This window comes from Pseudomonas sp. 10B238 (genome assembly GCF_000970615.1).
GTDB lineage: Bacteria > Pseudomonadota > Gammaproteobacteria > Pseudomonadales > Pseudomonadaceae > Stutzerimonas.
Genome location: NZ_KQ033941.1, coordinates 1 through 56819 on the forward strand (window position 1 = coordinate 1; position 56819 = coordinate 56819).

Consider the following 56819-nt stretch of genomic DNA (forward strand, 5'->3'; position numbering starts at 1 on the left):
CCGGCGACCGCGGTAGCTAGCACGCACCTGTAGGAGCCAGCTTGCTGGCGATCAGAGGTGGGCGCCGCAGAGGTGTTGCGTTTGACGCACGGATCGCCAGCAAGCTGGCTCCTACGAAAAGCGAGATCTTGCTCGCGCGATGATTTTAATCCTGCCGTGGGTGATCACTTGTGCATCGCCACGGCTCTCGGCGACCGCGGTAGCACGCACCTGTAGGAGCCAGCTTGCTGGCGATCAGAGGTGGGCGCTGCAGAGGTGTTGCGTTTGACGCACGGATCGCCAGCAAGCTGGCTCCTACGAAAAGCGAGATCGTGTTCGTGTGATGGATTTGCATCCTGCCGCAGGTGATTGCTTGTCCATCGCTACGGCTCCCAGCGACCGCGGTAGCACGCACCTGTAGGAGCCAGCTTGCTGGCGATCAGAGGTGGTCGCTGCAGAGGTGTTGCGTTTTACGCACCGATCGCCAGCGAGCAGATGCGCGTTTGGGCTAATGCACGGCTTGCGTCACCGCGTCGATCAGCGCATGCAGGTCGATCGGCTTTCGCAAGTGCAGGTTAAAGCCGGCGGCCTTGGCTGTTTGCACGTCGCGCAGCGTGCCGTAACCAGTCAGGGCGATGCTTGGCGTGTTGCTGTTAACGCCTTTGGCGCGAATCGAGGCCATCATCTTGTGGCCGTCGATCCCCGGCATACCAATATCGGAAACGATCACGTCGAAAGCCGACTGCTCAGCCAGCGCGATACCCTGCGCGCCGCCGTTAGCCGTGGTTACGATGGCGCCTTCGCTTTCCAGCAACTCGCACATGGTTTCGAGAATCTCGGGCGAGTCGTCCACCAGCAGGATCTTGATGCCGGATAGCCCACCCGCTTCCGCGTTGGCCAGGTCACCGAGTTCGATTTCGGTCTGCAGGTGAATCGGCAGCCAGATGCTGAAGCGCGCGCCCCGCCCGAGGCCTTCGGAGAAGGCTTCAATGCGGCCGTTATGGGCCTCGATCAGCTGCTTGACCAAGGCGAGCCCGATGCCCAATCCGTGTTTGGAGCGCTGTGCATGCTGCATCTCAGCTTGGCCGAACATGTCGAACACCTTGGGCAGGAAGTCGGCTGATATCCCTTGTCCCGTGTCGATGACATCCAGCCGGGCCTGGTCGCCTTCGCGCTCGAGTTGAAGGCAGATACGCTCGCCGCCCTTGGTGAATTTCCAGGCGTTGTTCAACAGATTCCAAATGACCTGCTCCAGTCGCGTCGGGTCGGCACGAATGTAAATCGGCTGGTCTGGCTTGAAGGCCTCAAACGTGACGTTCTCGGCCTGGGTCAGTGGGGCGAACACCGCCTCGATGCCGCGCAGTATTTCCTGGAACTGCAACGTCGAGAATTGCAGTTTCAACTTGCCGGTACGAATCCGCGAGACGTCCATCAGGTCGTCGATAATCCGCGACTGGCTGCGAACGGCGTTCTGGATCGACTGGGTGGCCTTGCGCAGGTTCGCGGAATTCTTGGCGGCCTGGGTTCGCGCAATCAGGTCGGTGTTGAGCTGGATCAGGTTCAGCGGATGCTTGAGCTCATGCGAGAGCACGGCGAAGAACTGATCCTTCTGCATGTTGGAGGCCTGGATGCTCGCCAGCTCACTCTGTTGCTCGGCATCGCGCTGTCGGTCCTCGGTCAGGTCGCGGGCGATCTTGGCAAAGCCCGTCACTTTTCTATTGCTACCGACCAGCGGATTGACCAGGCCGCTGAAGTAACACGCCGAACCATCCTTGCGTACATGCCACCGCTCATCGGTCGCCTGGCCATGCTCCAGAGCACGTTTGCGTTCGGCTTCCGGCACGCCGGCCTTGCGGTCGTCGTCGTTGTAGATCATTTCGACATTCTGGCCGATGGCTTCCTTCTCGGCATAGCCGAAAATGTGTTCGGCACCGCTGTTCCAGGTCGTGATGTAGCCATCGCAATCCAGCGTGATGATGGCGTAGCCCTTGGTGCTCTGTGCCAGGATCTTCAAATGGGCTTCACCGGCGCGTAGCTCTTCCTCGGCGTGGCGTCGGTCGGTGATGTCGATGAAGGTCAATACGGCGCCCTGAATGCGGTCGTCCAGGGTGCGGTAGGGTAGGAACCTCGCCAGATACCAGCGATTGTCGTCTCTGGACCCGATCTCTCGCTCGACCAGATGAAGCTCCTCGAATGCCTTGGCTGCATCGGCATGCAGCTGCGGATAGTCGAGGCGATGGGTAATGTCGAATAGCGATCGGCCCGCATCATTGCCGATGACGTTGAAGATGTCCCTGGCGCGAGGGGTGAACCACTTGATGCTCATCTTGCGGTCGACAAAGACCGTGGCGATGTCCGTTGAGGAGATCAGGTTCTGCAGGTCATCGTTGATCTTGCTGGTCTCGTCGACCTTGGTTTTGAGCTCGAAGTTGACCGTGGTCAGCTCCTCATTGATCGATTGCAGCTCCTCCTTGCTGGTCTCCAGCTCCTCGGTAGCCGAGCGCAACTCTTCGTTGATGGCCTGCAGCTCCTCGTTGGAGGCGCGCAGCTCCTCGGTGGACGTCTCCGAATGCTCCATGGTGACCTGTAGCTGCTCCTTGGTCTGTTGCAGCTCGGCCTCCAGCTGCAACAGCACGCTGTCCTTGGTGTCCGGGTCTTCCAGGGTGCTGTTGTCCATACAGGCTTCGACTTCATCGAAGAGCACCAGCATGTAGTCGCTACCCGCTTCGTTATCCCGAAACGGGCGAACCACCATGTTCACGTAGTAGCTCCGGTCATCGCGCTCCAGCCGCACCCGCCGCGCTTCGACGCTCTTGCCGGTGTGGGTTGCCTGGTACAGCGCGGTGCGTAGCTCGAGCCGCAATTGCGGGTGCACCAGCGTAGTCAGGTTCAGCGAGGGCTCGCCGCCGACATAGCGCAAGAACTTTCCGGCTCGGTCGGACATGTGCACGATTTCGGCGTCGTGGTTGACGATGACGCTGGGTGGCGCGTACTGCTCCAACGCGCGTTGGTGCACATCAGCAAATGAGAACTTCCGGTTGCGCCTGGACGGTTCGCTGAATGGAGGGCGGCTCGGGGCGCTCATGGCAAAGCCCTGGTAGGGCCCGGCAGGCGCGCGTCGCAGGGAGGATGCGACCTCCTTGGCACGGTAGATACGGTTCTTTTTGTCTACCGGTGTAAAAAACTGGCCGCAGGCATCGGCGGTTTCCGAGCTGCCGAGGAACAGGTAGCCGCCGGGATTGAGGGCGAAGTGAAACATGCGCAGCACTTCGATCTGGATGTCCCGATCCAGGTAGATCATCAAATTGCGACAGGAAATCAGGTCGAGCCTGGAAAACGGCGGATCGTGCAGAATGTTGTGACGGGCAAACAGGATTCGCTCCCGAAGCTCTTTCTGTGTGCGGTAGTGGTTCTGCTCTTTAACGAAGTACTGACGCAGCCGTGCCGGCGGCACGTCTGTCACGATGGCTTCCGGGTAGATGCCAGTGCGAGCGGTTTCCAGTGCCTGGTCATCGATATCGGTGGCAAACACCTGGGACAGGATTTCACCCTTGGCACCGCTGATTTCAGCCTGGTCGGCCAGCAGCATGGCCAGCGAATAGGCTTCCTCCCCGGTGGAGCACGCCGCTGCCCAGACGCGCAAGGATCGATCTTTCAGGTCCCGCTTCTGTTCGAACAGCGCCGGAATGACGTCGCGCTCCAGAGCCTCGAAGGCCTCGCGGTCACGGAAGAAGTTGGTCACGCCAATCAGCATGTCTGCCAACAAGGCGGGTGTTTCTTCAGGGTGGCTTTGCAGGTGCCTGGCGTAGCTGGGCATGTCGCGCAGGGCATTGACCTGCATCCTTCGCTCGATGCGACGCAGGACCGTGGCTTGCTTGTAGTGTCGAAAATCGTGGCCGGTGCGGGCGCGCAGCGCAGCGAGAATCTCGCGCAGAGCCAGCTCGTTGGGTTTGGATTGGGTGTGAGCGTCAGCGAACTCGACCTCGCCCTGTGCCTCTCCGGCTTGCTCGCTATCGCCTGCCGACACGATCGGGTCTTGCCGCTCCAGCAGCACTTCAAGGTTATGGCGCAGCTCTACGAGTTTTTGCGGCATATCCACCACCGGCAGAACGATATCGACCAAGCCGGTTTCGATGGCGCTGCGCGGCATCGAGTCGTATTCAGCGTCCTCCGGGGTCTGCGCCAGGGTGACGCCCCCCTGTTCCTTGATACGCGACAGCCCGACCGAGCCATCCGAGCCCGTGCCCGATAGCACGATGCCGACGGCGTGGTTGTGATGCACATCGGCGAGCGCCCGAAAGAACAGATCAATGGCGACCTGGGGGCCGCGTTCACGCTCGGGTTTCAGCAGGCGCAGATAACCGTCGTTCAACGACAGGTCCATTGCCGGCGGAATGACATACACACGGTTGCGCTCGATGGCGGTGGGTTCGGTTATCTGCAAAACGGGCATCTTGGTGACGTTCTGCAGAATCTTGTCGGCATTGCTCTCATGTTTGGGTGAGAGGTGCATGACAACCGCGAACGCCATGCCGCAATCGTTCGGCATGTTCTCGAAAAAAGTGAGCAATGCCTTCAGGCCGCCTGCCGACGCACCGATCCCGACCACAGGAAATCTCAGCGTGCTTCGGGCCAGGTTACTGTTCTTGGGCGTTGACGGCTCAGGGCTGTTGCTCATCGATTCCTCGGCGTTTGTGAATCCATATGCTTTTCACGATCGGTAGATAGAAGAAGACAGCGAGACAGCGGGTGGATTCCTTCAGCAGCCGGCTGTGCTGCCTGGCGAAGTTAGTGGGGCCGATTACCGTCTGAGAAAAACTTCAACACTCGATGATGTTCACCGCGAGGCCGCCACGGGCGGTTTCCTTGTACTTACTCTTCATATCGGCGCCGGTCTGGCGCATGGTGCGTATCACCTTGTCCAGCGAGATGAAGTGCTTGCCGTTACCGCGCAGCGCCATGCGTGCCGCGTTGATCGCTTTGACCGAGCCCATGGCGTTGCGCTCGATGCACGGCACTTGAACCAACCCGCCCACCGGGTCGCAGGTGAGCCCGAGGTTGTGCTCCATGCCGATTTCAGCGGCGTTTTCGACCTGTTGCGGTGTGCCGCCGAGCACTTCGCAGAGGGCGCCAGCCGCCATTGAACAGGCCACGCCCACTTCGCCCTGACAGCCGACCTCGGCACCGGAAATCGAGGCGTTTTCCTTATAGAGGAGGCCAATGGCGGCCGCTGTCAGGAGAAAACGCACTACGCCGTCTTCATTGGCGCCGCGGATGAAGCGCATGTAGTAGTGCAGCAGCGCCGGGACGATTCCAGCTGCGCCGTTGGTAGGGGCGGTCACCACCCGGCCGCCGGCCGCGTTTTCCTCGTTGACCGCCAGGGCATACAGGTCGACCCAGTCGAGTACCGTCAGCGCATCGCGCAGAGTGGCTTCGGGGTGTTCGTTGAGTTGCCGGTACAGCCCGGCAGCGCGGCGCTGGACCTTGAGGCCGCCGGGCATGACCCCTTCGGTGTTGCAGCCTGCCTTCACACAGGCCTGCATCACCCGCCAGATCTTCAGCAGGCCGGCGCGGGTTTCCGCTTCCGGTCGCCAGGCGGCTTCGTTCGCCAGCATCAGCTGGCTGATGGATAAGCCATGCTCGTCGCACAACGCGAGCAGTTCGTCGGCGCTGTGAAAGGGATAGGGCAGGACCGTCTGGTCCTCGACGATGCGGTCGTTGCCAGCGGCTTGCTCGTCGACCACGAAGCCGCCGCCGACCGAGTAGTACTCGCGACTGCGCAACTGCAGCCCGGCCGCATCGAAGGCGCGGAAGATCATGCCGTTGGGGTGGAATGCCAATGGCTTGCGGATGAATTGCAGGTCATTGCCGGTCTCGAAGCGAATGAGTTTTTCGCCCAGCAGGCGCAGCTCGTGGGATTCACGCATCGCCGCCATGCGCGAGGGGATGGCGTCGGTATCGACGTCCTCGGGTCGCTCGCCTTCGAGTCCGAGTAAAACGGCCTTGTCACTGCCATGGCCTTTGCCGGTGGCGCCGAGCGAACCGTACAACTCGACCCTCAGGTGTTCGGTGACAGCCAGCAGGTCGTCACGTCTGAGCTCCTCGGCAAAACGTAACGCGGCGCGCATCGGCCCCACCGTATGCGAGCTGGACGGGCCAATACCGATTTTGAACAGGTCGAATACGCTGAGTGACATGCAAGGCTCCGAAACGAACAGGCTTGTAAAGAGCCTAGACCTTCCGGCATTGGCGAATGCTGACAAAAACGGCAAAGCTGCGCACAGTCCGGCTCGCGTCGTCGCCAAGCAAAAGGTGTCACCCTTGCTTAGGGCAGCGCAGGCGCTCGTTGCGCTCGAGCAGGGCGCTAGCGCCCGAAACCGCTGGGCGCTTCGCTATCGCGCCGTGTCCAGGCCCGAGCCTCCCCAGGGGTTGGCTTCGAGGCTGTTATGCACGGCCGTCGCCGCCTGCGCCGCCTGGCCGATGGCAACACTCATCTGCTTCAGGCCCATGGTCACATCGCCGATGGCATAAAGGCCGCGCATGGTGGTTTGCTGGTGGTCGTCCACCCAGATGCCGCCGCACTCGTCACAGTCGACGCCTAGCTGCAGCGCAAGGTCGGAGCGAAAACGCGCACCGAGGCTGGGGTAGATAATGTCGAAGTGGTGCCTTTCGCCACGGCAGGTCAGCAGCTCGATGCCGGTGTCGCAAGGGTGCAGGGATTCCACTCGGTCGCTGATTACCCGGATGTCATAGTGCTCGGCCAACGCGATGGCCTGGTCGCAGACATTGGGCTCGCCGTGCACTACCACCGTCACGCGATCGGTGAAGGTGCGCAGGAATACCGCATGGCTGATGGCATTTTCTGCCTCGCCATACACCGCGACATTGTCACCATCGACCTCATAACCATCGCAGATCGCGCACAACCGCACCTGGCCATTGCCGATGGCCTGCTCGACATCGGGCATGTCCGGCAGGGTGTCTTCGATTCCGGTGGCAAGGATGATCCGTCGGGTCACGCAGGTGGCGTCGCCATAACGCACGCTGAATCCGTCGGCGTGGGGCTCGATGTGCTCGACCCGGCCATGCTCGAGCCGCGCGCCATACCCCTTGGCCTGCTCGCGCAGGCGCGCCAGCAGGTCGTTACCGTTGATGCCCGGCGGGAAACCCGGATAGTTGTGCGACCGCGGAATCCACGAGGCGCGACTGGAGCCGGCGTCCACGACCATGCATCTACGGCGGAAGCGTGCGAGATAGAGCGCTGCAGTCAGTCCGCCCGGTCCACCTCCGACAATCAGGCAGTCGATCACGGTGGGGGTCGGCGATGAGGGGGGCGAAAGCTGGTTCATGGCTGATCGGATCGGCTGAGGATGTTGCCTGTAGAAAAGGGCAGCGGATCGAAAGTTCGGTCGTTCCGATGAGCGAGATGTCCTGTTTTGAGAGCTGGTTGGACATTCTGGTGCTTGTGCCAGCACGAACGATGGCCAAGACTTTCCGCCTCGGTTGGCACGGACGTTCAGTGTCCGGTTCAACGCCAACCGTATTCCAATAAAGGCCAGGCGCCGACCGCCGCAGTCGTGATGATCTGGCCACTCAAACCGAAGAATGGACCGACCGCGCTGCTGCGTGAGTCAGGTCTCGTCGTTGTCGATAAACCACTCGAGCGGTGCTCACAAGGCGCTGATTCGGGCTATTCCCGTTGGGGGTCAGATGTTCAAGTCTTGTGTTGCTGCGTTGGTCGCGGTCCTGTGTGTGTTGAGTGCTTCGGTCATGGCGGCCGAAGGAGAGCCTTTCGTCATCAAATTCGCTCACGTCGTAGCCGACGACACGCCCAAGGGCAAGGGCGCGTTGCTGTTTCAGAAGCTGGTGCATGAGCGTCTGGCCGGCAAGGTGAAGGTCGAGGTCTACCCAAACTCGACATTGGTTGGCGATGCCGACGAGATGCAGGCCCTGCTGAACAACGAGGTGCAGATCCTTGCGCCGTCCCTGTCGAAGTTCGGCAAGTACACGAAGAAGCTGCAGGTGTTCGACCTGCCGTTTCTGTTCGACGACGAAGCTGCCGTCCAGCGCTTCCAGTCACGTGAGACGAGCCGTGATCTACTGCGCTCCATGGCTGACTCAGGCATCTATGGCCTGGCCTATTGGAACAACGGTCTGAAGCAGCTCTCGGCCACGCAGGCGCTGCGTCTGCCGGGGGATGCCGCTGGCCTGGCGTTTCGTATACAGCCCTCTGCGGTTCTGGAAGCACAGTTCAATGCGGTAGGCGCGAAGCCGGTAGTGCTGCCCTTCGCCGAGGTCTACAAGTCGCTGCAGGCGGGCGTGGTTCAGGGCGCGGAAAACCCCTGGTCAAACATCGCCAGCCAGAACATGCACAAGGTCCAGCCGTTCATCACCGAGAGCAATCACGGGGTGCTCAATTACATGCTGGTGACCAGCTCGGAGTTCTGGATGAGCATGCCCTTTGCGGTGCGCTCTGAACTCGAGGGCATCATTCTCGAGGTGACCCAGGCGGTTAATCGGGAAGCAGCTGCGCTGAACCAGCGCGACCGCGACCGCATCCTCGCCAGTGGCAGCAGCAAGCTGGTCGCCCTTACGCCCGAGCAGCGCCAGGCCTGGCGGGAAAAGATGATGCCGGTGTGGCAGTCCTACGAAAACGAGATCGGTGCTGACGTGATCCGCGCCGCATTGACGGTCAATCGCAAGCGCTGATCCCCAATCCCTCGGCTCGCCGCCATCCGGGGTCGGCGAGCGCGTTGTCGTTCCTTTCACCCGCCCTCGTTCGATCCCGCACTGTTATTACCGCTGGCGCTGCGGTCTCCCTGACGAAACGGTATTGCTTCCAGCCCTTTCTGCGCCGGGCCGCCTGTCACCCCGATGTGAGCCTGGGTCACGGCAGTTGCGAGTCGGCTGGACTTCGACCTGGCGTTACCTCAACCGCCAGGCAACGGCAAGGCTTGCCTCCGACGGATGACGGTTATGGAATCGTCAATGCCGGTCTTGGCCGCTTAACGCCACCCTTCGGCTGTTAGCATTCTTGCGAAGCGCGTACTCGAGCTGCTGTGCAGCAGAGGGCGTGCCGTCTTTGTGCTTGTTTCCGATGTGCCAACCCAGAATAAGGAGAACAGCAGGTGGCGACCAATCCTGGAAAGAACACGGCGTCGGCCGTGGAGAGTATCCCCGCCCCGACCGGGGCGGCCAACCTGATCGATACCGACTACGTGATCGGTCAGGACAATATCAAACGCAAGTTTTTCGATGTGCACGGCAAGGTGTTCACCATTTCGGCGCTGACCATCGTGCTCTTCGTGGTCGTCACGCTCGCCCTGCGCAGTGAGGTCGAGCCGTTGTTCACCGCGATTCGCGACTGGCTCACCGGCAACTTGGCCTGGTTTTTCATCGGATCGGCAAACATCTTCGTCCTGTTGTGCCTGGGGTTGATCCTTTCACCCTTGGGCAGGGTGCGTCTGGGTGGTCGCGAAGCAACGCCGGATTATTCCTACACGGGCTGGTTTTCCATGCTGTTCGCCGCCGGCATGGGCATCGGTCTGATGTTCTACGGCGTGGCTGAACCTATGTCGCATTTCTCTACGGCTATGGGCGGCACCACCGTCGAAAACGGCGTGCGGACCGACTGGGCGCCGCTGGGCGCCGCAGCAGGCGATGCCCAGGCAGCCGCCAGCCTGAGCATGGCTGCCACCATCTTCCACTGGGGTCTGCACCCCTGGGCGATCTATGCCATCGTGGCGCTGGCCCTGGCGCTGTTCTCCTTCAACAAGGGATTGCCGCTGAGCATCCGCTCGATCTTCTACCCGCTGCTCGGCGAGCGGGTATGGGGTTGGCCAGGCCATGTGATCGATATCCTGGCGGTCTTCGCGACTCTCTTCGGTTTGGCTACCTCGCTGGGCCTGGGTGCGCAACAGGCGGCGGGGGGGCTGGAGTTTCTGTTCGGTATGCCTAATACCGATACCAGCAAGGCGCTTCTGGTAGCCGGCATCACGGTTATCGCGCTGATGTCGGTACTTGCCGGCCTGGACAAGGGGGTCAAGCGCCTGTCGGAATTCAACATGGCGCTGGCGCTGCTATTGCTGTTGTTCATCATCATCGTCGGGCCGACCTTGGCGATCATCACCGGCTTCTTCAGCAACCTGGGCAGCTATCTGGTTAACCTGCCGGCGCTGTCCAATCCGGTCGGTCGTGCCGATGCCAACTTCAGTCAGGGCTGGACCGCGTTCTACTGGGCGTGGTGGATCAGCTGGTCGCCGTTCGTTGGCATGTTCATCGCGCGGGTCAGCCGCGGCCGCAGCGTACGTGAGTTCCTGATTGCCGTGCTGCTGGTGCCGTCGTTGGTCTCGGTGCTGTGGATGACCGCGTTCGGTGGTACTGCGCTGGGCCAGTTCGTCACCGACGGGTTCACCGGGGTGCAGGATGCGGCGCTGGAGCTGAAGCTGTTCGCCATGCTCGGTGAGCTACCGCTGGCCCAGATCAGCTCCTTTATCGGTATCGTTCTGGTGGTGGTGTTCTTCGTCACCTCCTCGGACTCCGGCTCGCTGGTGATCGACACCATTACCGCCGGTGGCAAAGTCAACGCACCAGTGCCGCAGCGGGCCTTCTGGGCGGTGCTGCAGGGCGTGGTGGCCATTTCTCTGTTGCTGGGCGGCGGCCTGGTTGCGCTGCAGGCCATGGCGGTGTCCACCGGCCTGCCATTTACCGTGGTCTTGCTGGTCGGCTGCGTGTCCATCGTCAAGGGGCTGATGAGCGAGCCTCGGTAGTGGCTTAGGCCTATGTTCAGGCGGCCCGGCCGCCTGGCAGGTGACCCGAAAAGGCGCGACCGTTAGCGGTCGCGCCTTTTCAGTTCCAAAGATCGCCCACGGCGGTTGTCGACGGGTAGTGGCGGGCCGATTGCGCCTGCAACAGCTCTGCGGTTGCCAGGGCATCGGTCAGGGCATGGTGGGCCTGGTATAGCGGCAAACCATAGCGCAGGCGGCTGTCGGCCAGGCGGATCGATACGGGCCGCTGCGTGCTGAGCACTCGGCGCAGCCAGCCACGTCGGCGCGGATGCAGCCGTGCTTCCAGCTGCATGGTATCGATTACCGGAAATTGCAGACCTTCGCCCAGCAGGTGTTGCACGGCCTGGTCGAGAAAGCGCCGCTCGATGCTGCGGTAATGCACCACCATGATCCTGCCAGCCATTTTCTCCAGCAGCTCGTCGAGCACGTGGGCCAGCCTCGGCGCGTTGCTGACATCCGAGTGCGTGATGTGATGAAAGGTGATCGACTGACTGCTCAGATCGCACACCGGCTTGACGACCCAGTAGCTGGCCTCGCGGCAGCGGATCCGCTGCAGATCGAAGGGCATCAGGCCAAGGCTGACGATCGAGTCGCGTTGGCTGTCCAGGCCGGTGGTCTCGACGTCCAGGGCGAGCAAGGGCACCTGCTCCAGTGGCGTGTCGGCACTGACCGTACCGGCCTCGTAGAAACGGACGAGGCGCGGGTCGCGGGCCGTGCGCGCGAGCTGGGCAAACACGGCTGGCCAGTCGGGGGCCGTACGAGATCCGCTACGCTTCATAGCGGCCGGCTTGGAAGTTGGCCCGGATAGCGGAAGCGCAAGAACTGCTGCGCATTGCTGAGCACCTGAAAGGCCGACTTGAGGTTGTGTCGTTCGTTGGCGTCAATCTGTTCCGGCTCGATGTAGTTATCCGGCTCGCGTCCCTCCAGCAAGTCCATGGCCTGATGACGGATGCGCACGATGGAGAGGAATTCCAGGGCATTGCGCAGCTGGGTGATGGCGTCTTCGGTCAACAGCTTGGTGGCCGCAATGGCCTCCAGACGGTCCTGGGAATTCTGCGCTTTGGAGCCGACCGCCAGAGCATGCACCCGGATCAGGTCGGTCAGCGGCGCGGTGCCGCGCCCCTTGAGGTTGATGATGTTGTTCTGCTGGCCGTCTTTTTCCATCACGAAGGTGCGGAAGAACCCCAGCGGTGGAGTGCGGTTGAGCGCGTTGCGTGCAAGGGCGGCGAGAAACAGCGGGTTGCTACTGGCCTTTTGCGCGATCAGATCCTTGAGGCTTTCCACGAGTCCGGCCTCTCCGTAGGCGCTGCTGAGGTCGAAGAAGATCGAGCTGTTGAGCAGCGTTTCGGGGTTGGGCTGCTCGATCCACTGGGTGAAGTAGCTCCTCCAGACCCGCAGCGGTTGCCGCCACTTGGCGTTGCTCCCCATGATGCCGCCCTTGCAGTAGCTGTAGCCGCAGGCAGCCAGGCCGTCACTGACGAAGCTCGCCAGCTGCAGGAAATACTCGTCATGAATGCGCGGATCGAAACGGTTGTCGAGGACCAGGGCGTTGTCCTGGTCGGTGACGATCAATTGCTCGTCGCGCGCCATCGACCCCAACACCATGTAGCAGTAGGGCACTGGTGGCGGTCCCAGCCGCTGTTCAGCCAGCTCCAGCAGGCGATGGGTAAGGCTGCGGCCGATGCCCGACATGGCGCTGCCGATCATGTGTGCCGTGGCTTCTTCGTTGACCATGCGCAGGAAGGTCGCGCGCAGGTCTGGCACCAAACCCTGCAGCTCGGCGACCGACTGCTTGTTGAAGATGCTGTTGACCAGATACAGGCTGCTCTGCGATTCGTATTTGATGATGTCCGACAGGTTGATCACGCCGACCGGGCGCTGGCGATACATCACCGGCAGGTGATGGATGTTGTTGCGCAGCATGCTGAGCATGGCCTCGAACACCGAGTCGTCGGCCTGGATGGTGATCGGGTTGGGTGACATCACCTGATCGACCGGTGTGTCCAGCGGCAGCCCTTCGGCCAGCACCCGCGTGCGCAGGTCGCGGTCGGTGGTAATGCCGGTCATGACCTGGAGACTGGATGCCTCGGCTGCGTTCGGCGACGGGCCGAGAATCACCAGCGAGGACACGCCATGCTCGGTCATTACCTGTGCGGCCTCTTGCACGCTGGTGCCAAGCGGCACGCTGACGGTGCGCCGGGTGACCAGCTTGCGGACCTTGATCTTCATCAGCTCGCTGGCCTTGCCCTGCGGCTCTTCCACCTTCAGGCGCGACTGGCCTTCGGCTTCGACAAAGTCGGCGAAGGCGTCATTGGCCTCGCACAGCTGCTCGAACAACAGGCCGGGAATGAAGTAGATCAGGCTGTCTTCGATCGCCCGTGCCGGCAGACGCACCTTGTGGCCGCGCAACAGGCCGAACTGACCGAACACTTCGCCTTCGGAAAGGCGGTTGTACAGTTCGCCGTTGCGCCGGTAGATCTCCACGGCACCACTGCGGATGTAATGCAACTCCGAGATCGTCTCGCCGTAGTGAAGAATGTCGCTGCCGGCCTTGAAATAGCCGACCTCGACCTGTCGTGCGATTTCGTCGAGCGTGTCGTCCGGCAGACCGTCGAAGGGGGCGAAGCGACTCAGATGGTCGCGTATTTCGAGCAGCTCGACCTGCATGCGGGGGCTCCTGGCGGCACGCTATTGATGCATTGAACCACATAGCCGTAGCGTCCAGCGTCAGCGTGCACGGACAGGCGTCGTAGGCAGGCAGCCGCGTGTCGTTCGTTGCGTGTATCCCCGCGCTGGCGAGGCCTCGTGGGGGCGCCACGATGACGGCGGGACCGACTCCCCAGCGATCAGGCCATCGGCTCGCCGGCATAACAGGTGGGCGATGTGGGCGCGCGGCGCCGCTCCAACTCATCTTCCAGCCATTCGGCTAGCACCCGCGCATTGTTCTGCTGCTCGTCGCGCGCCGCGTAGACGAGGGTCAACGGGCCTCTGGCCGCAATATCCAGCAGCGGCCACCAATGCTCCGGGTGGCCCGCCAGTTCCCGCCGATAATCGTCTCGAAAAACTTCGAACGTCAGCTTGCCGGCTTTGAAGGCGCGCCGCAGTTCGCTCGACGGCGCCAGCGCCTTGCACCAGTCATGCAGCGCTAGCGATTCCCTGGTCCGGTTGCGCGGCCATAGGCGATCGACCAGCACCCTGTGGCCGTCATCGCGTGCCGGCGGCTCATAGGCGCGTTTGCAGCGGATCATCAGTCGGCCTCCATTGGAAGAACGGCGTTCCTTTCAGGGTATAAATTATTCTTATGCAGGTAAAAAGAACCTATATACATGGGGTATAAAAGACAACAACCTTAGCAAGGCATTGAATTTAAAGGGATATCAAAGCGGCACGCTTCATGACTGTGTACAGGGGAACGACACAGCACACAACGGAGCATCGTATGAAGAATTTAGTCGCTTTGGTTACCTGCGCAACCCTGCTGACAAGCTCGCTGGCTGGCGCCGACGAGGTGGTATCGGCGCGTGAGGATCGCGTCGTCGGAGGCGGTTTCGGTGGGCTCAGCGGGTTCATGCTGGGCGCAGCAGCCGGCGGACCCATCGGTGCGCTGATCGGCGGTGGCCTGGGCTACCTGGCCGGGCAGGGTGTGCAGGAGGCGGCCGGGCTGGAGCAAACCCTGTATGTGATAGAGAAGGACGATGGCAGTCGGACGCGGCTGCGGACGTCGAACAACGACCTGGTCGCCGGACAACAGGTGCAGCGCGAGGGTGGCGAGCTGACAGCGCTGAATCGCTAGGGCCTGTTCTGCCGATGCCGGTGGCTTTGCTAGGCTGGCCGGCATCACAACCGAAGGAGCCGTGATGAGCTATTCCCTGTTGCATGTCACCCATCTGCTGGCGGCAATCTTCTTCATTGGCACCTTGTTTGTTGAGGTCGCGGTGCTCAGCCGCGTGCGCCAGCAAATCGAGCCGGAGCTGATGCAGCGAGTCGACAAGGCCGTCGGTGCGCGGCTGCGGGTGGTGCTGCACTGGGTCGTGCTGTTTGTCTATGGGGCCGGTATCGGTCTGGCCTGGTTTCACCGCCAGGCATTGGCAGATCCATTCGCCAGCAGCTTCGCGACCTTGCTGTCGCTGAAGATCCTGCTGGCGGTCGGTGTGTTCTTCACCTTCGGCATGGTCGCCATGCTGCTGCGTAGCGGGCGGATGACGCCGGCTCGCTATCGGCGCATCCACTGGGCGATCTTTGCGCAGATGGTGGGGATCGTGCTGCTCGCCAAGGGGATGTTCTACCTGCACTGGTGAGGGAGGCTCTAGTGCATTGGCGCCCCGCGAACGATGACCTCGGTCAATCCTGCCGCGCTATCAGTCACCGTGATTGGCGGCCGATTCAGCGGCTTTAGGCTCGTTCTTTTTCTGCCGCACCAGGCCTATGGTGAACGCATCCAGACCCGTCAGATCGCCGAGGTATCCGATGCATTTCGCCTATAGCCCACGTGTCGACGCGCTGCGTCAGCAGCTACTCGCGTTCATGGACCAGTACATCGTGCCGCGTATTGGCGCCTGGCATGAGGAGGTCTCCGCAGGCGCCTACCCGGTTTCGTTCATGGAAGACCTGAAAGCCTTGGCGCGTTCCGAAGGCTTATGGAATCTGTTCCTGCCGTCACTAGGCGAAGATGAGCCGGGCATGGGCCTGAGCAACCTCGAGTACGCGCCGTTAGCCGAGATCATGGGCCGCGTGCATTGGGCGTCGGAGGTGTTCAACTGCAATGCGCCGGATACCGGGAATATGGAGCTGCTGCACATGTTCGCCACGCCGGAGCAGCGCGAGCGTTGGCTGAACCCCTTGCTTGAAGGCGAGATCCGCTCGGCCTTCGCCATGACCGAACCGGACGTGCCGTCCTCCGATGCCACCAATATCCAGACGCTGATCCGCCGTGATGGCGATGATTACGTGATCAACGGCCGCAAGTGGTTCATCACCAACGCCTCGCACCCCAACTGCAAACTGTTGATCGTTATGGGCAAGACCGACCCGGACGCGGAGACCCATCAGCAGCAGAGCATGATTCTGGTGCCGTTCGACACGCCCGGCGTCGAGCTGGTACGTAACATCCCAGTGATGAATCATCTCGCGCCGGAAGGCCACAGTGAACTGGTGCTGCGTAACGTGCGGGTGCCGGTAGCCAATCTGCTGGGCAAGGAGGGCGACGGGTTCATGATGGCCCAGGCGCGCCTCGGGCCGGGTCGTATTCATCACTGCATGCGCTCGATAGGCATGGCCGAGCTGGCGCTGGAACTGATGGTCGAGCGCTGCCAGGAGCGCAAGGCGTTCGGCAAGTATCTGCAGCAATACTCCAACGTCGGCGACTGGATTGCCGAGTCGCGCATCGAGATCGAACAGGCGCGTCTGCTGGTGCTGAAAACCGCCTGGATGATCGACGAGGTCGGCGCCAAGGCGGCGCGCAAGGAAATCTCGATGATCAAGGCATTGGTGCCCAGAATGCTCACCAACGTTGCGGATCGAGCCATGCAGGTCTACGGCGCGATGGGCCTGACGCCGGACACGCCGCTGGCGGATATGTGGACCGGCGGCCGTGCCTTGCGCTTCGCCGACGGCCCCGATCAGGTGCATCTGCGCAGCATTGCGCGGATGGAAATCAAGGCCAGCGAAGCCAATCGTGGCGCGACGGCGGCTTACCTGACGCCGCCCGGACGCAATGCGTAGGGTGGATGTTGCTTTTTACATCCACCGTGTGGCCCGGATTGGTGGATCGATGAAGCGTGATCCACCCTACGAGCCGTCACCCAGTATGGCGGCGGCCTGACCAGCGCAATGGGTGGGTGACGCGACGTTCGCCTTTTGCGCTGGTCGTTAGGGCGGCGCGTCGCGCCGCTCACCCTGCCTTGCAAATGATGCACTTAAAACAGCCTGCGGTTTCAGCCGGGTAGGGTGGGCTGGGCGGGCGGCGTTCCGCTTCAGCCCACCGCGGTAAGACGTGCACTGTCGGCCTCCGGCAGGTGCCCGACGCTTTGATGCATGCGGCATGCGGCATGCGCACGGGCGCTGGTGGGCTGAAGCCCACCCTACGGGCCCACATTCCTGATGTTATGAGCTGCAGCAACTGGGCGGAGCGCCGAGCTTCGCTCCGCCCAGTAGGAGCGAGCCTGCTCGCGAATCCCCAGGACAACTCTCACTGCGCATTGACATGGCTCAATGCAATCACCGCTACCGGTCAATCTTGATAGCCGTCAAGGAGAGCACGGGGAGTGCTGCCTACCATCGGCTCACATTCGCAGCATCAAGCAGGTAGCTCATGAAGTCCCTTCTCTCTTTCGCAGCTGGCACCAGAGGCGCATGGGGGCTCGGCTTTGTCCTGCTGCTGGCGCTGATGCTCAGTGTCTCCACCGTGCAGGGCAAGGACTACGAGGTCGAGCAGCAGCGCATCGAGCAATTCTTCCCAGGCGCCAGCGTTTCGGCCGCCGAAGGCGACTATCAGGTCCGCACCCTCTCGAAGGATGACGAGGTGCTGGGTTATGCCTTCCAGACCATCAACGTAGTCGATATTCCGGCCTACTCAGGCAAACCGATCAATATGCAGGTGCTGCTCGATCCGCAGGGTGTGATCGTCGATGCCTATGTGCTCGAGCATCATGAGCCGATCCTGCTGGTCGGCATTCCGATTGAAAAACTCCATGCATTCACGGCCAAGTACGAGGGTATCAAGGTCGACCAGCGGGTCGTGGTCGGCCACTCCAGTGACGAGAAGGCGGTCACCATCGATGCGGTCACTGGCGCCACTGTCACTGTCATGGTGGTCAATGAAACCGTCATGCGCGCCGCTCGCGATGTTGCCGTGTCGCTTGGGCTGGTGGAGGACAAAGTCGGCGCAGCGCAAAAGCCGGCTACCGTCCGCGAGGATTATTACGAGCCCGCCAACTGGAGCGAGCTGACGGGTAATGGCGCGATTCGCCGCCTGCATCTGACCAAGGGCGACATCGATCAGGCGTTCAAAGGCACCGAAGCCGAGGGCATCGACGAGGCGTCACCGGAAGAGGTCGACGAGACTTTCATCGACCTCTACGCCACCCACCTGAACCCGCCCACCATCGGCCGGGCCCTGCTTGGCGACGCTCACTACGCCGACCTGATGGAGGAGCTCAAGCCAGGCGAGCACGCGGTCGCGGTCATGGCCAGCGGCGAATACTCCTTCAAGGGTTCGGGCTATGTGCGCGGCGGCATCTTCGATCGAGTGCAGCTGCGCCAGTTCGGCAACGTCATCAGCTTCCGCGACATGGACTTCCAGCGCCTCGACGACGTGTATGCCGAAGGCATGCCGGATTTCAGCGAAATGGCGGTGTTCATCGTCCGTGAGCATTCTGCGTTTGATCCCGGTTCGCCGTGGACACTGGAGTTGCTGGTGCGCCGCCAGACCGGCCCGATCAGTGGCATGTTCACCAGCTTCGAACTGCCGTACGAGATGCCCGAGCAGTACATCGAGCGCCCGCAACCAACCGCCGAGGAACTGGCTGCGGCCGAGGAGGCCAACCGGCCGATGTGGGTCACCATCTGGTACCAGCAGAGCTTCCAGATTGGCGTGATCCTGGCCGCGCTGCTTCTGCTGACCGTCATCCTCTTCATGCAGGACAAACTCACCCAGCACCCCAACTTCCTGAAGAAGCTGCGCCACGGCTACCTGATCTTCACCGTTGTGTTCATCGGCTGGTATGCCCTGGGGCAGCTGTCGGTGGTCAACGTGCTGACCTTCGTGCACGCCCTGGTGCAGGACTTCCGCTGGGAGCTGTTCCTTACCGATCCGGTGATCTTCATCCTCTGGGTCTTCACCGCCGCCAGCATTTTGCTCTGGGGCCGTGGGGTCTTCTGCGGCTGGTTGTGCCCCTTCGGTGCGTTGCAGGAGCTGATCAACGAGGCTGCTCGCAAACTCAAGATCCGCCAGTACGAGGTGCCCTTCGCGGTGCATGAGCGGCTCTGGGCGATCAAGTACATCGTGCTGCTGGTGCTGTTCGGCATCTCGCTGGAGTCGATGACGATGGCCGAGAAGGCGGCCGAGATAGAGCCGTTCAAGACCGCCATCACCCTCAAGTTCGACCGCCAATGGTGGTTCGTCGCCTACGCCGTGGCCCTGCTGGCGATCAACATTTTCACCCGCAAGGTGTACTGCCGCTACGTCTGCCCGCTGGGCGCGGGGCTGGCGATCACTGGCCGCTTCCGCCTGTTCGACTGGCTCAAGCGGCGCAAGGAGTGCGGCAATCCCTGTCAGGTCTGTGCCAACGAATGTGAAGTCCAGGCGATTCATCCGGACGGGCACATCAATCACAACGAGTGCCACTACTGCCTCGATTGCCAGATGACCTATCACAACGAAAACAAGTGCCCGCCGCTGATCGTGAAGAACAAGCGCGCCAAGCGCGGCAAGAAAGCCCCGGCCGGCCCAACGCTGATTCCCGTAGTGCAAGTGGTAGACCCGCAGAGCGGCACGCCTGATCGCGAACGCTCGCAACCGATCGTTTGACCTGTCCGTACACGATAAGGAGCAACACCCCATGAGCGACAAGAGCAAGAACACCCCCGAAACGCTGGAAAAGAGTGGCTTTAGCCGCCGTGGTTTCCTGGGCGCCAGTGCCCTGACCGGCGCCGCCGTGGCAGCGACCGCATTCGGCGGCGCAGTCATGAGCCGTGAGACCTGGGCCGCAGCGGTCAAGGACGCGCAACAGAAGATCCACGTCGCACCGGGCGAACTGGACGACTATTACGGTTTCTGGAGCGGCGGTCACCAGGGCGAAGTGCGCGTGGTGGGCGTACCCTCGATGCGCGAGCTGATGCGCATCCCGGTATTCAACGTCGATTCCGCCACCGGTTGGGGCCTGACCAACGAAAGCCGCCACATCATGGGCGAGAGCGCCAAGTTCCTGAACGGCGACTGCCACCATCCGCATATCTCGATGACCGACGGCAAGTACGACGGCAAGTACCTGTTCATCAATGACAAGGCCAACAGCCGCGTCGCGCGTATTCGCCTCGACATCATGAAGTGCGACAAGATGCTCACCGTGCCGAACGTACAGGCCATTCACGGCCTGCGTCTGCAGAAGGTGCCGCACACCAAGTACGTGTTCGCCAACGCCGAATTCGTCATTCCGCACCCCAATGACGGCAGCAACTTCGACCTGCAGGCCGAAAGCGCTTACACCATGTTCAACGTCATCGATGCCGAGAAGATGGAAATGGCCTTTCAGGTCATCGTCGACGGCAACCTGGACAACACCGACGCCGACTACACCGGCAAGTACGCCGCCTCCACCTGCTATAACTCGGAGAAAGCCACCGACCTGGGCGGCATGATGCGCAACGAGCGCGACTGGGTGGTGGTGTACAACATTCCGCGCATCGAGGCGGCGATCAAAGCCGGCAAGTTCAGCACCGTCGGCGACTCGAAAGTGCCGGTGGTCGATGGCCGCGCCGGTTCGGAATTCACCCGCTACATCCCGGTGCCGAAGAACCCGCACGGCTGCAACACCTCGTCCGACGGCAAGTACTTCATCGCCGCCGGCAAGCTGTCGCCAACGGTCACCATGATCGAAATCGCCAAGCTCGATGATCTGTTCGACGACAAGTTGAAGGACCCGCGCGACGTGGTCGCCGCCGAGCCGGAACTGGGTCTCGGCCCGCTGCATACCACCTTTGACGGTCGCGGTAACGCCTACACTACGCTGTTCATCGACAGCCAGGTGGTGAAGTGGAACATGGCCGACGCGGTACGCGCCTACAACGGCGAGAAGGTCAACTACATCAAGCAAAAACTCGACGTGCAATATCAGCCGGGCCACCTGCATGCTTCGCTGACCGAAACCAGTGAGGCCGATGGCAAGTGGCTGGTGGCACTGTGCAAGTTCTCCAAGGACCGCTTCCTGCCGACCGGCCCGCTGCACCCGGAAAACGACCAGTTGATCGACATCTCCGGTGACGAAATGAAGCTGGTGCACGACGGCCCGACCTACGCCGAGCCGCACGATTGCATCCTCGCGCGTCGTGACCAGATCAAGCCGCAGAAGATCTGGAAGCGTGACGACCCATTCTTCGCACCGACGGTCGAGCGGGCGAAGAAGGACGGCATCAACCTGGAAACCGACAACAAGGTAATCCGCGACGGCAACAAGGTGCGGGTGTACATGACCTCGATGGCACCGACCTATGGCATGACCGAGTTCACGGTCAAGCAGGGCGACGAAGTCACCGTAACCATCACCAACATCGACCAGATTGAAGACGTGTCCCACGGGTTCGTCATGACCAACCACGGCGCGAGCATGGAGATCAGCCCGCAGCAGACCGCGTCCATCACCTTTACGGCCGACAAGCCCGGCCTGCATTGGTACTACTGCAGCTGGTTCTGCCACGCGCTGCACATGGAAATGGTCGGCCGCATGTTGGTCGAGCCGGCGTAACACGACCGGGCGGGGGCAATCGCTCCCGCCTTTCAACTGCCTGGAAGCTGAAGAGGAACAACGCAGTGCTCAGATCTCAGGCGATATCAAGGTTTCAACCGCTGGCAGCGCTGCTGCTGGCGCTGTTCTGCGGGGTGGCCGTGGCGGCCCCGCAACCTATTTCAGCCCTGCCGCTCCAGGCGGAAGGGGGCAACCGCTGGCGCTTACCGGCCGGCGAATACACCGGTCAGTTCAGCATCGACCAGCCCATGCAGCTGCGCTGCGAGCCTGGCGCCGTGCTGCAGGCGCAGGGCGAGGGCAATGGCCTGTTGATCGAGGCGTCCGATGTCACCGTCGAAGGCTGCACATTGCTTGATTGGGGCCGCGATCTCACCGCGATGAACGCCGCCATCTTCATCCAGCCAAAGGCGCAGCGCGTGGTGATCCGCGACAACCAGCTGCGTGGCCCCGGCTTCGGCATCTGGGTCGACGGCTCGAAAGACGTGAGCCTGATCGGCAACCAGATCGAAGGTGACACGAGCATTCGTTCCCAGGACCGCGGCAACGGCATTCACCTCTACGCCGTGAGTGGCGCGCGCATCATCGACAACCAGGTGCGTAACACCCGCGATGGCATCTACATCGACACTTCCAACGGCAATCACATCGAAGGCAACGTGCTGGAAGATCTGCGCTACGGCGTGCACTACATGTTCGCCAATGACAACAGCGTGATCGGCAACGTCACCCGTCGCACCCGTACCGGCTATGCGCTGATGCAGAGCCGCAAGCTGGAGGTCATCGGCAATCGCTCCGAGGGTGACGAGAACTACGGCATCCTGATGAACTACATCACCTATTCGACCATCCGTGACAACGTCGTCAGCGACGTGCGCAGCGGCTCGACCGGCGACAGCATGATCTCGGGCGCCGAGGGCAAGGCGCTGTTCATCTATAACTCCTTGTTCAACACCATTGCGGGCAACCGTTTCGAGAAAAGCGCGCTGGGCATCCACCTGACTGCGGGCTCGGAAGACAACCGCATCTCTGGCAACGCCTTCATCGACAACCAGCAGCAGGTCAAGTACGTGGCCACCCGCACCCAGGAATGGTCCATCGATGGCCGTGGCAACTACTGGAGCGACTACCTGGGCTGGGACCGCAACGATGATGGGCTGGGCGACGTCGCCTACGAACCCAACGACAACGTCGATCGTCTGTTGTGGCTTTACCCGCAGGTGCGGCTGTTGATGAACAGCCCGAGCATCGAGGTGCTGCGCTGGGTTCAGCGGGCCTTCCCGGTCATCAAGTCGCCCGGCGTGCAGGACAGCCATCCGTTGATGAAGCCGCCAACCGATCCATTGATGAGCAAAACGCAGGAGCCAACGCCATGAGCGCTGTAGAGATCCAGGGCGTGAACCAGCGTTACGGCAGCATGACCGTGCTGCATGATCTGAACCTGACCCTCGGCGAGGGCGAGGTGCTGGGCCTGTTCGGCCACAACGGTGCCGGCAAGACCACCAGCATGAAACTGATTCTCGGCCTGCTCACGCCCAGCGAAGGGCAGGTGCGTGTGCTCGGTCGGGCGCCGCATGATCCCGAAGTCCGCCGCCAGCTGGGTTACCTGCCCGAGAACGTGACCTTCTATCCGCAGCTCAGTGGCCGCGAGACGCTGCGGCACTTCGCTCGGCTAAAAGGCGCAGCAGTGAAGCAGGTGGACGAACTGCTGGAACAGGTCGGGCTGTCCCACGCTGCCGAGCGCCGGGTGAAGACCTATTCCAAGGGCATGCGCCAGCGCCTCGGCCTGGCTCAGGCGCTGCTTGGTGAGCCGCGTCTGCTATTGCTCGACGAACCCACGGTGGGGCTCGATCCCATCGCAACCGGCGATCTTTATGAGCTGATCGACCGGATGCGCCAACGCGGCACCAGCGTCATTCTCTGCTCGCACGTCTTGCCCGGCGTCGAAGCGCATATCAATCGGGCGGCGATTCTGGCCAAAGGTCAGCTACAGGCGGTCGGCAGCCTGGCGCAGCTGCGCGTCGAGGCGGGGCTGCCGGTGCGCATTCGCGCCAGTGGCATCGGCGACAGCGCCGGCTGGTTGCAGCGTTGGGGTGACGCGGGCCATAGCGCACGTTCGCTGGGTGAACACAGCGTCGAGGTGTCGGCCATCAATGGCCACAAACTGCCGCTGCTGCGCGAATTGCTGGGCGAGGGCGAGCCGGACGACATCGAAATCCATCAGCCATCGCTCGAAGACCTGTATCGCTACTACATGCAGCGCGCCGGCGACGTCCGCGCGGCGGAGGGCACGTTATGAACCAGATCTGGAACATCGCCCGCAAGGAATTCAGCGACGGTTTGCGTAACCGCTGGTTGCTTGCCATCAGCCTGCTATTCGCGGTGCTGGCGGTGGGCATCGCCTGGCTCGGCGCAGCGGCATCCGGACAACTGGGCTTTACCTCGATTCCGGCGACCATCGCCAGCCTGGCGAGTCTGGCGACCTTCCTGATGCCGCTGATCGCACTGCTGCTGGCCTACGACGCCATTGTCGGCGAGGACGAGGGCGGCACCCTGATGCTGCTGCTGACTTACCCGCTGGGACGCGGGCAGATCCTGCTGGGCAAGTTCGTCGGCCACGGATTGATCCTGGCGCTGGCGGTGTTGATCGGTTTCGGCTGCGCGATGCTGGCCATCGCCGTGCTGGTCGAAGACATCGAAATTGGTCTGCTGCTCTGGGCCTTTGGCCGCTTCATGATCTCTTCGACGTTGCTCGGTTGGGTGTTCCTCGCCCTGGCCTATGTGCTGAGCAGCAAGGTCAGCGAGAAATCCAGTGCGGCCGGCCTGGCGCTTGGCGTGTGGTTTCTCTTCGTACTGGTGTTCGACCTCGTCTTGCTGGCGCTGCTGGTGCTCAGTGAGGGCAGCTTCAGCCCCGAAGCGCTGCCGTGGCTGCTGCTGCTGAACCCGGCCGACATCTACCGTTTGATCAATCTGTCCGGCTTCGAGGGCGGCAATGCCATGGGCGTGCTGTCGCTGGGTAGCGAGCTGCCGATGCCAACCGCCGCGCTCTGGCTGTGCCTGTTGCTGTGGGTGGGTGTTTCACTGCTGCTGGCCTATGGCGTGTTCCGCCGTCGTCCCGCATGACCATGAGAAGGAAACTGTAACGATGAATGCGCTATACAGAGCGTCACGCGTCCTGATCACCGCTGCGATGGTGCTAGGCCTGGCCGGTTGTAACGAGGCCGAGCAGAGCGAGCAGCTGCTCGAGCCGGTGGCCTTTCACAGCAGCGATGAATGCCATGTCTGCGGCATGGTGATCAGCGATTTCCCAGGGCCCAAGGGGCAGGCGGTGGAAAAGGGCGGGGTACGTAAATTCTGTTCCACCGCGGAGATGCTCGGCTGGTGGCTGCAACCGGAAAACCGCATGCTCAACGCCAAGCTCTACGTGCACGACATGGGCCGCTCCACCTGGGAGCACCCAGATGACAAATTCCTGATCGATGCCACCAGCGCCTACTATGTCGCGGGTACGTCGCTCAAGGGTGCCATGGGCGTGGTGTTGGCAACCTTCGCCGACGAGTCTGCGGCCAAGGGACTGGCGGCCATGCATGGCGGCCGCGTGCTGCGATTCGAGGACATCGACCAGTCGGTGCTTCAGCAAACGTCCGGCATGTCACACGACATGCCCGGTCATCAACAAGCTCACGCCGGTCACTAGACCGCAACCTACCACTCGATGAGGTAACTGAAATGATGGGTATCAGCATCTGGCAACTTCTGATCGTTCTGCTGATCGTGGTCATGCTCTTCGGCACCAAGCGCCTACGCGGTCTGGGCACGGATCTCGGTGGCGCGATCAGCGGCTTTCGCAAATCCATGAGCGACGGCGAAAGCGCAGCTTCTACCGAAACGGTCAAGCACGAGCCGAAATAGCGAACCGCTTCCCTCGCGCCACTGCTGACGTAGGGTGGGCTTCAGCCCACCGGGGCGGTTGGTCGGTCGCAGAGGGCGAGACGGGGTGGAAGCATCTGGTGGGCTAAAGCCCACCCTACGGGTGCGTCCGGCTGGGCCATGGTGATGTACCGGCGGATGTAGGGTGGACGTCGTTTTTTACACCCGCTGTTCACGAAGCTGACTCAACATCGGTCCGCTTTTCGTAGGAGCGAGCTTGCTCGCGATCATGGTTCGGCGTCCGGGTGATGCCGGTTACCTGCGCGAGCCCGGGTCGCCAGCAAGCTGGCTCCTACTGAGCCGGTGCGTTCGACGCGCTGGGTCTGAGCTCGTAAAGACCTGCCGGCGGTCGCCGCCAGGCTCCCTCCAAAAAAAAGATGATTGCAATCAAGTCTGCCAAAGCCCCCAACCCTGTAAAAAGTAGGCCTGGCTCCGCGATTCCGGAGCGATCACTGTTCTGACCGGCAGGGCTTTGCCCCTCCAGGCAGATACGAGCAAGCTCAGGAGGCCTTTGTGCAAGTTATAGATCGGCGAAAAGCCTTGAGTATCCCGCCCGTGTGGCGGCTCGCCTTTCGCCCGTTTTTTCTCGCCGGCAGCCTCTTCGCGCTGCTCGCTATTCCCTTGTGGATCGCTGCGTGGACTGGCCTCTGGCCGGGCTTCCAGCCAACCGGTGGCTGGTTGTCCTGGCACCGCCACGAAATGCTGTTCGGCTTCGCCATGGCTATCGTTGCGGGCTTTCTGCTCACGGCGGGGCAGACCTGGACCGGTCAGCCTGGCGTATCGGGTAACAGGCTGATGGCGCTGGCCGTAGTCTGGCTGCTGGCGCGTCTCGTCTGGTTGTTCGGGCTGCCGTTGGCGCTGCTGATTCCGCTCGATCTGCTGTTCATGCTGGGTGTGACCGGGCTGATGGCGCGCATGCTCTGGGTGGCCAGGCAGAAGCGCAACTACCCGATCATCGCCGTGCTCGGCCTGATGACGGCCGCCGATGTGCTGGTGCTCTGTGGCATCGCGCTGGGCGATGACGGTTTGCAGCGCCAGGGTGTGCTCGCTGGGCTTTGGCTGGTGGCGGCGCTGATGGCCATCATCGGCGGACGCGTGATTCCTTTCTTCACCCAACGCGGCCTCGGTCACACCGAAGCGGTCAAGCCGTGGCTCTGGCTGGACGTGGCGTTGCTGGTGGGGACCGGTCTGATCGCTGCGCTATACGCCGCCGGCGTTGCCTTGCAACAGAACCTCGGGCTCGGCGTGCTGTTTCTCGCCATTGGCGCCGGGCACCTGCTGCGGCTGCTGCGCTGGTATGACAGCGGCATCTGGCGCGTGCCGCTGTTGTGGTCGTTGCACCTGGCCATGCTCTGGCTGGTGATCGCCGCAACCGGATTGGCGCTGTGGAATTTCGGTCTGCTGGACAGCTCCAGCTCGTCGCTGCATGCGCTGTCGGTCGGTTCCATGAGCGGCTTGATCCTGGCGATGATTGCTCGCGTCACGCTCGGGCATACCGGCCGGCCGTTACAGCTGCCGTCCGGCATCGTCAGCGCCTTCGTATTGTTCAACCTCGGTGCGGCCTCGCGGGTGTTTCTGGTGACCGAATGGCCACTGACTGGCCTGTGGCTTGCCGCGATCTGCTGGACCCTGGCGTTCGCCCTATATGCCTGGCGCTATGCACCGATGCTGGTCACCGCGCGGGTCGATGGCCACCCAGGCTAGACGCTGAACAAACCTCTTATCCCGCTACCCCCTAAAGAAATGCTGCCTGCCCATTCCGGGACGGGCAGCCTGCGGCCCGGCGATTGCCGGCATCGGAGATGATGATGAAAAATGAATTCAATGAACGCCTGGCCGTCGTCACCGGGGCCAGTTCGGGTATCGGGTTGGCGCTGTGCACCGCACTGCTGCAGCGCGGCGCGCGAGTATTGGCCATGTCGCGCAGCCTGGGCGGCTTGGCACAGCTGATGGAAACCTATGCTGAGCACCTGCACTGGGTCGAGGGCGACGTGACCTCGGCGGATGATCTACAGCTGCTGGCGCGTCGGGCTGCCGAGCTGGGTCCGGTGGACTATCTGGTGCCGAACGCGGGCATCGCCGAGTTGGGCGACAGCCTCGACGTGGCTTGCTTCGAGCGCCAGTGGGCGGTCAATGGAGCCGGCGCGCTGAACACCCTGGGCGCGTTGCGTGCCGAATTGGCCAAACCAGCATCGGTGGTGTTCGTCGGCACCTTCCTGACGCGCAGCACCTTCCCGGGGCTGGCGGCCTATATCGCTAGCAAAGCCGCGCTGGTCGCACATGCCCGCACCCTGGCGGTGGAGTTCGCTCCGCTGAACGTGCGCATCAATGTGGTTTCCCCAGGGCCGACGGCCACCGCGATCTGGGGCACGCTGGGGCTGCCCGATGAGCAACTCGAGCAGGTGGCCGAAGGCGTCACCCAGCGCCTGCTACCGGGGCATTTCCTCGAATCTGCTGCGGTGGCCAATGTCATTCTGTTCCAGCTCTCGCAGGGCGCGCGTGGCGTCTACGGCCAGGATTGGGTGGTCGACAACGGCTACACGCTTCACTGAACCCGGCGAGGCAGACGATGTTTTTCAGATGGCAACGAGCCGCCCGCGATCTGCAGCTGAAGCATGATCGGCTGCAGCAAACCTGCGCGGAGCAGGCCGCGCGTATTGCAGCGCTGGAGGCGCAGGCGGCCACTGTTAGCGCCGCCAGCGTCGATGGGCAACGCCAGCTGGACTATTACCGCGGCGTTGCCGGCAATCTGGTCCGCTTCAGCCATTCGGTGGAGCATCTGGGCGACTCGTTCGAATACCTCACTGGCCAGCTGAGCGAAAACCGCACACAGGCCGAGCAGGTTGCCGACGCCGCGCTGAGCAATCAGCAGCACTTCGGCGAGCTACAGAACAAGGCGGTCGAGATGGAGAACGGGCTCAACCAGGCTTCGCAGCAGGTCGACGCCCTTGCAGCCCATTCGCAACAGATCAACGGCATCGTCGATCTCATCAGCGGCATCGCCAGCCAGACAAACTTGCTCGCCCTCAATGCGGCCATCGAGGCGGCGCGGGCGGGTGACGCCGGTCGCGGCTTCGCTGTGGTTGCAGGGGAAATCCGCAGCCTGGCGGAAAAGACCGCATTGGCTACCGCTGATATCGTTCAAGAGATCACCCAGGTGCAGGCCGAGATCGCCAGCGTTCACGCTTATATTCAGGTGCAGGGCGACCTCGCGCAGGGGTTCAGCCGTACCACCGAACGGGCCGTGGCAGCCATGCAGCACCTGCATGGGTTGGCCGGCAACATGCGCCACGGCATCGAACGTTCCTCGTTCCGTGCGGGCATCGAGTTGGCCAACCTCGATGAGCTGTCGCTCAAGTTCGTCGTCTACAACCAGGTCCTCGGATCGGACAGCCAGCAGGCGCCGGTTTTGCCAAGCGAGCGTGAGTGTCGCTTCGGTCGCTGGTACTACGGGGAAACCAGTCGCGGCATGCACCGGCTGGAGCATTTTCGGCAGATCGAGCGTCCGCACACGGCTGTCCATCATCAGGGGCAGCAGGCTATCGAGGCGTTTCGTCGGCAGGCACTGGAAGACGCGCTCGGTCATATGAGCGAGATGGAAGAGGCCAATCTCGAGGTGATGCGCATCGTTGCGGCGCTGATTGGCGAGCAGGAGAAAGAGGCGCGGCCTGCTATCAGCCAAGCGTGTTAGCAGACTCGGTAAGCCATGTTTCCGTGTTTTAACTGACCGATCGCGTCAGGGCTTGCCTGTTGCTGCAGATGAGACAAGCCAGCTAGAAACGTTGATAGCAAAAATACTGCAGCAAAGAATCAATACTATTCATTAGCGTTGGGTCTGGCGCGCACCGACAATGTGCGCCCGATTCGTCCGTGCCCTTATTTGAGGCATCGAACCTCCTTGATCGACCGACACGGCCCGTTATGCAAGCGGTTGGGCGTAGCGGCGATCAACAGACTCAACGCAAGCAGGAACCATGCAGGAACGCCTTTTAGACTGGTGTCGATCATTTGCGCCCGTGCCTTTATCGGCGCGTCCCGCTGAATGGCTGCGTGCCGCAACGGGCATCGGCTTGGCGTTGTTGCTGGTCATCCCGTTCAGCGCCTGGGTGTTCGGAATCTCAGTCACCCTGCCGCTGGCTGCGCCGGCGGCTGCGTCCGCTGTGTTGCTGTTCGCGGCCTCGTCGAGCCCCTTCGCTCAGCCATGGTCGGTGATCGGCGGCAATCTGTTAGCCGCCGCCATCGGTATCGCGCTGGGTGCCAGCCCCTTGCCTGTGGCGATGGCGGCCGGCCTGGCTGGGGCGCTGGCGATCATCTGCCTGTTCAGTTTGCGCTGCCTGCATCCGCCGGGTGCGGCGCTGGCGCTGGTGGCGGTGGTCGGCAGTCCGGAGCTGCACGCATACGGGTTCCAGTTGCTCTTCCCGGTAGCGTTCAACTCGTTGCTGCTGGTGGTGGTGGCGCTGCTCTACAACAATCTCAGCGGACATGCCTACCCCAAGCCGCGGGCGCAGAAGGGGAACACTCATCACACCCATGACCCGTTGCCCAGCGAGCGTATGAGCTTCAGAGATGACGACGTGGAGCGGGCGCTGGCCGAGTTCGGTGAATATGTCGACGTCACCCGGGATGATCTGGCACAGCTGATCAAGCAGACCGAAAAGCATGCGTTGCGACGCAGCATGGGCGAGATAACCGCCGCCGACATCATGTCCCGCGATCTTTACTGGGGCACCCCGGACTGCTCCATTCAACGCGCCTGGCAGAGCCTGCGCGAGCACCGCTTGCATTCCTTGCCGGTGGTCAAAGGCGACAGTCGCGAGCTGCTCGGCATCGTCACGCTGGTCGACCTGCTCAAGCATCTGCGCTCGACGCCGGCGCGTCTGCGTTTCAGCCAATTGAAACGCGCAGGCGGCGCTCGGCTGCGCTCGATCATGAGTACGCCGGTGGTCACGGTTAACCCGGACACGCACATGGTCGATCTGGTGTTCCTGCTCTCCGATAAGGGCCTGCACTGCCTGCCGGTGGTGGACGCCGAGCAGCGCCTGATCGGCATGATCACCCAGACCGATCTGATCGCGGCGCTCTATCGGAACTGGTTGAAACACTTGCCCGACTGAAGCGCCCTTAGCCTCTCGGGATGACACCTGATTGGCAGAGGGCCATCGCGCCCTGCATCGCAGCCCGCGGGAGGCACTGCCGGAACCTGTGGCATAGTCGCAGTGCCTGAGTGCTATACCTCTTCCAAGCCGAGCCCATGCAAGACCCTTTCAACGACTGGCTGCGATCCTTCTTTCCGGTGCCATTGAGCGTGGGGCCGAAGGAATGGCTGCGCGCGGTGATTGGTGTGGGTCTGGTGGTGCTGCCAATGGTTTCCATCGGTCTTTGGCTGTTTGGCGGCCCGGTCACGCTGCATATCGTCGCGCCAGCCGGCGCTTCGGCGGTGATCCTCTTCAGTGCATCGTCGAGTCCCTTCGCCCAACCCTGGTCAGTGCTCGGTGGCAACCTCATTGCGGTGACCATTGGCGTCGCGCTGGGCGCCAGTGCCTTGCCCACGGTGGCAGCGGCGGTCCTGGCGGTATGCCTGGCCATTGCCTGTCTGTTCCTGCTGCGCTGCATGCATCCGCCAAGCTGTGCGCTGGCGATGGTCGCCGCCATCGGCGGGCCGGGGATCAGCGAGTTGGGTTATGGCCTGCTGATCCCGGTGGCCTTCAACTCGCTGCTGCTGATTGCCGCTGCGTTGGTCTACAACAACCTCACGCGCCATCCCTATCCCAAACCGCGCGCGGCCAGTGGCGCAGAGCAGACTGGCAGTGTCCCGCTGGGGGAGGAGCAGATGAGCTTCACCAGCGATGACGTGGACCGTGCACTGGAGGATTTCGGTGAGTACGTCGACGTCACCCGCGACGATTTAGTGGACTTGATCAAACGCACCGAGACTCATGCTATTCGCCGCAGCATGGGTACCGTCACCGCTGGCGACATCATGTGCCGCGAGTTGCACTGGGTCGACCCAGCGGCCCGGATGCGTCAGGCCTGGGATGTCGTGCGTCGGCACCGTCTGCATTCGCTGGCCGTGCTTGAACCGGGCAGCGGCAAGCTGGTGGGCATCCTCACCCTGACCGATCTGCTGCAGCACTTCGAGCCCAGCCCGTCACGGCTCAACCTGCGGCGGCTGACGTTCGGTCGTGAGGTGCGAGTGGAGGGGATCATGAGCGCGCCGGTGGTCTCGGTGCATGAAGACGCGCATCTGGCCGATCTGGTCCATTTGCTGGCCGACCGCCGCATGTCTTGCTTGCCCGTCGTCGACGCCGAGCAGCGCCTGGTCGGCATGATCACCCAGAGCGATCTGGTCGCCGGGCTTTACCAGAACTGGATGAAGCGGCTGAGCAGCTGAGGCGTCGTTGTCCTGGCGTTTTGTCTGGATTTGCCCGGCTAGATTTCATAGTTCCAGCGCGACCAGTCGTATTCCTCTTCGGCGGCTTCTCGCAGCAGCGCAACGGCACGCTGTAGCGCCGGCGACTCGGCGGCATGCGGGTACACCAGGTAGACCGGGTAGCTGAACTCGGGCGCCTGCTCGACCCGTTTGAGCACGCCTTCGTCAAGGTAGCGTTGGACCACGCGCGTGCGGAAGTAACCGCGACCGCCATGCTGCAGCAGATACTGCAGCGCCAGTGGGCCGAGGCTGAAGGAAAGCGCGGTGCGGATGTGCTCCGGCAGGGCACGGTCATGCTGACTACGAAACGCCGGGCCCCAGTCGACGTACAGATAAGGCTCGGGGATGTAGCTGTGAACCACCTGGATCAGCTTTTCCTCGAGCAATTGCTCGACCTGCAGCCCAGGCCAGTACTCGGGCTGATGCACCAGCGCCGCATCCAGTACGCCGAGGCCTAGCTGCTTCTGCAGCTCCTCGCCACTGGCCACCTCGTTACGAAAGGCATGGTCGGGCATCATCTGGCGCAGGCGCTGGACCCAGGCCAGCATCAATGGGTTGCACAGGCTGATTTCGGCGCCCAGCGACAGCAGCTTGTCATAGCCGCGCGGCAGGGGCAGCTCACGTCGGGCGGTTTCCCAGGTCTGCACTAGCTGGGTGGCATAGGTAACGAAACGCTCGCCGTCGCTGGTCAACCGCGCACCGGCGCGGTTGCGCACGAACAGCCGGCAGCCGAGCTGCGTTTCGAGGCTGCGAACCCGGGCAGTGACCGCGGTCTGGGTGATATGCAGCCGCTCGGCCGTGGCGATGAAGCTGCCGCTGCGGATGATCTCGAGAAAGGTGCGGGCGAGATCGATGTCCATGAAAGCGTGCTCATATCAAAGGGTTTGATATGAAAGCAGGTTGGAATGAAAGATAAAAGCCGAAAGGGGGGTTCCAGGCTGGACAGTTGGGGGTAATAGCACTCGAGGTTTGGGTCGGGCGGTGTTGCGCTTCAGCTGTCTTGCGCGCTTTTCTGCGCCTCTTGGTGGGCTGAAGCCCACCCTACTTGGTGGAGGTAATTGCGAGCTTTGTGGGTTGGGCGGCTTTGCGCTTCGGTCCTCCGGGGGCGTTTCCTGCTCCCTCATGGTGGGCTGAAGCCCACCCTACTTATTGGGCGGAAATCCGTGCAGGTTGACGCCGATCCTCCAGACGCTTTTATCGTCGTTTGCCTTTAGTGCGACGTGCCTTCGGCGTACTCGATTTTGTTGCCGACGTTGTACTTGCCGGACGGCTTGTTCATCGGAATGCGCTTGATCTCTTTCAATGTCTTGGCGTCATAGACGATCAGCGCGCCATCGGTGTCCCAGACGCTAAGCAGCGCGTAGCGACCGTCGTTGGTGAACTCGACATGTGCAGCATTCTTCCCAGGCATCGGCCTTAGCGTATGGGCGACCTCCAGGGTCTGCTTGTCGATCAAATGCACCGCATCGTTGTTGGGGCCGAAGAACACATCGGTCCAGGCATAGGGTGAGTTGAGGTGGCTGCGCATGAAGAACCCCGGCCCTTCGGTGGGGATTTCCTTGATCAGTTTCCAGCTCTGCAGATCGAGCACCGAAATCAGACCCTTGCTTACGTTGGGCGTGGCGAATACCCAGTTGCCGCCGCGTTTCCAGTAGATGCCCGAGCCCAGGTGCGGCATGCCCGGCAACGGAATGTCGGTGACCGCTTTGCCGGTATCGAGATCAATGACCTGCCCGCCGAGTGCCTTGCGCGAGGTGGCCAGCAGATAGCGGTAATCTGGTGTGAAGGAGAAGTCGTCAAGGAAGTCGGCAGCCTCGATGCGCCGTGGCTGGAAATCTGGCTTGCCGGCGTAGGAAATTTCCCAGGCTTCTTTCACGTCTTTCAGTGCCACTACGAAGCTGTCACGCGGCGGTGCGGTGTAAACAGCGCTGACCCGCGATTGGGTGCCGTCCGCGCCAAGGGTCGGGATGTGTTTGACCAGAGACAGATCGCGTGCATCCAGCAAGACCAGATTACCCGGCAGGTAGTTGCCCACCAGCACCCAGCGCCCGTCGTTGCTCACGGCCAGGTTGCGGGTATTCAGCCCGGCCCGTACCTCGGCGATCATGGTCAGGTTGTGCAAGTCGTAGACGCTGATCCAGCCGTCCCGCGAGGCGAAGTAGACGAAGCGGCCATCCGGCGAGAACTTCGGCCCGCCGTGCAGGGCAAAGTGTGACTGGAAGTTGGCCAGCTCCTCGAAGCGATCACCGTCCAGTACGCGCACGTGATGGTTGCCGGCCTCGACCACGACGAACAGGTTCAGCGGATCGGCGCTGTGCTGCGGTGTGCTCGGCAGCGTGTCGACGTCGGTGAGGATGCGATGGCTGGCGCGGATGTCGGCATCGCTCCAGGTCGGTGGTGTGGCGGCCGGTTGGTAGAGGTAGCTGACCAGCGCATCGATTTGCGCAGGGTTCAGGCGATCACCGAATGCGGCCATCTGGCTGGCCGGACGGCCGTTGTGAATCACCGCGCGCGCCTCATCTGGTTTGATTCGGCTGAGGCTCTCGGGTAGCAACGCGGGCCCGGCCCCGCCTAAACGATTGGCACCATGGCAGCTCTGGCAGTATTGCTCATAGAGCACGCCGGCCTGCTCCAGCGACACGGCCTCCGGGGCGGCCTGCACGGCCCCGCAGAGCATGAGCAGGGCGAAGGGGATCAGTCGCATAACGCCTCCAGAACTGCTTCCTGTGAACTGTGCTCGGCACATAGGCGCGCCGGAAACTCCAGTGATTGATTGGCGAACAGGCCGACCACTTGCCCTATCACGGTCAAGGTAGGGGGTTTCAGTTGTTGTGACTGCGCCATCGACGGCAGCTGTTTCAGTGTGCAGCGCACCACCCGCTGATCGGCGCGGGTACCGTTGCCGATCAACGCGGCGGGGGTGTCGACCGGCAGGCCGGCAGCAATCAGGTTGCGCGAGATCTCGCCAAGGCTGGCCAGGCCCATGTAGAACACCAGGGTCTGCTTGCCCTCGACCAGGCTACTCCAGGGCAGCTGTAGAGCGCCGTCTTCCTGCAGGTGACCGGTGATGAACTGGCAGGAATGGGCTAGGTCGCGGTGAGTCAGCGGAATCCCGGCATAGGCGCTGCAACCCGCTGCGGCGGTAATGCCTGGCACCACCTGACCGTTGATGCCACGGGCGAGCAGGTATTCGAGTTCTTCCGCGCCGCGGCCGAAGATAAAGGGGTCGCCGCCCTTGAGGCGCACCACGCGCAGGCTCTGCTGCGCCAGATCCACCAGCAGCTGATTGATCTGCGGCTGCGGCAGGCTGTGGTAGCCGCTGGTCTTGCCGACGTAGTGGCGTGCGCAGCGCTCAGGTATCAGCTTCATCAGATCGTCGCTGACAAGGCGGTCATAGACCACGGCATCTGCTTGCTGGAGCAGGCTCCAGGCACGCAGGGTAAGCAGGCCTGGGTCGCCGGGGCCGGCGCCGACGAGCGCGACTTCGCCCGGGGCCAGGGTCGCGCCAAGTGAAGCGGGGAGAGTGATTGGCTGATCCATGCGAACTCCTGAGAATCTCATCGGGCTGGCGGTATGTACGGGGCGGCCTTGGGGCCGCTCTTGGTCAAATGGCGATGCTGGGAATGCACTGCGGTTGTGGCAAACCGATCTCCTGGTCACTGAGGTAGCAGCCGGGGTCTTCGCCCCAGAGATTGCCTTCAGCCCAGGCGCGGGTGCGTGTGTTGCCATTGCAGATCGACAACCAGCGGCACTCGGCGCAGCGTCCGGTCACGGCCCGGGGGTGCTGGCGCAGCTCGGTGAGCAGCGGCTCGGGATTGTCCATCCAGAGTTCACGGAACGACTGTCGCCGCACATTGCCGACGGTGTGCTGCCACCAGTAGGTATCCGGGTGCACATCGCCGATGTTGTCGATATTGGCGATGCCGCCACCCGACGCATTGCCGCCCCAGGCGCGCAACATCTGCTCCAGACGATCGCGGTGCTGTGGCAGATGGGTTTCCACCCACTGCAGCAGCAGGATGGCGTCGGCATCGTTGTTGCCACTGACGAAATCGGTTTCGCGGCCGTTCTGCACGTCGTCCCAGGCCTGCTCGAACAGCTGGTACATGGCGTCGCGGGTCATCTGGTGATGGGCGTCGGCCTTGCGGCTGCGCTTGCCACGGCCGCTGTAGTTGAGGTGTGAGAGGTAGAACTTCTGCATGTCATGCTCGCGCATCAGCGCCAGTAGAGCAGGCAGCTGCGGGTAGTTGTTCTGGGTCAGGGTGGTGCGCAGGCCGACACGAATGCCATGTTGGCGGCACAGGTCGATGGCGTGCATCGAGGCGGCGAAGCTGCCCTTGAGCTGGCGCCAGTCGTCATGGACCGCTTCCAGCCCGTCGATGCTGATGCCGACGTAGTCGTACTTGGCGGCAGCGATCTGATCGATATTGCGCTCATCGATCAGCGTGCCGTTGGTGGACAGGGCAACGAAGAAGCCTTTCTCGCGGGCGTATTCGGACAACTCGAAAATGTCGTCGCGCAGCAGCGGTTCGCCGCCGGAGAGAATCAGCACGCGTACGCCCGCTTCGTGCAGGTCATCGATGACCTTGCACGCTTCGGCGGTATCCAGCTCATCGCGAAACACGCTGTCCGCCGACGTCGCGTAGCAATGCTTGCAGGTCAGGTTGCAGCGCCGCAGCAGATTCCAGATCACCACGGGCGGCCGGCTTGCACCGGGGCTGCGTGCGCCCAGTACCGGCATGGCAGGCCGGGCGAGGGCACGCAGGTAATGGCTGATTCTCAACATGAGCGTTTCTCCTGCCGCATCACGCTTGGTTGCGCGGTTCGATAGATGCAGCATCCCCGAGCGACACTCGCCAATCCTTGACTGGAAACAATAAAAGCCATGGTCCCGGCAGGGGCATGCACCGCGTGTTCGACAGCGAGCTGGTTCTGGCTTTCGTCACAAAGCAAACGTCTGCTCTTAAACCGCGGTAGACGCCAAAAAGTCGTCGCTAGGAACCGCAATGATGCGTAGATGAGCATTACCGATGCTGTTGTGAGTCCGGGCATTTCGTAGGGTGGGCTTCAGCCCACCAGCAAGCACAAGGTGACGGTGGGCTGAAGCGGAACGCCGCCCGGCCCAGCCTACAGGGGCATGCGCGTCGGCCCTAGCGACGACTGCTCACACGCAGCCCAGTCTTTTTCAGGATGCGACTGCTGACCCACATATCGTTGCGCTTTACCTCGTCAACAAGCTTGGTTTGGAAGTGGATTATCAATTGAGACCGGGCACAGAAGGCTGGAACGGCATGATCGTGGCAGCTCTGATGGCGCTGCGGCGCGGGCATTTCGTAGGGTGGGCTTCAGCCCACCAGCAAGCACAAGGTGACGGTGGGCTGAAGCCCACCCTACAGGGGCATGCGCATCGGCCCTAGCGACGACTGCTCACCCGCAGCCCGGTCTTTTTCAGGATGCGACTGCTGACCAGCATTTCCTCGGCCCGGCAGGCGCTGCCGAGCAGCTGCCGAATCTCGGCACGGTAGGCCTCGATTTCCTCGGCGCTGCGGCCATGGACCATGGCGAACAGGTTGTAGTGCCAGCCCGGCTGACGCGGGCGCCGGTAGCAATGGCTGACGAAGGCCTGCGAACCGATCAACGGACCGAGACGGGCGATCTCTGCGTCGTCCACGTCCCAGACGGTCATGCCGTTGTGTCGATAACCCAGGCGGTAATGGTTGGGCACGGCGGCGATGCGGCGGATGGCGCCCTCTGTCTGCAGCCGTTGCAGCAGTTCGAGGGTGACCTCGATGCTGGTTCCCAGCCGTTCAGCCAGCCAGGCCCAGGGATCATCCACCAGTGGCAGGCCCGCTTCGGTGAGTTCGACCAGGCGTTTCGCCAGTTCCATCGATTCGGGTGCGTCTGACGGGTCAGACCGGGAAGTGCAGGCCGACATGGTAGGTCTCCTCCTTGGGCAGGTTGAGCACCGGTAGGCCCGTCTCGGCTTCGATGCGGGCGATCGTCTGGGCGATGCCTTTGGGTGTCGCGCAGCCGAGCACAAACCACATGTTCCAGGCGTGTTCGCGGCGGTAGTTGTGGGCCACCTCGGGCATGGCCGCGAGTTGCTCGGCGACACGGTCGAAGCGCGCTTCGGGTACCGACAGTGCGGCAAGGGTAAAGGCGCCGCCGAGGCGTTCGATGTCGAACATGGGGCCGAAGCGGGTCAGGGTGCCATCGTCGAGCAGCGCCTGAACGCGTTCGCGCAGCTGCGCGGCGTCGGCATCCAGTTCCTCGGCCAACGCTTGCCAGGGATGGCGGACCAGCGGCACGCCGAGTTGCAGGCGATTGATCAGGCGCCGGTCGAGGTCATCCATGGGCGGCCACCTGGCTCGCGGGCGGTGCATAACGCCCGCCGCACTGCTTGAACGCGCGGGTGCTGAACAGCAGTTGGTGCGGAACGTCGCGCAGCCCGTTCTCGGCGAGCATCTGTTCGATCAGTCGGCAGACCTGTTCGCGCTCACGGCCGTGCACCATGCAGAACAGGTTGTACGGCCAGTCGGGTAAGCGCCTCGGCCGTTGGTAGCAGAGGTTCACACCCGCCGCTTGGCCGAGTTTGCGGCCGACCTCGTCGACGCACTCATCCGGAATATCCATCACCAGCATGGCATTGGCGCGAAAGCCCAGCGCACGATGTTTGATGACCAACCCCATGCGCCGAAACAAGCCGCTATCACTCCAGCGCCGGACCTGTTCCAGCACCGCCTCTTCGCTGGCACCCACGCGCTCGGCCAGCACCTGATAAGGACGTGCGGCCAGTGGCAGGCCGGCTTCGAGCAGGCGCCGCAGCTGCAATGCCTGGAGGTCGTTCAGGAGTAATGTCATGGCGCGTCTCCGATGGGGAAGCCGAGGTCGATGCGGTAGGCCGCCTGCATTGGCAGGTCCAGCGGGACCAGGCCGGTCTCGGCTTCGATCTGTAGCAACAGCGCATCGATGCGGGCGCGGTCCGGGCCGGTGAGCACGAACCAGAGGTTGTAACGATGCTCGCGCAGGTAGTTGTGGTTGACCTCAGGGTAACGGTTGATCTGTTCGGCGACCTGTTCCAGCTGCGCTTCGGGTACGGCGAGGGCGACCAGGGTGCTGGCGCCAGCGCGGCTGTGTTCGAACACCGGGCCGATGCGCGACAGGCCACCGCTGCTTTCCAGCTGTTCGAGGCAGGCCAGTACCTCGTCTTCGCTACACTCGAGCGCATCGGCCATGGCGCGATAGGGTTCGGCGCACAGCGGCATGCCGTGTTGAAAGCGGTCGATCAGGCGGCGGCTGAGAGGGTCGATTTGCATGTCACAACCCCGTTTCGTGAGCGCGGCTGCTGAAGAAAATGCCGCTCGGGCTGTCGGCGGGCAGGCGCTTGAGGAGCTTCAGCGTGTAGGGGTCCCAGACCTGCACCTCGTTGCCGTCACGTACCGACAGCCAGAGCTGGTCGCCACGGGCGGTGAATTCCATGTGCAGCACAGCCGGTCCGGGTTCCAGCTGAGCGATGATCTCGTGGGTTTCGCTGTCGATCACCTGCACCTTGCCGTTGTCCGGGTGGGCGAAGTTGACCCAGATCTGACGGGCGTCCGGGCGCGCCATGACGAACACGGGTTGGCCGGCGACATCGATGGCGTCGGTCTGCTTCCAGCTCTGTGAGTCCATCACCAGCACCTGGTGATGACCGATGGCCGGAACGAAGGTCTGGTTGCCGGCGACCGTCCAGCCCTCGAGGTGCGGCATCTTGTAGACCGGCAGCGCTGCCTCGCCACGGCCGTAGCCGTCGATGATCCGCTCGACACCGCGGGCGGTGTGCCAGAGGTCGATCTTGGCCATGCCGTCCTCGCCGAACAGGCCGGCGATGTAGTAACGACCGTCCGGGGTCAGCAGGGCGTCGTAGGGTTGCTTACCGACGTTCTCGAATCGGGTGATTTGCGGAGTGTTGCCCTGGCTGAAGTCCAGCAGCCAGGTTTCATGGGTGTCGAACAGGCTGTAGATGAAGCGCCGCCCGGGCGCGTCGATGACGCCAACCACGCGTGAGTTGCGGCTGCCGTCGGCCAGCGGCGTGGCGGGGATGTCGGCCACCAGCTCCAACGTGTCGGCATCGAAGACCTTGACGCCGCCGGGCTCGTAGTTGCCGACGGCGATCAGCTTGCCGTCCTGGCTGATGGCGCCGCCGATGCTGTTGCCGCCTTGAATGATGCGCTTGTCGATGCGCTGGCGCAGCAGGTCGACCTTGGTCAGGCCGCCGTCACGACCGAACACATAGGCGAAGCGCTCGTCGCGGGAAAACACTACCGAGGCGTGGGACAGGTCACCCAGCCCCTCGATACGGGCCAGGCGCGTCTGACCACTGGTTTCGACGATTTGCAGGCTACCGCTGGCGCGCTCCACCACCACACCCAGATCGCCGGTGCCGCGGAGCGGTTGCTCGGCGCAGGCACCGAGCAACAGGCTGGCAATGGCGAGCAGCAAAGACGGACGGATCATGGCGTTGGGTATCCTTCGAGGAGTAAATCGACCAGCCAGGCGATGTCCTGCTCATTGAGCAGCGCGTTCCAGCCGGGCATGGCGGTGCCGGGCCGACCGTGGGTCACGGTGGCGATCAGGCTTTCACGGGGTTTGCCGGCGATGGCGTCGAGGGTCAGTGCGGGACCGAGGCCGCCGGTCATGCGCAGACCGTGGCAGGAGCCGCAGTCCTGCACCAGCAGGTGTTCGAGCTGTGCCTGGCGGGCGGCGGTAGGCGTATCGGCCAGGGCATTGGAAAAGGGAAGAAGGGACACCAGGCTGAGCCCCAAACCGAATACTGCGTGTCGGGACTGAAACATGATGTCCTCCTTGGCTGTTACTTGAGGCTCAGAACCCACTCGGCGAGGGTTTTGGCTTCTTCTTCGGTGACTGGGTTTGGCGGCATCGGGATTGGACCCCAGTTACCCTGGGTGCCGTTTTTGATGCGCCCGGCGAGCAGATCGGCAGCGCCTTCCTGGCCGGCGTACTTGGCGGCGACTTCCTTCAGGGCTGGGCCGACCATCTTGGCGTCCATGCTGTGGCAGGCCGCGCAGGGCTTGCTCTTGAACAGCGCTTCACCGTCCTGAGCCACGGCAGGCTGCAGGACCATCGCGCCGCCGAGGGCGAGCAGTGGGATGAGAACTTTTTTCATCAGTTACTTCCTCAAGGCTAGGGGGGGATCTTGGCGTCCCCCCCGGTTTTACTCAGTACACGTCGTGCTGAGTGTTATGGACGTTAAATTTACCGGTTGGGGTAATCAACCTTTTGTCCTTGATCACCTTTTTCAGCTTTAACGTCTTGTCATCGACCACGACGATTGCCGATTGCTCGTCCTGGCCACTCCAGACGGAGAACCAGACCTCGTCGCCCGCTTCGTTGTACTCCGGTTGCACGACGCGTTTGGCACCGTCTGTCACTCCGGCCCATTCGGCGATTGGCAACACGGTAAAGCCTGCGCCCAGATCGTCGATGTTAAACACCGCTGCCGATTGGCTGATCTTGGCGTCCGGGTTGAAGGTGGTGTCCAGATAGATGTGGTTGGACTTCGGATGGGTCTTGATGAACAGCGAGCCGCCACCCTGTCCCTTGAGCGTTTCGACCACTTTCCAGGCATGGTCTGGGTGCTTGTCCGGATCGGTGCCGATCAGGGAGATGGTTTCATCGCCCAGGTGGCTGGTCGCCCAGACCGGACCGAACTTTGGATGCACGAAGTTGGCGCCGCGACCCGGATGCGGGATTTTGCCCACATCGACCAACGCAGCCATCTTGCGCTCTTTCGAGTCGATCACTGCAACCTTGTTCGAATTGTTCGCCGCCGTCATGAAGTAGCGATGGCTGACGTCCCAGCCGCCGTCATGCAGGAACGGCGCGGTGCCGATCATGGTGGTGGTCAGGTTGTCGATGTCCTCGTAGTTGACCAGCAGCACCTTGCCGGTTTCCTTGACGTTGACGATGAACTCCGGATGTTCGTGGGAGGCGATGATCGCCGCCACGCGTGGCTCCGGATGGTATTCCTGAGTGCCCACGGTCATGCCCCGAGTCGAGACGATCTGCAGCGGCTCCAGGGTTTCGCCATCCATGATGGTGTATTGCGGCGGCCAGTAGTCGCCGGCGATCACGTACTTGTCTTCGTAGCCCTTGAACTTGGAGGTTTCGACCGAGCGAGCCTCGATGCCGACCTTGATCTCGGCGACCTTCAGCGGCTCTTTGGCCCAGAGGTCGATCATGTCGATCTTAGCGTCGCGACCGATCACCAACAGATAACGGCCGGAGGCGGACATGCGTGAGATGTGCACCGCGTAGCCGGTGTCGATGGTCTTGATGATTTCTTTGCTCTTGCCATCAATCAGCGCGATCTTGCCGTCGTCACGCAGGGTGACGGAGAACAGGTTGGGCAGATCCAGCTTGTTCATTTGCTTCTTTGGTCGGTCTTCCGGTTTGACCAGCACCTTCCAGGAATTCTTCATCTCGGCCATCCCCCACTCGGGCGGGGTTGGTGGGGTGTGCTGAATGTACTTGGCCATCAGCGTGATTTCGTCTTTGCTCAGCGCGTTGGAGGTGCCCCAGTTGGGCATGCCGGCGGGCGAGCCGTAAGTGATCAGCGCCTCGAGATAGGCCTGTCCGCGTTCCTGGGTAATGTCCGGCGTCAGTGCCTTGCCGGTTGCACCCTTGCGCAGCACACCGTGGCAGCCGGCGCAGCGCTGGAAATAGATCTCTTTGGCCTGCTCGAATTCGGCGGCGTTCAGGTCAGGTGCACCGGGCGAATGGACCACCTGGGCGCTGGCCGGATCGATAGCGGAGGCTTGGCCCTTGTAGGCGGCATCGGCGTTTTCTGGATTCATCGCGGCCTGGGCAACTGCCAGTCCGAGCATTGAAAAGCCGGCGATGAAGCCCGCCAGTATGGGTTTGCTCATAGTGATCTCCTCTGACCGCTTCGTGCGGTTCCTGCTAGTGACGGCGATGTGGCAGTTCCCGGGTCTTGCTGTATGCGCTTGCATCCTATGGCCGGCTCTGTGCGAAAGCGCTTGATGCCAATCAAGAGTCGATCCGGGATACGCCAGGCGTGACGTCGTGTCGCGGGGACGGATAAATCAGGCGGGAAAAGGGAAGAAGCGCACGTCAAAAGCCGATGGTTACGCACGCGCATTGGCTCATTTCGAGTCGGGCTTGACCGTAATCAAGCTTCGCCGGCGGACGGCTTGAGGGGCGGCGGGGTGACGATTAGCGTGGTGCTAGTCAAATCCAACCGCTGCAGTGAGGTATTGCCAATGAACGCGCCCGAGAACCTTGTCGGCATGAGCGGTGCTCCGTTCTACCAGTCGCTGGGCAACGAAGAGGTGCTCTTCGAGCAGGCCTGGAAGCATGGCATGCCGGTGCTGATCAAGGGCCCAACCGGCTGCGGCAAGACCCGCTTCGTGCAGCACATGGCGCACCGGCTGAACCTGCCGCTGTATACCGTGGCCTGCCATGACGATCTCTCCGCCGCCGATCTGGTTGGCCGTCATCTGATCGGTGCCCAGGGCACCTGGTGGCAAGACGGCCCGCTGACCCGCGCCGTGCGCGAAGGTGGTATCTGCTACCTGGACGAGGTGGTCGAAGCCCGGCAGGACACCGCCGTGGTGCTGCATCCGCTGGCGGACGATCGGCGCGAGCTGTTCATCGAGCGCACTGGCGAAGCCTTGAAAGCACCACCGGGCTTCATGCTGGTGGTGAGCTACAACCCGGGTTACCAGAACCTGCTCAAGGGTATGAAGCCGAGCACCCGGCAGCGTTTCGTCGCCATGCGTTTCGACTATCCGCCAGCGGCCGATGAGCAGCGCATCGTCGCCAACGAGGCACAGGTGGATGCCGAACTGGCGGCGCAGGTCGTCAAGCTCGGGCAGGCCCTGCGCCGGCTCGAACAGCACGATCTCGAAGAAGTCGCCTCGACCCGCCTGCTGATTTTCACCGCGCGGATGATCCGCTCCGGCATGAGCCCGCGCGAGGCCTGCATGGCTTGCCTGGCCGAGCCGCTGTCGGACGATCCGCAAACCGTCGCGGCGCTGATGGATGTGGTCGATGTCCATTTCGGTTGACCGCACCAGCCTCTCCCGGCGCCTGCCGGGCGATCTGGCGATGTGGTTCTTTATCCTCGCCGAGTTGACCGTCTTCGCCATCCTGATTCTGGCCTTCGCCGTGACCCAGGTGCTTAACCCAGAGCTGTTCAGCCAGAGCCGCGCAGCGCTGGACAGCTCCATGGGGCTCGCACTGACCCTCAGCCTGCTGACGTCCGGCCTGTTCGCGGCGCTGGCCGTGGAGCAGGTGCGCGCAGCACGGCCTGGGCGGGGGGCGCTACTGCTGGTCGCTGCGTTGGCGACCTCCTGCGTTTACGTCGTGCTCAAGCTCAACGAGTACGGTCATCTGTCATCGATGGGGCTGGGGCTCGAGCACAACACCTTCTTCACCCTGTACTGGATTCTTACCGGCTTTCACTTTCTCCATGTGCTGCTGGGGATGGTGATCCTCGGCTGGATGGCCATGCGTTGCCAGCGCGGCCTTTATACGGCGGCGGACTGCGCGGGTCTGGAATCCGGGGTGCTCTATTGGCACATGGTCGATATGGTCTGGGTGCTGCTGTTCCCGCTGGTCTACGTCATCAACTGAGGAGACCGTGATGTCCGCTTCAAAGGTGCTGATCGGGTGTTGGCTGGCGCTGGCCGTCTTGTCTACAGCCACCGTACTGCTCGGCAACGCCGGCTCGACGCTACTGCTTGCCGGCGCCGTGCTGGCCGTCGCGCTGATCAAGGCCTGGGTGATCACCGAAGGCTTCATGGAGCTGCGCCATGCGCCGGTCATGTGGCGCCTGCTGTTGTTCGGCTGGCCCCTGGCGATGGCGTGCGGGATTCTGTTCGCAATGATGGTGTAGGTGACGAACTGCGATCGCCAGCAAGCGGGCTTCGCGGACAAGGCTAGGCGCCCCCGACCACGCCCAAGGGTTGCGTGGTGGGGATTCTGTTTGTGTTGATGGAGTAGCTAGCGTGCCCGGATCGCCAGCAAGCTGGCTCCTACACCGGACAGCCGTGCGCCGACAATTTGTAGCCAGGCTGGCGGGCTTTGCTTACGCGCAGTTGCGGCTGACCCCGTGGACGAGCCTTCCGCGGCCTTGCTCCGTTCTTCGTAGGAGCCAGCTTGCTGGCGAACGCTTTGTATTTCGGGGTCGCAACCGACCCACGTGCGCGCGTCGATGGGCGCTTCCTGGTGCCCTGCGTCCATAGAGCCGTAGGGTGGGCTTCAGCCCACCGCTTGCTCATGAAGCCCACCCTGTACGGCTTTGTCGCGTCGCTTGCGTCTGCAAAGCCGGCTCTCGCATGGGTAGGGAAAGACCCAGTACCGTGTTCAGGTTTTTCTTGATTGCTATCAAGCAGGTTTCGATAGCTCCCTTCTTAAACTGGCCACGCCAACATGAGGAGGCGACCATGTCCGAGACCTTTACCAAGGGAATGGCCAGAAACATCTACTTCGGGGGAAGCGTGTTCTTCTTCCTGGTATTTCTGGGCCTGACCTATCACACAGAGCAGACCTTTCCAGAGCGATCCAATGAGTCGGAACTGACCGAAGCAGTGGTGCGAGGCAAAGCGGTCTGGGAAAACAACAACTGCATCGGCTGCCACAGCCTGCTTGGTGAAGGTGCCTACTTTGCGCCGGAACTGGGCAACGTCTTCGTTCGACGCGGTGAGGATGCGGCCTTCAAGCCCTTCCTGCAGGCCTGGATGAAGGCTCAGCCGCTGGGCGTACCCGGACGCAGATCGATGCCTCAGTTCAACCTGAGCGAGCAGGAAGTCGACGATATGGCCGAATTCCTCAAGTGGACATCGAAGATCGATACCAATAACTGGCCGCCAAACAAGGAGGGCTGAGAGATGAGCGTTATGAATCCGCATCTCAAGTTCCAATCGCAGGCCGTCGCTAAACCCTACTTCGTATTTGCGCTGATGCTCTTCGTCGGGCAGATCCTGTTCGGCCTGATCATGGGCCTGCAGTACGTCGTCGGTGACTTCCTGTTTCCACTGCTGCCCTTCAACGTGGCACGCATGGTTCACACCAACCTGCTCATCGTCTGGCTGTTGTTCGGCTTCATGGGCGCGGCCTACTACCTCATCCCTGAGGAAGCGGACCGTGAACTGCACAGCCCGAAACTGGCGATCATCCTGTTCTGGGTGTTCGCAGCAGCCGGCGTGCTGACCATTCTCGGTTACCTGTTCGTGCCCTACGCCGGTCTTGCCGAGCTGACGCACAACGAACTGCTGCCGACCATGGGCCGGGAGTTCCTCGAGCAACCGACGATCACCAAGATCGGTATTGTCGTGGTCGCTCTGGGCTTCCTTTACAACGTCGGGATGACCCTGCTCAAGGGCCGCAAGACCGCCATCAGCATGGTCATGATGACCGGCCTGATCGGGCTTGCAGTGTTCTTCCTGTTCTCCTTCTACAACCCGGAAAACCTGGCGCGCGACAAGTACTACTGGTGGTTCGTGGTGCACCTGTGGGTTGAAGGCGTGTGGGAACTGATCATGGGTTCGATGCTGGCCTTCGTCCTGATCAAGATCACCGGTGTCGACCGTGAAGTGATCGAGAAGTGGCTCTACGTGATCATCGCCATGGCGCTGATCACCGGCATCATCGGTACCGGTCACCACTTCTTCTGGATTGGTGCACCTGAGGTCTGGTTGTGGCTGGGTTCGATCTTCTCTGCCCTGGAACCGCTGCCGTTCTTCGCCATGGTGCTGTTCTCGCTGAACATGGTGAACCGTCGTCGCCGTCAGCACCCGAACAAGGCCGCATCGCTCTGGGCCATCGGCACTACCGTGACTGCGTTCCTGGGTGCTGGCGTGTGGGGCTTCCTGCATACCCTGGCTCCGGTGAACTACTACACCCACGGTTCGCAGTTGACTGCAGCGCATGGCCACCTGGCGTTCTACGGTGCCTACGCCATGATCGTGATGACCATGATCAGCTACGCCATGCCGCGTCTGCGTGGCCTGGGTGAGGCGCCGGATGCACGGGCTCAGCGCATCGAGATCTGGGGCTTCTGGTTGATGACGCTGTCGATGGTCGCGATCACCCTGTTCCTCACCGCCGCTGGCGTGGTGCAGGTCTGGTTGCAGCGGATTCCGGCTGACGGGGCAGCGATGTCCTTCATGAATACCGCTGACCAACTGGCTGTGTTCTTCTGGTTGCGGCTGGGCGCTGGGGTGTTCTTCCTCATCGGGCTGGTGCTCTACCTCTGCAGCTTCAGGCAGCGTGGGCGAGTAACCGCGGATGTACCTGCGGCCGTCGTTGCGGCCTGAGGCAAGACACCGATGTAATCGACGGCCCGGCTGACCCAGCGGGCCGTTGTTGTTTTCAAACCGCGCTAAGGATCAATCGCCATGGCCTTTACCATCGAAGTTGAAGAGTGGGTCGGCAGTGTCTGGCACCGCTTCATCACCCGCCGCGCCAGCCCGGACTTCCCCGACGCCAACGTCTCGCTGGAAAGCATGCAGCGCAGCCTGTCGGTGCTGTTTCGTGCCATGGGCGGTGCCAGTGGTATCGGTGTCGAGGCGGCCAACGCGCGCGATCTGATGTTGCGCCGCAACCTGCTGCAACAAGTCGCTGGCACCTGCAAGCAATTGCCGGTGGCCTGGTGCGATGCGAACAACCTGCGCCTGCCGCAGAATCTCGCGGTATACCCCGAAGTTTCACTCAATCAGGATTTGTATCGCTGGCTGGCGCTGCTCGCGGCGCAGGCGGGCGAGATGCGTCACTGGGCGCGTGACAACCAGCGCTGGACTCAAGCCATCCTCGAGCGTTTCCCGGCGATGCAGCCACGCTACGAGCGGCTCGTCGAAGCGCATCTGCAGCTCCGGCCAGATCCGGACACGCTGCCCCGCGCCGAGGGTGCGCTGGAGCGCGCCATCTGCCAGGCCCTACGTGAGCCGGGCAGTGTTCAGCAATTCCCGCGCAGCGAAGTGGCCCCCTGGCCGCTGCCCATGTGGTTGTACCCCGCGGAAAATCTCGGCGTGCCGCAGGCCACCGAGCTCGCCGAAGAAGATCAGGAAAACAACCTGCAGGCGCCGCCGACCGAGCAGAAGGGCATGCGCAAGCGTGCCAAGCGTGTCGAGGACAGCACCAGCAAGGGCGGCCTGATGCTGTTCCGCCTGGAAAATCTGTTCAGCTGGTCCGAGCATGTCGAGCTGGATCGCCAGGGCGATGACAGCGAAAACGAAGACGCCTCGCGTGTTGCAGAAGACCTCGATGAAATCGCCATGTCGCGTCAGCGGATGCGCAAGGGCGGCGGCCTCAAGCTGCACCTGGACCTGCCGCCTGCGGACGTGGATGACATTCCGCTGGGCGAAGGCATCAAGCTACCGGAATGGGACTATCGCAAGCAGCGCATGCAGGCCGATTTCGTCAGCCTGCAGATGATGTTGCCCCGGGGCTCCGAACCCATGGGGCTGCCGCTGCGACTGAGCCCGCTGGCGCGCAAGCTGCGTCGGCAGTTCGAACACCTGCGTAATGATCGCCAATGGCTGCGCGGGCAGCCGCAGGGCTCCGAGCTAGACATGCAGGCCTGGCTCGATTTTCACGTCGAGCGCCAGCACGGCCAGTGCGCCGAGCGCGGGCTGTTCATGGAGCAGCGACAGAATCGCCGCGACCTGGCGTGCCTGCTGCTGGCCGACCTGTCCATGTCCACCGACGCGCACCTGGACGACGAGCACAAGGTGATCGACGTGATCACCGACAGCCTGCTGCTGTTCGGCGAAGCCCTGTCGGCGGTAGGCGACGATTTCGCGCTGTATGGCTTTTCCTCGCTGCGTCGCCAGCAGGTTCGCATGCAGGAGCTCAAGAGCTTCAAACAGCGCTATGGCGACGACACCCGTGGTCGGATCCAGGCGCTGAAGCCGGGCTACTACACACGTATGGGCGCGGCCATTCGCCAGGCGACCGAACTGCTGGGCAAGTGCAAGCAGCGACGCAAACTGTTGCTGCTGGTCACCGACGGCAAGCCCAATGACCTGGATCTCTACGAAGGCCGTTATGGCGTCGAAGACACCCGCCAGGCAGTCATGGAAGCACGGCGTCAGGGGTTGTTGCCGTTCTGCATCACCATCGACCAGGAGGCGGGCGATTACCTGCCCTACATGTTCGGTGCCAACGGCTTCACCTTGATCAAGGAGCCACAACAACTCCCGTTCCGCCTGCCACAGTTGTACAAGCAGCTGACCCAGCCGTAGGGTGGATGTCGCTTTTTACATCCGCCGTTACCCGGTTCGGTGGACCGCCACCCCGTGGATCGGTGAAGCGTGATCCACCCTACGAACCGCCAGGGCAGATTGCGTGGCAACGGTAGTGTGGGACGGGCTGCGTTCCGTTTCAGCCCACCAGCCTTTTCGCCGCTTGATGCCTCGCCATTCACCTGCGGAAATGGCCCGTTCATGCCGCGACATTGACGCAGTGTTCCGAGGCTATGTTTTTTAGCGCAGTTGCTTCGCTTGATTCTGGCGTATTCATCGGTGGGCTGAAGCCCACCCTACGGTCTTCATGGCGCGCCGTATTCAGGCTTGCCAGTTTGGGAAGGACGTTGCTTTGATGGACGGAAGCCCACTCTGCCAGATGGCCCAGCAATGCGGTCGGAGCACACCGGCGGTTTTGTAGGGTGGGCTTCAGCCCACCAAGGCATCTATCGAGAGGCTGTTGCCCGCCAAGCTTGATGTCGCTATCCATTCTCCCGAAGTTGCCTCAGGGCGAGGGTGATTCGTAGGGCAGATGTCGCTTTTCACATCCACCACCATACCGCTCAGTGGATCGCCACCCGGTGGATCGTCACCCGATGGATCGGGCAAGCATGATCCGCACTACGAACCGTCTAGAACAGGTTGCGCGGCAGCCAGACGATCATCACTGCGCAGAAGATGGCAAGGCCGATGCAAAACCAGAAAAATCTGCTTTGCCGTCGTTCCCCGGCGGTATCAGCCAGGGCGGGGAGGGGCATGCCGCAGTTGCTGCACTCGGCTTCCTGCGGCGGGTTGGGTTGCTGGCAGTACAGGCATCTGGGCATGGCCGCGTCCTCTCTAGGTCAGTTCCAGATTGCCACGTCCAGCCTCTGTTTGAGATTGACCAATATCAACCCGTTGCAAGAGCTAGCTTGTCGCTGCCGCACGGTTCGCTGCGAGGGGCTGTAAGGATTGTTGATCCGCTTGCCCGTCACTCGAAGGATTCGAGGCGTTGGCGATCGAGAATGGTGATTTGCCGACCTTCCTGAGTGATGATTTGCTCGTCGATCAAGCGCCTGATGATCCGTGAAAACGTCTCCGGCTGGATCGACAGGTGGCCCGCAATGAGCTGCTTGGCCATCGGCAGCTCGAAGCTGTTGCCTTCATCCTTCAGACGCGCCAGCTGCGTCATCAAATAGCGCACCACGCGGTGAGTGGCGTTCTTCAACGAGAGGGTCTCGATTTCATTGATGCGTTGGTGCAAGCGCACGCTCAGTTTGCCGAGCAGGGCAAAGGAGAGCTTCTGGTTAGCTTCCAGCAGACGCATATATGCCGTGTTGGAGAAGCGGTAGACCTGCGTCGGGCACACGGCCTGGGCCGAGGCGACGTAGTTGGGCGTGTCCATCAGCATCATCGCTTCGGCAAAGGTCTGGCGATTGCCGATCACCTCGAAGACTTTTTCCTGCCCGTCCGGGGTCAGGCGGTAGATCTTTACTGCGCCAGAAATCACGAAATAGAACGAGTGTGCCGGTTCGCCCTGGTGAAAGAGGTTGTCGCCTTTGTCCAGGTTGAGCAGCTGGCTTGCGCTCATCAGCTCGTCCATCTGCTCGTCATTGAGCGGTTCGAACAGGTGGTGGCTGCGAAGAATCTGGTTATGTACGCGATGAAGCACCATGCAAGGCATCCTTATTTCTAATAATTAGCCGTCCGCAATCAAGGTTGACGGAGCGGAACGATAGCTGCGCTCAAACTGGCTGACCAAAGCAGGGGCAGAGCGCAATGAAGAGTCGTTACAAAGCCTAGCCCAGATGCCATGGCACAAGTATTGATGCAGGCCGGATTAGCACGAGGGCTGAGACAGGATCCTCTTGCGTATCTGGTTTCACTGACCCGATATGACGGTTTCGTTCCAGTGCGGCGGGGCGAACAGGCTTGGATAGCGCTCAAGCGCGACGTGGATCCGTTGGACGCCGTCGGCTCGCTCGGCGGGCACGGCCAGTGCCTTGGCACCGCCGAGCAGGTCGGCGAGTAACCCGTGCAACGCCGCGTCGGCCTGTGCAGACAATTCGCAATTGGCGATCAGGTAGGAAACGCTGTCCTCGACCTCCTTCTGCAATGCCAAGGCCTGGCGCTCGCTGATCGGTTGCGCCGGATCGTCTGGCAGCGCGGCCTCGGCGGCTTGGCGGAGGCGCGTCATGCCTTCACGCAGGGCGGCATCGGTTGCCCACTGCTGCTCGCCGCCAGCGGGTGACGCAGCGTGCGCGCCGTGCCCGTCGTGAGTAACCGTTGCTTGCGCGGTATCGACCACCACGTCGAGTGCCACGCCACTGGCCAGTGCCAGCATCGACGCCATTGCAAGGCCCCACGCCAAGGGTTGGATGACTGCTTTCATATGCACCTCCGGTACTGCTGGGGCGGGCCGTCTGGCCCGTAGCGTTGTTGTCGCCTCAGTGCGCAGACGCCTGGGCGAACAGGACGTTGTTCTCCAGATGAATGTGCTGCATCAGGTCGCTGCGCAGCTCTTCGAGCCCGCGATACAGCGCGCGCCAGGTATTGCAGGCGTTTGCCGGTGGGGTGATGTCATCGGTGAGTTCGGCCAGGCGCTGAAGGGCGGCGCCGTGCTGGTCATGCTCGTAGCGCATCACTGCGATCGGGCCTTGGGTCTGCGGCAATTGCATGTCGCGGCGCAGCATCGGAAAGAGGATCTGCTCCTCCTTGAGCATGTGGCTTTCCAGTTCCTGCTGCATGCACCACAGATGTTCGGCGAGCCCGGTCGGGCAGTCCGCCTTGTTGCCATGCACCTGCTCGACACGGGTGGCCAAGCGGATCAGTTCTGGGAACTGCTCACGATGACGTTCGTGAAAGCGTTCGAGCAGGTAGTCGATCAGCGATCCGGCCGGCACATTGCGCCAGTCAGGCTCAGTCGTGGACTCGCTTCCCAATGCCGCCAACTCGTCCGCGATCACCTGAGCGTCAAGGTTGCGCTGCAGGGCAGCGTCGCGCAGCGGGGTGTCGCCACCGCAACAGAAGTCCAGCTTGTAATGGCGAAACACGCGGGTGGCGCCAGGGATCAGGCAGGCCAGGCTGCCCAGGGTTTGCTCGGTAAGCGCAGTCGTCATGGTGGCGTTTCCAAGGGTGGAAGTACTCAGAACAACGCAAGCGCTATGCCATCATCAAGTTATTGATTTATAAGATATAAATATTAATGGTGGTGAAATGTACCTGGGCGGTATAGGGTTTAAAAAACCATAGGGGTAGTAATCACCATGATGGAAGAAGCACTGCTGGCTGACCTTGTCACCGAACTGCCCAATGCGGTTCGCCTGCAACGCTTGGTGCACACGCTGCATCAGCGGTTTCGCTGTGGTGCGGTGGTGCTGCTACGTCTCGACGAGGACACCCTGCGCCCGCTGGCTGCGGTGGGGCTGGTGCAGGAGGCCCTTGGGCGGCGCTTCGTGGTGGCTCAGCATCCGCGGCTGGCCGCCATCCTCTCGCAGCGTGAACCCACCTGGTTCGAGCCCGACAGCCGTTTGTCAGACCCGTACGACGGGCTGCTCGATGCGCATGTGGGCGAGCCTCTGCCGGTGCACGATTGCATGGGCGTGAGCCTGTTCGTGGAGGGCAAGCTGTGGGGCGCGCTGACCCTCGATGCGCTGCATGCCGGCACCTTCGATGACGAGGCGCGGCGTGATCTGCAGCGTTATACGCTGGTGATCGAGGCAGCCATCCGCATCACCCGGTTGGAACACGAAAATCGCGGCCTGCGGCTGGCGCGTAGCGACGTGCTGGAAACCACCCCGGTGCCGGGCGACGGCGAAATTCTTGGGCAAAGCGTTGTGATCCGCGAGCTGTTGCGTGAGCTGGAAGTGGTTGCCGACTCGGAACTGCCAGTGCTGCTGCTGGGCGAAACCGGCGTGGGCAAGGAGCTGTTCGCGCGCTGGCTGCATCGACATTCGCGGCGCCGCAACAAGCCGCTGGTGCTGGTCAATTGCGCCGCGTTGCCCGAATCGCTGGCCGAGAGCGAGCTGTTCGGGCACGTCAAGGGTGCGTTTTCGGGCGCTACCACGGACCGTCCCGGACGTTTCGATGCTGCCAACGGCGGCACGCTGCTATTGGACGAGGTGGGCGAGCTGCCGCTGGTGGTGCAGGCCAAGCTGCTGCGCACTTTGCAGAACGGGGAGATCCAGCGCCTCGGGGCCGACAAGCCGCGTCAGGTGGACGTACGCATCATCGCGGCGACCAACCGCAACCTGCGCGAAAGCGTACGAGATGGACATTTCCGCGCGGATCTCTATCACCGACTTTCGGTTTATCCGGCGCCGATCCCGCCTTTACGCGAGCGTGGCAACGATGTCCTGATTCTGGCCGGCTACTTTCTCGAGCTGAACCGCGCCCGGCTGGGCTTGCGCAGCATGCGGCTGTCGCCGGCCGCCGAGCGGGCATTGCTCGGCTACGCCTGGCCGGGCAACGTCCGCGAGCTTGAGCATGTGATCAGCCGAGCGGCGCTGCGGTTGCTCAGCCGTGGCGCCTCGCGCAGCGAAATCCTCACGCTCGAGCCGGAGCTGCTGGATCTGGACAGCGAACACGTCGGCGCCTTCGCTCCGGCTGCTGAGGTCGAACCCCTGGCGACGGAGGCTGAGATCGTCTCGTTGCGCGAAACCGTCGATGGCGCCCAGCGCCAGGCAATCATCCGGGCGCTGGAGGCCTGCGGTGAAAACTGGGCGCAGGCGGCGCGGTTACTGGATGTCGACTCGAGCAACCTGCACAAGCTGGCGCGGCGTTTGAAACTGAAATGAGCGCTCGTTGGGACGGGATACAGCTGGGTCCTGTTCCGCCAGTCGGCGTGAGTCGTCTTTGTCGGGCGGCGGTCTAAGCTTTCATCATCACGACGAGGAGATTTCCATGGCTTTGGACCATGACCAGTTCAACCAGCTGCTGAGCGAGGCTCAGGCGCACGCCGACCGAGCAGCCAGCGAGAACAATCCGCAGCATTATCAGCAGGCGTTCGAGTCGAGCCTCAAGGCGATGCGTCTGCTCGCCGAGGAGTCCGGAAACTGGCGGGACGCCGTTGTTCGCGCGACTGAGGAATATCAGGGCGACGAAGGGATATAACGCAGCTTCCGATCGGACGGTCATCGCAATGATTGCGGCGTCCTGATTGCCAGGCCAGCGCCCTTTAGGAGCGAGCTTGCTCGCGAGCCTGGGCTCCGAAGGGCCCAGCTTGGTCTTGCTTCTGCGGCTGGTTTTGTTCTCTTGGCTTCGTTGCCTGCCAGCTTCGTCCCCTTGACGCTTATCAATGCCTCTCGTCGGAGGCCTACCTAGACTGCCGACTTTCCGTCCGGCCCGGACGGGCACCGTTGCCGTTGGCAGGGTGCGCATGATTCCGCATGTCTAGGAGTTGCCATGCACTTGGTCTGTCCAGCAGGTAGCCTGCCCGCGCTCAAGGCTGCCGTTCAGCAGGGTGCCGACGCCATCTACGTCGGTTTTCGTGACGACACCAATGCCCGCCATTTCGCTGGCCTCAACATGGATGCGAAGCAGCTCGACAAGGGGCTGCAGCTGATCCGCGAGAAGCGCCGCCAGCTCTACATTGCCGTCAATACATATGCCCAGCCACAAGGCTGGTCCCGTTGGCAGCGAGCGGTGGACCAGGCCGCTGACCTGGGCGTGGACGCACTGATCGCCGCCGATCCGGGCGTGCTCGGCTATGCCGCCAAACGCCACCCGCAGCTCAACCTGCATCTGTCGGTGCAGGGCTCGGCGACCAATGCCGCCGCGCTGGATTTCTATCAGCAACGCTACAACATCAAGCGCGCAGTGCTGCCGCGGGTGCTGTCGCTCAAGCAGGTCAAGCAGGTCGCCGCCAGCAGTCCGGTGCCGATCGAAGTGTTTGCTTTCGGCAGCCTATGCATCATGGCAGAGGGGCGTTGCCACCTGTCTTCCTATCTCACCGGCGAATCACCGAATCTGTGCGGCGTCTGCTCGCCAGCCAAGGCGGTGCGCTGGAGCGAGGAGCCGGAAGGGCTGACCTCGCGGCTGAATAATGTGCTCATCGACCGTTACGCCGAAGGCGAGTCAGCCGGCTATCCGACGCTGTGCAAGGGCCGCTTCATGGTCAATGGCGAGCGCTTCCACGCACTGGAAGAGCCCACCAGCCTGAATACTCTGGACCTGATTCCTGAGCTGGCGAACATCGGTGTCACGGCAATGAAGATCGAGGGGCGGCAGCGCAGTCCCGCTTATGTCGAGCAGGTCACCCGCGTCTGGCGCTCGGCGCTGGACGCCTATCTGCAGGCGCCGCAGCGTTATGCCGTGCAGCCAGGCTGGCGCGCAGTGCTCGATGGCTTGTCGGAGGGCTCGCAAACGACCCTTGGCGCTTATCACCGGGCGTGGCAGTGAATCTCTTCAGCAAGGAGCAGTTATGAAACTCAGCCTAGGCCCCGTGCTGTTCTATTGGGATCGCCAGCAGACGCTGGACTTCTACGCCGACATGGCAGACATGCCGCTCGATGTGATTTATCTCGGTGAAACCGTCTGCTCCAAGCGCCGCGACATGGGGCTGGATGACTGGATTGGTTTGGCGCGTGAGCTGAAACAGCAATCAGCGGCGCAGTTGGTGCTGTCCGGTCTTGCGCTGGTCGAGGCGGCTTCGGAGCTGTCCAGCCTGCGTCGGCTCTGTGAGAACGGCGAGCTGATGGTCGAGGCCAACGACATGGGTGCGGTGCAGTACCTGTCCGAGAAGGGCGTGCCTTTCGTGGGCGGGCCGGCGCTCAACCTCTACAACGGCCATGCACTGGCCGAGCTGGTCAGCAGCGGCATGCAGCGCTGGGTGCCGCCCGTGGAGATTTCCGGGGCGATGATCCGCGACGCGCGTGCGCAGCTGTCTCAGCTTGGTGTCGCCGTGCCGGAAATCGAGATCTTCGCCTACGGCCACCTTCCGCTGGCGTACTCGGCGCGTTGTTTCACCGCCCGCGCGGAAAATCGGCCGAAGGACGATTGCCAGTTCTGCTGTCAGAACTACCCAGAAGGCATCCCGCTGTTGAGCCAGGAAGGCGAGGCGCTGTTCACCATCAATGGCATCCAGACCCTGTCGGCCTCGGTCAGCAATCTGTTGGCGGACTATCCGGCGCTGGTCGAGAGCGGTGCCGAGCTGCTGCGGCTGAGCCCGCGCGCATCGGGCATGACCGAGGTCGTTCAGGCATTTGATGCGGTGCGCAAAGGTAGCCTGCCACCGCTCGCCGTTGACGGCTGCAACGGTTACTGGCATGGCCAGCCTGGCATGCTGCGCGCCGAGGAGGCCGGACTATGCTGAGCCCTCGTGCACATTTATTGAAACTCGGCGAGCACCTATTGCCGCTGGCCGCGCGAACCCCATTCGCGCTGCAACGTATCGCCTTGGAGCGCAGCCTGAATCAGCTCTTCGCTGAGCCATTGGCTGAGGATGCCTTCGAGGCCTTGGAAGGCCACTGGATGCGCCTGGAAGTCGTCGACCTCAAGCTGGCCTGGTGCCTGAGTTGCGACCGGCAGAAGTTGCGCATCGCCGAGCAGGCGCCGGTCCAGGTGACCATCCGTGGCAACTGGCGTGAGTTCCTGTTGCTCGCCAGTCGTCAGGAAGACCCGGATACGCTGTTCTTTCGTCGCCGGTTGGTGATCGAAGGCGACACCGAACTCGGCCTGGCAATCAAGAACCTGATCGACAGCCTGGACCCGGACCTGTTGCCGCCGTGGCTGTGGAAAGTGCTGCAAGGCGCGGGCGAGGAAGTGGCGCAGGCCGGCCGTGCGCAGCCGGTAAGCGCCTGATCTGACACTTACCCGCTGCGCCGGTAGCACGCAATCTGTGGCGTCTTTGCTGGGCGTTACACCGAGTGCAGCCGGTGCCGCGGTTTCATCCGGTCGCTGGCAATGATGTTGCGCATGTCCTCGAACAGCGCATCGGCTTCGGCTTCGGAGCAATCTTCACGGTAGCGCTTGCGCAGTCCGTAACTGCTGA

51 protein-coding genes and 1 pseudogene (1 of these 52 running past the window's edge) are annotated in these 56819 nt (G+C 62.3%); 29 read left to right on the forward strand and 23 right to left on the reverse strand.

Annotated elements, in window-relative coordinates:
• Positions 1-487: 487 nt before the first annotated feature.
• The 3 genes from RT21_RS19535 to RT21_RS19545 all read right to left on the reverse strand — a co-directional run bounded on the left by RT21_RS19535 (position 488) and on the right by RT21_RS19545 (position 7328).
• Positions 488-4657 (reverse strand): CheR family methyltransferase, encoded by a 4170-nt coding sequence (locus RT21_RS19535; RefSeq protein ID WP_046164044.1) that lies wholly within the window; start codon positions 4655-4657, stop codon positions 488-490.
• A gap of 142 nt (positions 4658-4799) precedes the next feature.
• Entirely contained in the window at positions 4800-6176 is a 1377-nt protein-coding gene (locus RT21_RS19540) for an L-serine ammonia-lyase (RefSeq protein WP_045430156.1), read from the reverse strand.
• A 195-nt stretch (positions 6177-6371) separates the two neighbouring features.
• Positions 6372-7328 (reverse strand): NAD(P)/FAD-dependent oxidoreductase, encoded by a 957-nt coding sequence (locus RT21_RS19545; RefSeq protein WP_177327109.1) that lies wholly within the window; start codon positions 7326-7328, stop codon positions 6372-6374.
• 361 nt (positions 7329-7689) lie between these two features.
• Here RT21_RS19545 and RT21_RS19550 point away from each other — a divergent pair, with 361 nt between their 5' ends.
• The gene (locus RT21_RS19550; protein ID WP_045432168.1) at positions 7690-8688 is read left to right on the forward strand and encodes a TRAP transporter substrate-binding protein; all 999 of its coding nucleotides are present in this window, start codon (positions 7690-7692) and stop codon (positions 8686-8688) included.
• Positions 8689-9107: 419 nt separating this feature from the next.
• Entirely contained in the window at positions 9108-10748 is a 1641-nt protein-coding gene (locus tag RT21_RS19555) for a BCCT family transporter (protein WP_046164045.1), read from the forward strand.
• Between the two features lie 79 nt (positions 10749-10827).
• On the opposite strand, the gene RT21_RS19560 is transcribed toward RT21_RS19555, so the two are convergent.
• The 3 genes from RT21_RS19560 to RT21_RS19570 form a co-directional block, all read right to left on the reverse strand.
• The gene (locus RT21_RS19560) at positions 10828-11544 is read right to left on the reverse strand and encodes a 3'-5' exonuclease (RefSeq protein ID WP_046164046.1); all 717 of its coding nucleotides are present in this window, start codon (positions 11542-11544) and stop codon (positions 10828-10830) included.
• A complete protein-coding gene (locus RT21_RS19565; RefSeq protein ID WP_046164047.1) occupies positions 11541-13433 on the reverse strand; it encodes a DUF294 nucleotidyltransferase-like domain-containing protein in 1893 nt (630 codons plus the stop codon). The genes RT21_RS19560 and RT21_RS19565 overlap by 4 nt, the downstream gene beginning before the upstream one ends.
• A 179-nt stretch (positions 13434-13612) precedes the next feature.
• Positions 13613-14014, reverse strand: coding sequence for a DUF488 domain-containing protein (locus RT21_RS19570; RefSeq protein ID WP_046164048.1), 402 nt, complete (start codon positions 14012-14014; stop codon positions 13613-13615).
• A 191-nt stretch (positions 14015-14205) separates the two neighbouring features.
• Here RT21_RS19570 and RT21_RS19575 point away from each other — a divergent pair, with 191 nt between their 5' ends.
• From RT21_RS19575 to RT21_RS19645, 16 genes and pseudogenes are all read left to right on the forward strand, one after another.
• Entirely contained in the window at positions 14206-14559 is a 354-nt protein-coding gene (locus tag RT21_RS19575) for a hypothetical protein (RefSeq protein WP_046164049.1), read from the forward strand.
• Between the two features lie 64 nt (positions 14560-14623).
• Entirely contained in the window at positions 14624-15064 is a 441-nt protein-coding gene (locus RT21_RS19580; RefSeq protein ID WP_046164050.1) for a CopD family copper resistance protein, read from the forward strand.
• 169 nt (positions 15065-15233) lie between these two features.
• Positions 15234-16487 carry an acyl-CoA dehydrogenase family protein gene (locus tag RT21_RS19585; RefSeq protein WP_046164051.1) on the forward strand — a complete coding sequence of 418 codons (1254 nt, stop codon included), beginning with the start codon at positions 15234-15236 and terminating at the stop codon, positions 16485-16487.
• A 589-nt stretch (positions 16488-17076) separates the two neighbouring features.
• The gene (gene nosR / locus RT21_RS19590; RefSeq protein ID WP_046164052.1) at positions 17077-19293 is read left to right on the forward strand and encodes a transcriptional regulator NosR; all 2217 of its coding nucleotides are present in this window, start codon (positions 17077-17079) and stop codon (positions 19291-19293) included.
• A gap of 31 nt (positions 19294-19324) precedes the next feature.
• A complete protein-coding gene (nosZ, locus tag RT21_RS19595; protein ID WP_045430129.1) occupies positions 19325-21226 on the forward strand; it encodes a TAT-dependent nitrous-oxide reductase in 1902 nt (633 codons plus the stop codon).
• Between the two features lie 65 nt (positions 21227-21291).
• Positions 21292-22599, forward strand: a complete 1308-nt coding sequence (locus RT21_RS19600) for a nitrous oxide reductase family maturation protein NosD (RefSeq protein ID WP_045430124.1) — start codon at positions 21292-21294, stop codon at positions 22597-22599.
• Positions 22596-23522 (forward strand): ABC transporter ATP-binding protein, encoded by a 927-nt coding sequence (locus RT21_RS19605; protein WP_046164053.1) that lies wholly within the window; start codon positions 22596-22598, stop codon positions 23520-23522. Before RT21_RS19600 ends, RT21_RS19605 begins: the two co-directional genes overlap by 4 nt.
• A complete protein-coding gene (locus RT21_RS19610) occupies positions 23519-24346 on the forward strand; it encodes an ABC transporter permease (protein WP_046164054.1) in 828 nt (275 codons plus the stop codon). The genes RT21_RS19605 and RT21_RS19610 overlap by 4 nt, the downstream gene beginning before the upstream one ends.
• Positions 24347-24368: 22 nt before the next feature.
• Positions 24369-24920, forward strand: a complete 552-nt coding sequence (locus RT21_RS19615) for a nitrous oxide reductase accessory protein NosL (protein ID WP_046164055.1) — start codon at positions 24369-24371, stop codon at positions 24918-24920.
• A 32-nt stretch (positions 24921-24952) separates the two neighbouring features.
• Positions 24953-25135: a twin-arginine translocase TatA/TatE family subunit gene (gene tatA / locus RT21_RS19620; RefSeq protein ID WP_177327110.1), complete on the forward strand. Its 183-nt coding sequence runs from the start codon at positions 24953-24955 to the stop codon at positions 25133-25135.
• Between the two features lie 531 nt (positions 25136-25666).
• Entirely contained in the window at positions 25667-26857 is a 1191-nt protein-coding gene (locus RT21_RS19625) for an NnrS family protein (protein ID WP_046164056.1), read from the forward strand.
• Between the two features lie 104 nt (positions 26858-26961).
• The gene (locus RT21_RS19630; protein WP_046164057.1) at positions 26962-27705 is read left to right on the forward strand and encodes an SDR family NAD(P)-dependent oxidoreductase; all 744 of its coding nucleotides are present in this window, start codon (positions 26962-26964) and stop codon (positions 27703-27705) included.
• A gap of 395 nt (positions 27706-28100) precedes the next feature.
• Positions 28101-28367, forward strand: a pseudogene (locus tag RT21_RS24485) (methyl-accepting chemotaxis protein); the annotation flags it as partial.
• A gap of 69 nt (positions 28368-28436) precedes the next feature.
• Positions 28437-28844, forward strand: coding sequence for a CZB domain-containing protein (locus RT21_RS24490; RefSeq protein WP_371263631.1), 408 nt, complete (start codon positions 28437-28439; stop codon positions 28842-28844).
• A 283-nt stretch (positions 28845-29127) separates the two neighbouring features.
• Positions 29128-30267: an HPP family protein gene (locus tag RT21_RS19640; protein WP_046164059.1), complete on the forward strand. Its 1140-nt coding sequence runs from the start codon at positions 29128-29130 to the stop codon at positions 30265-30267.
• Positions 30268-30404: 137 nt separating this feature from the next.
• Positions 30405-31544, forward strand: a complete 1140-nt coding sequence (locus RT21_RS19645) for an HPP family protein (protein WP_046164060.1) — start codon at positions 30405-30407, stop codon at positions 31542-31544.
• A gap of 38 nt (positions 31545-31582) precedes the next feature.
• On the opposite strand, the gene RT21_RS19650 is transcribed toward RT21_RS19645, so the two are convergent.
• The 12 genes from RT21_RS19650 to RT21_RS19705 all read right to left on the reverse strand — a co-directional run bounded on the left by RT21_RS19650 (position 31583) and on the right by RT21_RS19705 (position 42511).
• On the reverse strand, positions 31583-32443 hold the full coding sequence (locus tag RT21_RS19650; RefSeq protein ID WP_046164061.1) for a LysR family transcriptional regulator: 861 nt from the start codon (positions 32441-32443) through the stop codon (positions 31583-31585).
• 350 nt (positions 32444-32793) lie between these two features.
• Complete coding sequence (locus tag RT21_RS19655) at positions 32794-34287, reverse strand: nitrite reductase (protein WP_046164062.1); 1494 nt, start codon at positions 34285-34287, stop codon at positions 32794-32796.
• On the reverse strand, positions 34278-35123 hold the full coding sequence (cobA, locus tag RT21_RS19660; protein ID WP_046164063.1) for a uroporphyrinogen-III C-methyltransferase: 846 nt from the start codon (positions 35121-35123) through the stop codon (positions 34278-34280). Before cobA ends, RT21_RS19655 begins: the two co-directional genes overlap by 10 nt.
• A gap of 64 nt (positions 35124-35187) precedes the next feature.
• Positions 35188-36369: a heme d1 biosynthesis radical SAM protein NirJ gene (gene nirJ / locus RT21_RS19665; RefSeq protein ID WP_046164155.1), complete on the reverse strand. Its 1182-nt coding sequence runs from the start codon at positions 36367-36369 to the stop codon at positions 35188-35190.
• Between the two features lie 627 nt (positions 36370-36996).
• Positions 36997-37518 (reverse strand): siroheme decarboxylase subunit beta, encoded by a 522-nt coding sequence (locus RT21_RS19670; protein ID WP_046164064.1) that lies wholly within the window; start codon positions 37516-37518, stop codon positions 36997-36999.
• Positions 37493-37936 (reverse strand): Lrp/AsnC family transcriptional regulator, encoded by a 444-nt coding sequence (locus RT21_RS19675; RefSeq protein ID WP_046164065.1) that lies wholly within the window; start codon positions 37934-37936, stop codon positions 37493-37495. The genes RT21_RS19670 and RT21_RS19675 overlap by 26 nt, the downstream gene beginning before the upstream one ends.
• Positions 37929-38444, reverse strand: a complete 516-nt coding sequence (locus RT21_RS19680) for a siroheme decarboxylase subunit beta (protein WP_046164066.1) — start codon at positions 38442-38444, stop codon at positions 37929-37931. Before RT21_RS19680 ends, RT21_RS19675 begins: the two co-directional genes overlap by 8 nt.
• Positions 38441-38899 carry an Lrp/AsnC family transcriptional regulator gene (locus RT21_RS19685; RefSeq protein ID WP_046164067.1) on the reverse strand — a complete coding sequence of 153 codons (459 nt, stop codon included), beginning with the start codon at positions 38897-38899 and terminating at the stop codon, positions 38441-38443. Before RT21_RS19685 ends, RT21_RS19680 begins: the two co-directional genes overlap by 4 nt.
• A 1-nt stretch (position 38900) precedes the next feature.
• On the reverse strand, positions 38901-40079 hold the full coding sequence (locus RT21_RS19690) for a cytochrome D1 domain-containing protein (protein WP_046164068.1): 1179 nt from the start codon (positions 40077-40079) through the stop codon (positions 38901-38903).
• A complete protein-coding gene (locus RT21_RS19695) occupies positions 40076-40417 on the reverse strand; it encodes a c-type cytochrome (RefSeq protein ID WP_046164069.1) in 342 nt (113 codons plus the stop codon). Before RT21_RS19695 ends, RT21_RS19690 begins: the two co-directional genes overlap by 4 nt.
• A gap of 17 nt (positions 40418-40434) precedes the next feature.
• Complete coding sequence (locus tag RT21_RS19700) at positions 40435-40749, reverse strand: c-type cytochrome (protein ID WP_046164070.1); 315 nt, start codon at positions 40747-40749, stop codon at positions 40435-40437.
• Positions 40750-40801: 52 nt separating this feature from the next.
• Positions 40802-42511: a nitrite reductase gene (locus RT21_RS19705; RefSeq protein ID WP_046164071.1), complete on the reverse strand. Its 1710-nt coding sequence runs from the start codon at positions 42509-42511 to the stop codon at positions 40802-40804.
• A gap of 381 nt (positions 42512-42892) precedes the next feature.
• Here RT21_RS19705 and RT21_RS19710 point away from each other — a divergent pair, with 381 nt between their 5' ends.
• The 6 genes from RT21_RS19710 to RT21_RS19740 all read left to right on the forward strand — a co-directional run bounded on the left by RT21_RS19710 (position 42893) and on the right by RT21_RS19740 (position 48850).
• Entirely contained in the window at positions 42893-43672 is a 780-nt protein-coding gene (locus RT21_RS19710) for a CbbQ/NirQ/NorQ/GpvN family protein (RefSeq protein WP_177327112.1), read from the forward strand.
• Positions 43656-44240: a cytochrome c oxidase subunit 3 gene (locus RT21_RS19715; RefSeq protein WP_046164073.1), complete on the forward strand. Its 585-nt coding sequence runs from the start codon at positions 43656-43658 to the stop codon at positions 44238-44240. Before RT21_RS19710 ends, RT21_RS19715 begins: the two co-directional genes overlap by 17 nt.
• 10 nt (positions 44241-44250) lie before the next feature.
• On the forward strand, positions 44251-44502 hold the full coding sequence (locus RT21_RS19720) for a cytochrome C oxidase subunit IV family protein (protein WP_046164074.1): 252 nt from the start codon (positions 44251-44253) through the stop codon (positions 44500-44502).
• A gap of 550 nt (positions 44503-45052) precedes the next feature.
• Positions 45053-45493, forward strand: coding sequence for a c-type cytochrome (locus RT21_RS19730; RefSeq protein WP_045430055.1), 441 nt, complete (start codon positions 45053-45055; stop codon positions 45491-45493).
• 3 nt (positions 45494-45496) lie between these two features.
• Positions 45497-46924, forward strand: a complete 1428-nt coding sequence (locus RT21_RS19735) for a cbb3-type cytochrome c oxidase subunit I (RefSeq protein WP_046164076.1) — start codon at positions 45497-45499, stop codon at positions 46922-46924.
• Positions 46925-47005: 81 nt separating this feature from the next.
• Complete coding sequence (locus RT21_RS19740) at positions 47006-48850, forward strand: nitric oxide reductase activation protein NorD (protein WP_046164077.1); 1845 nt, start codon at positions 47006-47008, stop codon at positions 48848-48850.
• Between the two features lie 632 nt (positions 48851-49482).
• Here the strand turns inward: RT21_RS19740 and RT21_RS19745 are convergent.
• The 4 genes from RT21_RS19745 to ytfE form a co-directional block, all read right to left on the reverse strand.
• A complete protein-coding gene (locus tag RT21_RS19745) occupies positions 49483-49674 on the reverse strand; it encodes a hypothetical protein (RefSeq protein ID WP_045430046.1) in 192 nt (63 codons plus the stop codon).
• Between the two features lie 146 nt (positions 49675-49820).
• Positions 49821-50504 carry a Crp/Fnr family transcriptional regulator gene (locus RT21_RS19750; RefSeq protein WP_045430043.1) on the reverse strand — a complete coding sequence of 228 codons (684 nt, stop codon included), beginning with the start codon at positions 50502-50504 and terminating at the stop codon, positions 49821-49823.
• Positions 50505-50711: 207 nt separating this feature from the next.
• Positions 50712-51221, reverse strand: a complete 510-nt coding sequence (locus RT21_RS19755) for a hypothetical protein (RefSeq protein ID WP_046164078.1) — start codon at positions 51219-51221, stop codon at positions 50712-50714.
• A gap of 55 nt (positions 51222-51276) precedes the next feature.
• A complete protein-coding gene (gene ytfE, locus RT21_RS19760) occupies positions 51277-51948 on the reverse strand; it encodes an iron-sulfur cluster repair protein YtfE (RefSeq protein WP_046164079.1) in 672 nt (223 codons plus the stop codon).
• A gap of 147 nt (positions 51949-52095) precedes the next feature.
• Here ytfE and norR point away from each other — a divergent pair, with 147 nt between their 5' ends.
• From norR to RT21_RS19785, 5 genes are all read left to right on the forward strand, one after another.
• Positions 52096-53625 (forward strand): nitric oxide reductase transcriptional regulator NorR, encoded by a 1530-nt coding sequence (gene norR, locus RT21_RS19765; protein WP_046164080.1) that lies wholly within the window; start codon positions 52096-52098, stop codon positions 53623-53625.
• Positions 53626-53731: 106 nt separating this feature from the next.
• A complete protein-coding gene (locus RT21_RS19770) occupies positions 53732-53941 on the forward strand; it encodes a hypothetical protein (protein ID WP_045430036.1) in 210 nt (69 codons plus the stop codon).
• Between the two features lie 291 nt (positions 53942-54232).
• A complete protein-coding gene (locus RT21_RS19775; protein ID WP_045430034.1) occupies positions 54233-55228 on the forward strand; it encodes a ubiquinone anaerobic biosynthesis protein UbiU in 996 nt (331 codons plus the stop codon).
• Positions 55229-55250: 22 nt separating this feature from the next.
• Complete coding sequence (locus tag RT21_RS19780) at positions 55251-56141, forward strand: U32 family peptidase (protein ID WP_046164081.1); 891 nt, start codon at positions 55251-55253, stop codon at positions 56139-56141.
• Positions 56135-56629, forward strand: a complete 495-nt coding sequence (locus tag RT21_RS19785) for a ubiquinone anaerobic biosynthesis accessory factor UbiT (protein WP_046164082.1) — start codon at positions 56135-56137, stop codon at positions 56627-56629. Before RT21_RS19780 ends, RT21_RS19785 begins: the two co-directional genes overlap by 7 nt.
• Positions 56630-56685: 56 nt before the next feature.
• Here the strand turns inward: RT21_RS19785 and RT21_RS19790 are convergent, their stop codons facing one another.
• On the reverse strand, positions 56686-56819 hold the 3' end of the coding sequence (locus RT21_RS19790) for a putative zinc-binding protein (RefSeq protein ID WP_045430026.1). 262 nt of this gene lie beyond the right edge of the window; only the last 134 of its 396 coding nucleotides appear in the window; the start codon falls outside the window, past its right edge — the gene reads right to left on this strand; its stop codon occupies positions 56686-56688.

What these genes read in the sequence shown, in the direction of transcription:
- RT21_RS19535 (WP_046164044.1), bottom strand. Translation starts at nt 4,657, where the DNA reads ATGAGCAACAGCCCTGAGCCGTCAACGCCCAAGAACAGTAACCTGGCC.
- RT21_RS19540 (WP_045430156.1), bottom strand. Translation starts at nt 6,176, where the DNA reads ATGTCACTCAGCGTATTCGACCTGTTCAAAATCGGTATTGGCCCGTCC.
- RT21_RS19545 (WP_177327109.1), bottom strand. Translation starts at nt 7,328, where the DNA reads ATGAACCAGCTTTCGCCCCCCTCATCGCCGACCCCCACCGTGATCGAC.
- RT21_RS19550 (WP_045432168.1), top strand. Translation starts at nt 7,690, where the DNA reads ATGTTCAAGTCTTGTGTTGCTGCGTTGGTCGCGGTCCTGTGTGTGTTG.
- RT21_RS19560 (WP_046164046.1), bottom strand. Translation starts at nt 11,544, where the DNA reads ATGAAGCGTAGCGGATCTCGTACGGCCCCCGACTGGCCAGCCGTGTTT.
- RT21_RS19565 (WP_046164047.1), bottom strand. Translation starts at nt 13,433, where the DNA reads ATGCAGGTCGAGCTGCTCGAAATACGCGACCATCTGAGTCGCTTCGCC.
- RT21_RS19570 (WP_046164048.1), bottom strand. Translation starts at nt 14,014, where the DNA reads ATGATCCGCTGCAAACGCGCCTATGAGCCGCCGGCACGCGATGACGGC.
- RT21_RS19575 (WP_046164049.1), top strand. Translation starts at nt 14,206, where the DNA reads ATGAAGAATTTAGTCGCTTTGGTTACCTGCGCAACCCTGCTGACAAGC.
- RT21_RS19580 (WP_046164050.1), top strand. Translation starts at nt 14,624, where the DNA reads ATGAGCTATTCCCTGTTGCATGTCACCCATCTGCTGGCGGCAATCTTC.
- RT21_RS19585 (WP_046164051.1), top strand. Translation starts at nt 15,234, where the DNA reads ATGCATTTCGCCTATAGCCCACGTGTCGACGCGCTGCGTCAGCAGCTA.
- nosR (WP_046164052.1), top strand. Translation starts at nt 17,077, where the DNA reads ATGAAGTCCCTTCTCTCTTTCGCAGCTGGCACCAGAGGCGCATGGGGG.
- nosZ (WP_045430129.1), top strand. Translation starts at nt 19,325, where the DNA reads ATGAGCGACAAGAGCAAGAACACCCCCGAAACGCTGGAAAAGAGTGGC.
- RT21_RS19605 (WP_046164053.1), top strand. Translation starts at nt 22,596, where the DNA reads ATGAGCGCTGTAGAGATCCAGGGCGTGAACCAGCGTTACGGCAGCATG.
- RT21_RS19610 (WP_046164054.1), top strand. Translation starts at nt 23,519, where the DNA reads ATGAACCAGATCTGGAACATCGCCCGCAAGGAATTCAGCGACGGTTTG.
- RT21_RS19615 (WP_046164055.1), top strand. Translation starts at nt 24,369, where the DNA reads ATGAATGCGCTATACAGAGCGTCACGCGTCCTGATCACCGCTGCGATG.
- tatA (WP_177327110.1), top strand. Translation starts at nt 24,953, where the DNA reads ATGATGGGTATCAGCATCTGGCAACTTCTGATCGTTCTGCTGATCGTG.
- RT21_RS19630 (WP_046164057.1), top strand. Translation starts at nt 26,962, where the DNA reads ATGAAAAATGAATTCAATGAACGCCTGGCCGTCGTCACCGGGGCCAGT.
- RT21_RS24490 (WP_371263631.1), top strand. Translation starts at nt 28,437, where the DNA reads ATGCGCCACGGCATCGAACGTTCCTCGTTCCGTGCGGGCATCGAGTTG.
- RT21_RS19640 (WP_046164059.1), top strand. Translation starts at nt 29,128, where the DNA reads ATGCAGGAACGCCTTTTAGACTGGTGTCGATCATTTGCGCCCGTGCCT.
- RT21_RS19645 (WP_046164060.1), top strand. Translation starts at nt 30,405, where the DNA reads ATGCAAGACCCTTTCAACGACTGGCTGCGATCCTTCTTTCCGGTGCCA.
- RT21_RS19650 (WP_046164061.1), bottom strand. Translation starts at nt 32,443, where the DNA reads ATGGACATCGATCTCGCCCGCACCTTTCTCGAGATCATCCGCAGCGGC.
- RT21_RS19655 (WP_046164062.1), bottom strand. Translation starts at nt 34,287, where the DNA reads ATGCGACTGATCCCCTTCGCCCTGCTCATGCTCTGCGGGGCCGTGCAG.
- cobA (WP_046164063.1), bottom strand. Translation starts at nt 35,123, where the DNA reads ATGGATCAGCCAATCACTCTCCCCGCTTCACTTGGCGCGACCCTGGCC.
- nirJ (WP_046164155.1), bottom strand. Translation starts at nt 36,369, where the DNA reads ATGTTGAGAATCAGCCATTACCTGCGTGCCCTCGCCCGGCCTGCCATG.
- RT21_RS19670 (WP_046164064.1), bottom strand. Translation starts at nt 37,518, where the DNA reads ATGTCGGCCTGCACTTCCCGGTCTGACCCGTCAGACGCACCCGAATCG.
- RT21_RS19675 (WP_046164065.1), bottom strand. Translation starts at nt 37,936, where the DNA reads ATGGATGACCTCGACCGGCGCCTGATCAATCGCCTGCAACTCGGCGTG.
- RT21_RS19680 (WP_046164066.1), bottom strand. Translation starts at nt 38,444, where the DNA reads ATGACATTACTCCTGAACGACCTCCAGGCATTGCAGCTGCGGCGCCTG.
- RT21_RS19685 (WP_046164067.1), bottom strand. Translation starts at nt 38,899, where the DNA reads ATGCAAATCGACCCTCTCAGCCGCCGCCTGATCGACCGCTTTCAACAC.
- RT21_RS19690 (WP_046164068.1), bottom strand. Translation starts at nt 40,079, where the DNA reads ATGATCCGTCCGTCTTTGCTGCTCGCCATTGCCAGCCTGTTGCTCGGT.
- RT21_RS19695 (WP_046164069.1), bottom strand. Translation starts at nt 40,417, where the DNA reads ATGTTTCAGTCCCGACACGCAGTATTCGGTTTGGGGCTCAGCCTGGTG.
- RT21_RS19700 (WP_046164070.1), bottom strand. Translation starts at nt 40,749, where the DNA reads ATGAAAAAAGTTCTCATCCCACTGCTCGCCCTCGGCGGCGCGATGGTC.
- RT21_RS19705 (WP_046164071.1), bottom strand. Translation starts at nt 42,511, where the DNA reads ATGAGCAAACCCATACTGGCGGGCTTCATCGCCGGCTTTTCAATGCTC.
- RT21_RS19710 (WP_177327112.1), top strand. Translation starts at nt 42,893, where the DNA reads ATGAGCGGTGCTCCGTTCTACCAGTCGCTGGGCAACGAAGAGGTGCTC.
- RT21_RS19715 (WP_046164073.1), top strand. Translation starts at nt 43,656, where the DNA reads ATGTCCATTTCGGTTGACCGCACCAGCCTCTCCCGGCGCCTGCCGGGC.
- RT21_RS19720 (WP_046164074.1), top strand. Translation starts at nt 44,251, where the DNA reads ATGTCCGCTTCAAAGGTGCTGATCGGGTGTTGGCTGGCGCTGGCCGTC.
- RT21_RS19730 (WP_045430055.1), top strand. Translation starts at nt 45,053, where the DNA reads ATGTCCGAGACCTTTACCAAGGGAATGGCCAGAAACATCTACTTCGGG.
- RT21_RS19735 (WP_046164076.1), top strand. Translation starts at nt 45,497, where the DNA reads ATGAGCGTTATGAATCCGCATCTCAAGTTCCAATCGCAGGCCGTCGCT.
- RT21_RS19740 (WP_046164077.1), top strand. Translation starts at nt 47,006, where the DNA reads ATGGCCTTTACCATCGAAGTTGAAGAGTGGGTCGGCAGTGTCTGGCAC.
- RT21_RS19745 (WP_045430046.1), bottom strand. Translation starts at nt 49,674, where the DNA reads ATGCCCAGATGCCTGTACTGCCAGCAACCCAACCCGCCGCAGGAAGCC.
- RT21_RS19750 (WP_045430043.1), bottom strand. Translation starts at nt 50,504, where the DNA reads ATGGTGCTTCATCGCGTACATAACCAGATTCTTCGCAGCCACCACCTG.
- RT21_RS19755 (WP_046164078.1), bottom strand. Translation starts at nt 51,221, where the DNA reads ATGAAAGCAGTCATCCAACCCTTGGCGTGGGGCCTTGCAATGGCGTCG.
- ytfE (WP_046164079.1), bottom strand. Translation starts at nt 51,948, where the DNA reads ATGACGACTGCGCTTACCGAGCAAACCCTGGGCAGCCTGGCCTGCCTG.
- norR (WP_046164080.1), top strand. Translation starts at nt 52,096, where the DNA reads ATGATGGAAGAAGCACTGCTGGCTGACCTTGTCACCGAACTGCCCAAT.
- RT21_RS19770 (WP_045430036.1), top strand. Translation starts at nt 53,732, where the DNA reads ATGGCTTTGGACCATGACCAGTTCAACCAGCTGCTGAGCGAGGCTCAG.
- RT21_RS19775 (WP_045430034.1), top strand. Translation starts at nt 54,233, where the DNA reads ATGCACTTGGTCTGTCCAGCAGGTAGCCTGCCCGCGCTCAAGGCTGCC.
- RT21_RS19780 (WP_046164081.1), top strand. Translation starts at nt 55,251, where the DNA reads ATGAAACTCAGCCTAGGCCCCGTGCTGTTCTATTGGGATCGCCAGCAG.
- RT21_RS19785 (WP_046164082.1), top strand. Translation starts at nt 56,135, where the DNA reads ATGCTGAGCCCTCGTGCACATTTATTGAAACTCGGCGAGCACCTATTG.